This window comes from Tsukamurella sp. NPDC003166, from assembly GCF_040611135.1.
In the GTDB taxonomy this organism is placed as follows: Bacteria; Actinomycetota; Actinomycetes; order Mycobacteriales; family Mycobacteriaceae; genus Tsukamurella.
The window spans coordinates 171,870-226,668 of the sequence record NZ_JBEXNL010000002.1 but is presented as its reverse complement, the minus strand read 5'-3'; the positions used below and the strand labels follow the sequence as shown (position 1 = coordinate 226,668).

Here is a 54,799-nt window from a genome sequence, read left to right as displayed (position 1 = left end):
ACGCCGCGAGCGCGATCTTCAGCAGCTCACCAGGGGTGAACACGCCCTCGACGTCCACCGAACCGACCAGTACCTCCGCACCGCGCGAACTGCGTCCCGTGTACCGGCGCACGCCGGTGCGCTCGACCCAGAGTTCCGTGGACGGTGCCTGCGCGTTCGTGTCGTCGGCCATGCCATCAATCTACGACAGATCCGGGCATCTCGACCGCACCGGGTTCGCGCGCCCGGTGCAGTTCACCGAACGCGCGTACCGTTCGGATCATGCGGGCCCGCCAGTGGATCTTCGTCGTCGCCGTTCTCGCGTGCGCGGCCGCTCTGGCCTGGGCGGCCGCGTCCGGTCCCGACCCGTTCCCCACCCACACCGGTCTGGGCGGCCGGGCCGACAGTTGGCGCCCGCGGGAGTCGGCGGTCGTCGAGCTCGCACTCGTCACCGGCGGCATCGCCGTCCTCTTCGCCTGCCTGTCGTACGTCGTGCCGCGGCTCCCGGCGTCCTTGGTGAACACGCCCCGCCGCGACTACTGGCTGACGGACGCGCACCGCCCGGCGTTCTCGCGGATCATCGCGGACTTCTTCCTCCTGATCGGCAGCCTCGTCCTGTTCCTCAGCGCCGCATCCACCGCCCTGTCGGTGATCGACGCGCACGAGAGTGCCGCCCGGTCGGCTCTGCTGGTGCTGTTCCTGCTGGCGATCGCCGCGTCGGTGATCCATCTGTTCTGGACGCTGTCGCATCCGCCGCGCTCCCCCGCCGTCCGGCCCCGCACCCGCGATAGTTCGCAGCAGTGATCTTGCGACCATGAGACCTCGACGGCGGATCTTCGTCGGCGCACTGATCCTGTGCGCCTCCTGACCATCACGATCGCGGGAACGATCCTCGGTTCGGGATCGAGTCCCGTTCTCGCCGTGGCTGTGCGGGTCTTCTTCGCGCTGATCCTCGCGAGCGTCGTGCAGCTGATCCGCACGCTCGTCACGGTGCCGGAGCGCGCCGCGTAGCGCTACGCTGGGCGAATGACTCAGGCGCCGGGCGAGGGCCCGTTCTTCCACGGAACCACCGCCGAACTCCGGCCCGGGGATCTCCTCCGCGCGGGGTTCCGGTCCAACTACAACCCGGACGTGGTGATGAACCACATCTACTTCACGGCCCTGCGCGACGGCGCGGGTCTGGGTGCCGAGCTCGCTGCGGAACTCAAGGCCGACGGTGCCGCCCCGCACGTTTACGAGGTCGAGCCGACGGGCGCGTTCGAGGACGACCCGAACGTCACCGACAAGAAGTTCCCGGGCAACCCCACCCGCTCGTTCCGCAGCACGGAGCCGCTGCGCGTCGTCGCCGAGGTCCACGACTGGACCCGGCTGACGCCCGAGGCCCTGCAGATGTGGCGCGACACCATCGTCGCCAAGGCACCCGCCGACCGCGGCGAGATCATCAACTGAGCGCCGTGTCGGGTCCGGTCGTGGACCGGCCTACAGCCCCGCGGGTACGACCTTGCCGTTGACGGTGACCTCGATCTTGCCGGTCTGGGGGTTGAAGGTGACCTTGCCGTGCTCGAAGGTGGTCTGCTTGACGGATCCGACGGTGGTCTCGTCGCTGGTCACGGCGCCGAGCGGACCGGCGGAACCGTTCTTCCCGCCCACCGGGATCGGCTTGCCGGTGGCGTCGCGCTCGACGTTCCACGCGTCCCGGATCCTGCCCCAGGTGATGTAGGCGGGGGTACCGGCGTCCGCGTTCTTCGCCGTGATCACACCGCCGGTGAACTGCTGGAAGACGACACCGTTCTCGCGGGTCCCGGCGTTGTGATCGCCGACGAGCACGGCCCCGAGGCCCTTCTTCTGCGCCGCCGTCGCGGCGGCGTATTTGACCGCGATCGGGCCGGTCAGCTTCACCTCACTGCCGTCGGAGCCCTTCGCGGTGACCGTGCCCGAGGGCTTGGCCGCCGTGGACGACCGCGCGACCGACGGTGCGCCGGGCTTGGCGGCGCCGCTCGACGGCCCCGCGGCCTTCGCGCCGGTACTGGACGCGGCGGCCGTCGACGCGCCGGTCGTCGAAGCGACGTCCTTGGTGTCCGCGGTGCTGGTACATCCCGCCGCGATGAACAGGGCGGCGGTCAGTGCGGCGACGGCGCCGACGGCGCGGCGATCTGCGAATCTCGTACCCATGAGGTCTTATTCAGTCCCTACCGCGGCACATGATCGGCCGCTCGTTCGAACATTCGACAGCCCCGACTGTAACGGTGCGAACGAGTTTCTGTAACGGAACGGCCAACATTCGATCGAACCGGTCCCGTTCGCCCGGATCCGATCCATCCGCAGCGCCGGCTCCCGTCGTCGCGCCGACCGGGCTGATCGCACGCACGCTGCGCGCCGCCGTTCCCCCATCTGCGGCTGCCGGCAGTTTCACGAGTTGCGCACTCGCGCAACGCCTGCGCCGAAACACACGACGTGCGTGACGCACCAGGTCGTCGTATGGTTGGGATGCCGACCGAGCTCGAACAACTCGGTACGCGTCGGCCACCGGATGCGTGCGCCGGGATCAGCCTCGCGAAGCCTGTATCGCGCATACTGACGAACGGTGTCGGCATCCCATCCCGTCGGCGCGACGACAGCTGTGACGATCGTGCGTTCGGTCGTCACAGTCGGCTGCTTCCGTGCCGTCGCCCGGTCATGAGCTCGTCCTTCCGATCGGATTCCAGCCCCGTCAATCGTCATGGACGTCCCGACAGTCCGGCGGCGGCGCAGGCGTCTCCGACTCGAAGCTCCGCGCTTGAACGATGTCGTTGTCGACGACGATGCTGCGGAATCGTCCGGTGAGGTTCCCGACCAGGTACGCAGCGAGACCGCCGGACTCGTAGTCGATCGCACCGAGTGACATCAGCAGCACCGGCCAGCCGTTCGGTGTCCCCCTGGTCGTTCGCCACAGGCCGATGGTCCCGCGGCGGCCCTCCCCCCAGGGGAGGTAGAAGTCGTCGACGCCACCGACGGCCTCGGCACCGACACCGAGCGGCGCCACGTCGACCGAGTACGCGCCCTGCCCGCTGTAGAATTTGAGCATTCCGAGCAGGTTGCCGAGCTGTCGCCGCCGGTCGAGGATCTGTTCCGGGCTCCAGACCCTGATGCAGGATCGGAAGCGACCGGGCCCGTAGGTGTCGATGATGTGCTTGTAGTCGGCGGGGAGGCGGCCGAGCTCGTTCTCGATCTCGGCCCAGTCCCGTCGCCGGGGAGGATCATCCGGCGGCGCCACTACGCGCACGAGCTCCATGAAGCACGCCGACCCACCGTCGCGGAGTTCACCGAGGCTCGGGGCCGGAGCCCCAGGGGGAACGGACTTCTCGTCGCCCACACGGCCACCCCGCGGATCCGCCATATCGCCACTCACCTCTCATCCCGATGTGCCGTGCACACGACGTCGGTCGTCGACGTCGCCGGCTGCGGGCACCCGCTAGTCCTGTCATGCTCTGTCGAGGATTTCCTCGAGCGGAGACGGCGCCGACACTCGGTCGCGCACCGTTCGGTACGAGCACGAGGGCAACACCAGTACGCGCCCGAATCCAGTTCTGCACCAGACAGACTGCGTTCGGAAGCCACCTCTCCTGCTGCCCCAGGCAAGGCCGGTCGAAGCCGGTACAGGGCGAACCCGCCCCCATCGCGGATCCACACCGACTTCAACGTTGCTCGGTATATTGACCCATCCTCAGGATCTCGGCAACCGCCTCATCGGCCGGCGCGCCTCCGCATCCGAACCTCGAGCCCGATCGAGCACTCCTCGGTGGGCAGAAAACGCAGGTGAGGGGCCCATCGCCCCGACGGGTGCGGGCAACCGCGCCCCATCTGCACCAGATGAAAGTGAGCAAACTAACGATTCGGTGATACCGATCACAGCTCGAATAGGCCCGACGATGACCGATCTGCGGGCATTCGTCCGGCTGATCCGCGAGCAGAGCGGCCTCACGACGGAGGGGTGCTGACGGCCCCTCACCACCGTGGGCTGCGCTGGCACGTCGGGCAGAAGTGCGAGCTCCGGTTCATGAACTGCTCTCGCACGATCGGGGCCCCGCACCGGTGGCAGGGCTCCCCCTCGCGCCCGTAGGCGTCGAGGCTGCGCGAGAAGTACCCGGACTGTCCGTTGACGTTCACGTACAGCGAGTCGAAGCTGGTGCCGCCCTGATCCAGCGCGGACCGCATGACGTCGGTGGCGTCGTCGATCAGCCGGCCGAGCGCGGGCTTCGTCAGGGCCGAGGCACGCCGCCGGCCGTGGACGCCGGAGCGCCACAGCGCCTCGTCGGCGTAGATGTTGCCCACACCGGAGATCACGGTCTGATCCAGCAGGACCCGCTTGATCTCGGTGTCCTTGGCCTTCATCCGCCGGATCACGGCATCCCGATCGAACAGGGGATCCAGGGGATCGCGCGCGATGTGCGCCACCGATCCCGGGACGAGCGTGCCGGCGACCTCCACGAGCGGGTCCACCGCCCAGCCGCCGAAGGTGCGCTGATCGACGAAGCGGAGCACGGCACCGTCGGAAAGCCCGGCCCGGATGCGCAGGTGTCGGTCGTCGCCCGGGCCCACCAGCATCTGCCCGCTCATCCCCAGGTGCACCACGATCGCGGCGTCCGCGGCATCGCCGCCGCGAGTCAGGGGCAGCCACAGGAACTTTCCGCGCCGCTGCGCGGATTCGACGGAGGCGCCGGTGATCTGGCCGATCATGTCGGCCTCGCCGGCCGCGTGCCGTCGCGCGGCCCGCGGGTGCAGGACCTCGACGGTGGTGATCCCGCGACCGACCAGGTGATCGACGAGGCCGCGACGGACGACCTCGACCTCGGGGAGTTCGGGCATCAGGCCGACTCGGGGGCCTGTTCGGCCGCACCCGCCGCAGCGTCGCCCGGAGCTGCGTTACCGGAGCCTTCGGAGTCGTTGACGTCCAAGGACTTCCATGCCGCGGCAGCGGCGCGCTGCTCGGCTTCCTTCTTGGTGCGACCCACGCCCTCGCCGAGGTCGTGCTCGTCGACCACCGCCACGGCGGTGAACTCCTTGTCGTGGTCGGGCCCCGTCGAGCTGATCCGGTAGGCGGGCGCGCCCAGGTCCCGCTCGGCGGTGAGTTCCTGCAGCGAGGTCTTCCAGTCCAGCCCCGCCCCCATCGACGACGACGCCGTCAACAGCGGCAGGAACAGGCGCAGGACCACCTCGCGCGCGACGTCGATGCCGTGCTCGATGTGCACGGCGCCGAGCAGCGCCTCGGTGCCGTCGGCGAGGATCGAATCCTTGTCGCGACCGCCCGTGAGCTCCTCACCGCGGCCGAGGAACAGGTGCGCGCCGAGGCCGCCCTCCCCCAGCCCGCGGGCCACACGCGCCAGGGCGTGCATGTTGACGACACTGGCGCGGATCTTCGCGAGCTCGCCCTCGGGCTTGTCGGGATGCGTCACGTAGAGCCACTCGGTCACCGAGATCCCCAGCACGCTGTCGCCGAGGAACTCCAGCCGCTCGTTGGTGGGCAGGCCACCCGCCTCGTACGCGTAGGACCGGTGCGTGAGGGCGAGCGTGAGCAGGTCGTCGTCGAGGCCGACGCCCAGCGCTTCCAGCAGCGGGGCGCGGTCCGTGGCGGGCGGCGCGGGGAGGCGCTTGCTCACTTGTCGTCGGCCTCGCCCTCGGCGGCCGACGAGAACTGCGCCAGCTTCGCCCAGCGGGGATCGAGCTGCTCGTGCGCGTGGTCCGCGGGGAGATCCGCCAGCCGCTCGCCGCACACCTGGCACAGGCCCCGGCAGTCCGGGGTGCAGGTGGGATCGAGGTTCAGTTCCATCCCGACCGCGTCGATGACGGCCTGCTCGAGGTCGATCAGATCGTCCTCGATGCGGTACATCTCGTCGTCGTCCGTGGTCTTGGCCGTCTCGCTGTCCGGGTAGGCGTACAGCTCGGTGAGGAACAGGTTCAGGGCGCCGGACACGTCACCCAGGCAGCGCGCGCACTGCCCGGTCGTGTCGGCGCTCACGGTGCCGGTCACCAGGACCCCCTCGGACACGGCCTGGACCTGCAGATCGAGGTCGATCTCCTCGCCGGCCTCGATGCCGATCAGGTCGACCCCGATGCGCTCGGGGGCGGCGATGGTGCGGTGCACCTGCGCTGAGGTGCCCGGACGACGACCGAAGGCTCGGACGTCGAGGACGTACGGCTTGCCGGCCGGCTGGCGCACGGCGGCACTGGTTTCGTTCACAACAGACCTCGGAAAGTGTCGGGGGTCGAGCCAAACACCCGATTGTACGTCAAGAAGCCCGGTGCGTATCCGCGCGTGACTCCGCGAACTCCTCGAGGTAGCCGTCGGCCGCGCCGTGGTCGCTGTAGTCGTGCACGCCGGCGGCGGTGCGCAGCTGCTGACGGCCGCGGTTCACCGAGCGCATGGTGGCCCCGAGGACCTCCTCGAACTGTGCGAGCTTGGTGTCGACGTACACGTCGCACTCGCCGCGGAGGCGGTCCGATTCGGCGTGGGCCGCGTCGATGATCCGATCGGACTCCCCCTTGGCCGCGGCCACGACCTCGGTGCCCGAGACCAGGCGCTCCTGTTCGGCGATGCCCTCGGCGACCGAGCGCTGGTACGCGGCGTTACCCTCGGCCACGACGCGCTCCGCCTCGGACCGCGCGCGGCCGGTGACGGCCTCGTACTCGCGCTGGGCGCCCCGTCGGACCCGCTCGTCCTCGGCTCGGGCCTCGGCGACCAGCCCCGTGGCGTGCTGGTGCGCCTCGGCGACCATGCGGTCGGCCTGCGCCTTCGCGTCGGCCAGCAGGCGGTCCGCCTCGGCGCGCGACCGGCTCAGCGTCGCGTCCGCCTCGGAGTTCGCCTGCGTCACCGTGGTGTCGTAGTGGGTGCGCGCCTCGCTGATCAGGCGGTCCTTCTGGTCGAGCACGTCCTGGGCGTCGTCCAGATCGGCCGGGAAGGCGTCACGGATGTCGTCGAGGAGCTCGAGCACATCCCCGCGGGGCACGAGGCATCCGGCGGTCATGGGGACGCTGCGCGCCTCCTCCAGGATGGCGCCCAGCTCGTCCAGTGCTTCGAATACGCGGTACATACACCCATTGTGACGCGTGGGACCGGTGTTTCGCCGCAACGCCGCCGCCGCGTGTCGAAGACTCGGGGAATCGGCCGATTTCAGGCCCGCGACGGGTCAGGGAATCGCCGGCGCGAAATCGGCTGATTCTCCTACAGCTTGGCCGCCAGCGCGGTCTGCACGTTGGGCGGGATCAGCTCGGAGACGTCGCCCCCCAACTTCGCGACCTCCTTGACCAACGAGCTCGAGACGTAGGAGTACCGCGGCGCGGTGGTCAGGAACGCGGTCTCGACACCGGTCAGGTGCATGTTCATCCCGGCCATCGGGAGCTCGTAGTCGAAGTCGGTGGAGTTGCGCAGCCCCTTGAGGATGCACGCCACGCCGTTGTCCCGCGCGTAGTCCACGAGCAGCCCCGTCCACCGGTCGACGGTGACCCCGGGCAGGTCCGCGACGTTCTCCTCGATCAGCGCGATCCGCTCGTCGATGGAGAACATGCCCTGCTTGTTGGGATTGACCACGACGGTGATGACGAGTTCGTCGAAGATCCGTGCGGCGCGGCGGAAGATGTCCAGGTGGCCGTTGGTCATGGGGTCGAAGGACCCGGGGCAGCACGCCTTGCTCATACCCGATCATCCTGCCAGACGGCGATCTCCACGCGGGTCTCCCCGTAGTCCCGGGACATGTCGAGCTCGAATCCCTCCGGCCAGGTCACAGCCGGCGTCCGCGCCGAGCGCTCCACCACCACGTGCGCGCCGGGCGCGAGCCAGCCGCCGGTCAGCGCGGCGAGGTCACCGTCGACGGCCTCCGCCGGCACGTCGTACGGCGGATCCAGGAGGGCCAGGTCGAAGGGCTCGGCCGGGAGCTCCAGGAACGCCCGCACGGCCCGACGGTGCGCCGTCACCCCCGGCAGTCCGACGGCCCGCGCGTTCTGGTTGAGCACCATGACCGCCTTGGCATCCGAGTCGACGAGGACGGCGCGCGCGGCGCCGCGGGACAACGCCTCGAACCCCAGTGCGCCGGAGCCCGCGTACAGGTCGAGGACGGCCAGCCCGTCGAGATCCAGACGCGACTGCAGCGCGCTGAACAGCGCCTCGCGGACGCGATCGGACGTGGGCCGAGTGCCACGGGGCGGCACCGCGAGCCTGCGCCCGCGTGCCGCCCCCGCGATGATCCTGGTCATCGCACCAGCCTAGCGGCGGCGTCAGCGCGCCTTGGCGAGCCGGGCCTCCTCGATCTGCGCGAGCCGGGTGGCGTCGGTATCGGGCCCCGGCACCTCGGTGCCGCGGATGGAACAGCCCTTCGTCTCCTGAAGGAACGGCAGGGCGACCAGTCCGATCGCGCACGCGGCCATCATGTACACGGCCGGGAACATGTTCCACCCGCTCGACTCCACGACAGCGTCGTTCACCAGGGGCGCGGTGCCACCGAAGGCGGCCGTCGCCACGTTGTAGGAGATCGCGAAGCCCGCGTAGCGGACCTGCGTCGGGAACATGGCAGGGAACGTCGCCGAGATCGTGGAGAGCTGCGGGATGTACAGCAGACCGAGGACGACGAACCCGAGGATCGCCCAACCGAATCCTTGCCCCATCAGCCAGAACATCGGAATGGCCATGACGAACAGACCCGTCAACGAGAGCCACCACATCGGCTTGCGACCCGTGCGGTCCGAGAGCGAACCGAAGAACGGAATGCACAACGCCATCAGCACCTGCCCGATCAGCATCAGCGTCGTCGAATCCGACTCGGTGAGCCCGATGGTGCTGTGCAGGTACGTCGGCATGTACGCGAGCAGGGTGTAGTTCGCGACGTTCAACGCGATGACGAGCGCGAACATGATCATGATGGGGCGCTTGTACTCCCGCAGCAGCTGCGTGAACCGCTGCCAGGCCGACCCCTGGTCCGCCTCCTCCTCGACCATCTCCTCGAACACCGGGGTGTCATCGAGCTGGTTCCGCAGGTACCAGCCCACGAGGCCGAGGGGGATCGCGACGAAGAACGGGATGCGCCAACCCCAGGAGTACATCTCATCGCGAGTCAGCAGATGCTGCAGCAGCAGAACGAACGCAGTACCTCCGGCGAAGCCGCACATGGTGCCGAACTCGAGGAAGCTCCCGTAGTGGCCCCGCCGCTTGTCCGGCGAGTACTCGGCCATGAAGGTCGCGGCTCCGCCGTACTCGCCGCCGGTCGAGAAGCCCTGCACCACACGGAGTGCGATCAGCAGTACCGGCGCGAGCACACCGACTTGCGCGTGCGTGGGCAGGACACCGATCAGCGCCGTCGAGGCGGCCATCAGGAGGATGGTGGTGGCCAGAACGGCCTTGCGCCCCAGGCGGTCGCCCAGCGGGCCCCAGATGAAGCCACCCAGCGGCCGTAGAGCGAAGGATACGGCGAAACCCAGCAGGGTCCCCAGCGTGCCGAGCGTTCCCGGGAAGAACGCCTGCGTCAGGTAAGCAGTGGTCGCGGCGTACACGCCGTAGTCGAACCACTCGGTGAAGTTGCCCATCGCGGAAGCCGCGATGGCCTTGTGCAGCGTCTTCTTACGCTGCGCTTCGGTCTCCTGCAGTCCCACCGTGGAAAGCGGGGAACCACCGGACGATGTTGAATTATCAGGCATGCAGATCAGCCCCTGGCGTTGGTCACCGTGCGGACCGGGCTTGCCTGTGGCTAGACACTGCTGGGCCCACCGGACGTGTGATTACCGCGCGTTCGACGTTAACAGAATCGAACGATGCATCCACCGCCACTGGTTCATCAGGTGGACATCGTGCGGCATCCCCGCTGGTAACCCTGCCTTCGTCGGGTGGGAACCCGATCCGGGCATCGTCGTGTCCATGCCCCTCAGTGACTTCCCGTTCTCACGCCGCACCGCGCTCCGCGCCGGTGCCGCCGGCGCCCTGCTCGTCCCCGCCGGCTCGCTGCTCTCGGCGTGCGGTTCCACGTCCGACGGTGCCGCCGCCTCGTCGTCGGCCGGCTCGACCGGTCTGGTGCGCGGCCGCCCCAGCCTCACGCACGGTGTCGCCTCGGGCGATCCGCGGACAGACGGTGCCCTCGTCTGGGCCCGATCGGACGCACCCGCGCGGATGATCGTCGAGACGGCCTCGTCGGAGTCCTTCAGCGACCCGCGCCGCTTCGAGGGCCCGAGGCTGGACCCGACGTCCGACGGTGCCGGACGGTTCCGGATCACCGGTCTCGAACCCGGGCAGACGGTGCACTACCGCGTCACGCTGGAGGGCGAGAACGGCGCGCGGTCCGAGCCCGTGGCCGGCACGTTCCGCACGGCACCGTCGGCCGCGGGGAACGTGAAGTTCCTGTGGTCGGGTGACGTGGTCGGCCAGGGCTGGGGCATCAATCGCGACGGCGGCATGGCGATCATGGGCGCGATGGCCGACACGCAGCCGGACTTCTTCATCCACTCCGGTGACGCGATCTACGCCGACAACCCCGTGCCCGAGACCCAGAAGCAGAACGACGGCAACACGTATCGCAATGTCACCGCGGCGGCGAAAAGCCGGGTCGCACAGACCCTGGACGATTTCCGCGGCAACTTCGCCTACAACCTGCTCGACGAGCACTACCGCCGGTTCGCGGCGACCGTGCCGCAGCTGATCCAGTGGGACGACCACGAGGTGGTCAACAACTGGTACCCCGGTGAGTCGCTCGCGGGACAGAACCGCAAGGGCTACACCGAGACCGACGTGAACAAGCTGGCCGGGTTCGCGTACCGGGCGTGGCGGGAGTGGCAGCCCGTGCAGCCGACGGAGGCCGCCGACGGCCGCCTCTACCGCAAGATCTCCTACGGCCCGCTGCTCGACGTGTTCGTGCTGGACATGCGCAGCTACAAGGACCCGAATCCGAACAACTGGGCGACCACCGACGACGGCGGCATCCTGGGCGCCAAGCAGACCCAGTGGCTCATCGACGGGCTGGCCGGCTCCACCGCCACGTGGAAGGTGGTCGCGAACGACCTGCCGCTGAGCATCGTCGTGCCGGACTCGCTCTCGGACCCCAAGGACGGCCCGAAGTCGATGGAGGCCGTCGCGCAGGGCGATGGCGGCGCGCCCCTGGGCCGCGAGATCGCCTTCTCGCGCATCCTCTCCCGCACCAAGGACGTGAAGAACGTCGTGTACCTCACCGCGGACGTGCACTACACCGCCGCGATCTCCTATCACCCGGACAAGGCCGCGTACCAGGACTTCTCGCCGTTCTGGGAGTTCGTCTCGGGCCCGCTCAACGCCGGAGCCTTCCCGAAGAGCCCACTGGATCAGACCTTCGGCGCGCAGTACGAGTTCGTGCACGCCCCCGACACGCCGAACGCGTCCCCCGCCGAGGGATTCCAGCACTTCGGCGAGGTGACGATCGACGCGGGCTCGCGGGCGCTCACGGTGAACCTGCGCGACGCGAAGGGCGCCTCGCTCTACGCCAAGGAACTCGCTCCGGCGTAGTCCTGCGCTCCGGCGTAACGGAAGCGCTGGGCGGGGTGATCGGCGGCGATTCGGTCACCCTGCCCGAACAGCTTGTGCCGCAGCGTTCCCGGCACGTACTCGGACGGGTACACGCCCCGTCTGCGCAGCTCCGGCACGATGAACTCGACGATGTCCTCGAAGGTGCCGGGAGTGATGGCGTAGGCCAAGTTGAAGCCGTCGACGTCGGTCTCCTCGACCCACTCCTGCAGCTCGTCGGCGACGCGCTGCGCGGACCCCACGAGCACCGGCCCCATGCCGCCGATCCGGCCCCACTTGCCGATGTCCTCCACCGTCCAGTCCTTGCCCGACGGGTCCGCCTGCTGGAAGTTGGAGACGGCCGAGATGATGGCGTTGGACTGCACGTCGCCCACCGGGTCACTCGGGTCGTAGGCACCCAGGTCCACCCCCATCCAGCCGGACATGAAGACCAACGAGCCCTCGACGCTGGCGTACCGGTGATACTCCTCGAGCTTCGCCTGCGCTTTCGCCTCGGTGCCGTCCGTGACGATCGTGAGCAGCGTGTAGACCTTGGCCGAATAGGGATCGCGACCGTTGGCGACGAGGCCCTCGCGGATCGTCCGCACGACCTTTTTCAGGATCGCCTTGGTGGGCGCCGCGACGAAGATCGCCTCGGCATTGCCCGTCGCGAACGCCAGCCCGCGCGGCGACGCACCGGCCTGGTAGATCACCGGGGAGCGCTGCGGCGAGGGCTCGCCCACGTGGATGCCCGGCACGTCGAAGTACTTGCCGTGGTGGTTGATCGGGTGCACCTTCGACGGATCGGTGAACACGCCGCTCTCCCGGTCGCGGATCACCGCGTCGTCCTCCCAGGAGCCCTCCCAGAGTTTGTACAGGACCTCGAGGTACTCGTCGGCGTGGTCGTAGCGCTCGTCGTGCTGCAGCTGGTCGAGCTGCCCCATGTTCTTCGCCGCCGACGGCAGGTAGCCGGTGACCACGTTCCAGCCGATCCGGCCGTTCGTGAGGTGGTCCAGCGTGGTCAGCCTGCGCGCGAACGGGAACGGGTGCTCGAAGCCGGTGCCGGCGGTGATGCCGATCCCCAGATGCTCGGTGGCGCCCGCGATCGCCGACGCCAGCAGGATCGGATCGGAGACAGGCACCTGCGCCGCGTGCTTGATCGCGGCATCGCCGTTGCCGTTGTACGCGTCGTAGATCCCCAGGACGTCGGCGATGAAGATGCCGTCGAAGGTGCCGCGCTCCAACAGCTTCGCGAGATCGGTCCAGTAGCTCAGTTCCTTGTAGCGATGGGACTGGTCCTGCGGGTGGCGCCACAGCCCCGGCGACTGGTGGGCGACGCAGTTCATGTCGAAGGCGTTGAAGCGGATCTGGCGGGTCATGCGGCCGAGGCTAGGCCGGCCGCCCCGGCCCGCACAGGCTTGCGCTCAGCGTGACGCGATCACGGCCGGCATCAGGCCAGATTGAGCTGCCAGGACACGCCGAACCTGTCCCCCACCCACGCGAACGCCGTCGAGAAGCCGTACTCCCCCAGCGGCATGTAGGTCTTCCCGTCCGCGCCGAGCACCGCGACGAGGCGCTCCAGCTCGACCCGGTCGTCGCAGTCGACGAACAGCGAAGTCGACGGGGTGAAGTCGAAGGCGTGGTCCACGGCGCTGTCGCTGATCAACACGTGCTCGCCCTTGATCACCAGCTCGGCCAGCTGGATGCCCTGCGCCGGGTCCGCGTGCGGCACCGACGTGAGGACGGCACCGTCGAACGCCGAGACGTACAGGTCGATCGCGGCGGCGGCCGCGCCGCCCTGGAACATGAGGAACGGACGGATCATGGTCATGGGCCGAGCCTACGGCGGCGGTGCGTCGTAGGGTGCGGACATGACATCGGTGGTCGTGGTGGGCAGTGTGAATCTCGACGCGGTCACCGTGTGCGAACGTTTCCCCCGGCCGGGCGAGACGGTCACGGGACGCTCGGTGACCTTCGGGCAAGGCGGCAAGGGCGCCAACCAGGCGAGGTCGGCGGCGCGCGCCGGGGCGTCGACGGTGTTCGTCGGCGCGGTGGGCGAGGACGCCGCCGCCACGACGGTGCTGGGCTCGCTCGCGGCGGCCGGCGTCGATGTCACCCGAGTGGCGCGGGAGCCGGGCAGCACCGGGTTCGCGAACGTCACGGTCGATGCGTCGGGCGAGAACCACATCGTGGTGGTGCCCGGCGCGAACGCGCAGGTCCGCGTCGACGACGGTGCGCGGCAGGCCATCGCCGCGGCGGACGTGCTGCTGCTGCAGCTCGAGATACCGCTGGAAGTGGTCGTCGAGGCCGCCCGCGCCGCGCGGGAGGCGGGCACCGTCGTCCTGCTCAATCCCTCTCCCGTGCGCGACCTCCCCGACGAACTGGTGGACCTGCTCGACGGGGTGATCGTCAACCGGGACGAAGCGAAGGCGCTCGCCGAGGTCGTGCGCCGCGTCCCGCAGGTCGTCACCACCCTCGGCGGCGACGGGGCCCGCGCGTCCGGGCCGGGCGGTGAGGTCGCGACGCCGGGATTCGCGGTGGACGTCGTCGACACCACCGGCGCGGGCGACGCCTTCGCGGGCGCGCTCGCGGCGCACTGGGACCTCCCGCCCGCCGAACGGCTGCGCCGGGCGAACGCGGCGGGGGCGCTCACCGCTGCGGGCGCCGGTGCTGCCGCAGCGCCGTCGGCGACGGAGATCGACGCCTTCCTCACCGCGCACGAGGCCGCCCGATGAGCCTCACGATCCACGACGTCCCCGGTTCCGGTCCGTACGCGCGACCGGCTCCCCCGCAGCCATGATGTGACCCATCTCACATTCACCCGGCTCCCTGGGGATACACCGGTGTTCCGGTGACCGATTCCGGAGCGCGGGTGACTTCCGCTGGGGCGATTGTTAGCGTCGAAAGCGATGAGCCCGTCTCACAAGAGCGATCCCACCGCCCCCGCGAAATCGGGGGTCACCACCCGACGCCCGTCGATCGACGACGGGATCCGGTTGTGGGAGATCGCCAGGGACACCGAGGTTCTGGATCTCAATTCGACGTACGCGTACACGCTGTTGTGCCGCGACTTCGCCGCCAGCTCCATCGTCGCCGAACGGGACGGTGCCGTAGCAGGTTTCGTCACGGGCTACCGCCGACCCGACCGCCCGGACACGCTGTTCGTGTGGCAGGTGGCGGTGGACGCCGCGCACCGCGGCCACGGCATCGCGTCGCGTATGCTCATCGATCTGTTGGATCATCTTGCGGTGGCGGGCGTTTCACGCCTGGAGACCACGATCACCGCATCCAACACCGCGTCCCAGGAGCTCTTCGGCTCTGTGGCGAAGAAGCGCGGTTCCACTCTCACGGTGCGCGACCTGTTCGCCTCGCACCACATCTCCCCCACGCAATCCGACCCCCACGAGCCCGAGCAGCTGTACGTCATCGACCCCGCCTGACCGGCGGGGGCTGCAGGCCCACTAGGAGGATCACCATGTCCACCCTGACCGACGAGAACACCAGTACTGCCGATTTCGAGCAGCCCTCGATCTTCAGCACCCGCGAGTCGCAGGTGCGCAGCTACTCCCGCGGTTGGCCCGCCGTCTTCGACCGGGCCGAGGGATCGTGGCTGATCGACCGCGACGGCCACCGCTACCTCGACTTCTTCGCGGGCGCCGGCGCCCTCAACTACGGGCACAACCACCCCAAGCTCAAGCAGGCCCTCGTCGAGTACATCTCCGAGGGGCACATCACCCACTCGCTCGACATGTCGACCGTGGCGAAGGGCGAGTTCCTGCAGACCTTCGAGGACAAGATCCTGCGCCCGCGCGGCCTCGACTACAAGGTGCAGTTCCCCGGACCCACCGGCACCAACACCGTCGAGGCGGCTCTGAAGCTCGCCCGCAAGGTGAAGGGTCGCGAGTCGATCATCAACTTCACCAACGCCTTCCACGGCATGACGCTGGGCGCCTTGTCGGTGACCGGCAACTCGATGAAGCGCGGCGGCGCGGGCATCCCGCTGGTGCACGCGACGCCGATGCCCTTCGACAACTACTTCGACGGTGTCGCACCGGACTTCCAGTGGTTCGAGGCCGTGCTCGCCGACTCGGGCAGCGGGCTGAACAAGCCGGCGGGCGTCATCGTCGAGACCGTGCAGGGCGAGGGCGGCGTCAACGTCGCGCGACCCGAGTGGCTGCGCGCCCTGGCCGACCTGTGCGAGCGGCACGACATGCTGCTGATCGTCGACGACGTCCAGATGGGTTGCGGCCGTACTGGACCGTTCTTCTCATTCGAGGTGGCCGGCATCACCCCGGACATCGTCACCCTGTCCAAGTCGATCGGCGGATACGGCCTGCCGATGGCGCTCACCCTGATGAAGCCCGAGCTGGACGTGTGGGGCCCCGGCGAGCACAACGGCACCTTCCGCGGCAACAACCCCGCGTTCGTGACCGCGAAGCACGCGATCGATGAGTTCTGGTCGGACGACAGCTTCGAGAAGGAGACGCTCCGCAAGGGCGCGCACATCGAGAAGCGCTTCGGCGAGCTGTGTGCCGAGTTCCCCGAGCAGCTGAGCCACCGCGGCCGCGGCATGGTGCAGGGACTGGTCTTCGCCGACGCCGACAAGGCGGGCGCGGTCTGCGCCGCCGCCTACGAGCAGGGTCTCCTCGCGGAGACCTCCGGCCCGTCGGACGAGGTGGTCAAGCTGCTGCCGCCGCTGACCATCACCGACTCCGATCTCGACCTGGGTCTCGACATCCTGGCCACCGCGACCCGAAAGGTGCTGATCTGAATGATCGTTCGTACCACCGATGAGATCACCGGCACCGAGCGCGACGTCGCCGCGGGCCACTGGCGCAGTAAGCGCATCGTCCTCGGCGGCGACCGGGTCGGCTTCTCCTTCCACGAGACCGTGATCGAGCCCGGAACCGTCAACGAGTTCCACTACGCCAACCACGTCGAGGCCGTGTGGCTCGTGGAGGGCGAGGGCACGCTCCTCGATCGCGAGACCGGCGTAGAGTACCCGCTCGCACCCGGCACGATGTACCTGCTCGACGGCCACGAGCGACACACCGTGACCACGCGGACCCGGATGCGCATGCTGTGCGTCTTCAACCCACCCGTCGTCGGCACCGAGGTGCACGACGAGAACGGCGTCTACCCGCTCGTCGCCGTGCCAGACTGATACTCATGACCTCGCTCGCCGATCTGGCCGTCACCCTCAAGTCCCTGCACCGCAAGGGCGATCCCGTCGTCCTGCCCACCACGTGGGACGCCTGGTCCGCGAACACCGCCGTCGCAGCCGGGTTCGCCGCGCTCACCGTCGGATCGCATCCGATGGCCGATTCGGTCGGCAAGCCCGACGGCGAGGGCATGACCTTCGACGAGGCGATGACCCGCGTCGCCCAGATCACCTCCGCAGTCCCGGTTCCCGTCTCCGTCGACATCGAGTCCGGTTACGGGCAGTCCGCCGAGCGGATCATCGATGGCCTGCTCGGAGCGGGTGCGGTGGGACTGAACATCGAGGACACGGTGCACGGCGAAGGCGGCCGCTTCCGCGAGGCCCAGGAGCACGCGGACCTGGTCGCCGCGCTGCGCGCCGCGTCCGACGCCGCGGGCGTGCACGTCGTCATCAACGCCCGCACCGACATCTTCAAGAATCAGGTGGGCGAGGCGGAGGATCGGGTTCAGCGCGCCATCGCGCGGATGCAGCTGTGCGCCGACGCGGGCGCCGATTCGCTCTACCCGGTCGCGTTCCACGACGCGGCCACGCTCCGCCACCTCGCGGACGCTCTGCCGCTGCCGGTGAACGCGATCGCGAATCCCGCGACCGACGATCTGGCCGCGCTCGCCGCCGCCGGTGCGGGCAGGATCAGCTTCGGGCCGATCTGGCAGATGCAGCTCACCGAACGATCGAACGAGCTGCTCTCGCGCTGGCGCTGACGGCCGTGGCGGGCGCGGCCGGCGCGCACGCTCACCACGACTACCGCCCCACCCGCCCGCCGTGCAGCGTCACCGCGTCGTCGACGCACCGGGAGATGAAGGCACCGTCGGGCTGCTCACCCCCGACCAGCAGGCGGAAGTACAGCGGCGCCGCGAGAGTCTCGAGCACCTCGCGCGGGACCGTACCGCCCGGTAGCTCGCCGCGGGTGATCGCGCGCTCGACGACCGGCGCGTTGCTCGCGAAACGCGTGTCCCAGAACCGTCGTCGCGCGGCGTCGACCTCCGCATCACCCGCCATCGACAGGGTCGCGCCGACGAGCCGCGCGATGCCCGGGCCCGCCAGCAACGCCGTGATCTGCTCCGCGACCCGGCGCAGATCACCGCACAGATCGCCGGTATCGGGCGCCGGATTGCCCTGCGCGGCGAGCTCGGTGACGGCGTCGGAGATCAGCGCCGTCGGTGTCGGCCAGCGACGGTAGACCGTCGTCTCCGCGACCCCCGCGCGCACGGCGACCTCCGCGATGCGCAACCCTTCGAAGCCCCGCTCCGCCACCAGCGCCAGTGCCGCAGCCAGTACGGACTCCCGGACGCGCGCGGAGCGACCGCCGGTGCGGCGCCGGGGCTCCGGGCCCCCGGCGGCACCGTCGGACTCGGGGTTCGCGCGACCGTCCATGCCCGTAGTCTCCCAGGCGCCCACGGGCACACCATCACCCGGCGCGCAGGTACGCGGAGATCCAGTTGCCGAATTCGACGGCCAGGTGCCACCGATGCTCGGTGATGTACAGGCCCGGCACGGCGGCGGGGAAGGCGACACGGAGCCGGCTGCGGAATCCGCCGCCGGGTAGGTTCCGGAACTGGTGCCGCACACCACCGATCAGGTCGCCGCCGGCGACGGACGCGGTACCGGCGACCTCGATCGGATACCCGGGGTCGCGTGGGACGGGCACGCGCGCTCGGTCGGTGTAGTCGACGAAGAAGCGACTGGGCAGGACCGCGCCGCCGGTCACCTCGATGACCTCCTGCCGTCCGTCCGCACCGGTCACGATGACGTAGTGGTCGGGGCAGGCGTCGGTCCACGTGCGTCGGTCGTCGATGTCGCGCTCCCGGGTGAACCAGGCCGCGAATCCCTCTGCCGTGCCCCGGGGACAGTCGATGTCGGTGGCGGCGATCGCCCACCGGCCGCCCGAGATCGCGAGGGCGCCCAGGGTCGCCGCGCCGGACACCGCGATCTCCGGCGCCAACATCTCGCGGATCCGCTCGACGCCGAGGTCCGCACGGGTCCTCGCGAGCACCGCCCGCGCGGGACCCAGATCCGCCGTCGCCGCGGGGCCGCGGTCGATCAGCGCGGCCAGCTCGCCCCGCGCCACGCCCGGATAGTCCCGCGCCAGCCGCGCCGCTGCCACCGGGATCCGGCGGGCCTCCCAGGCGCGGATCCGATCCGGTGTCACCCGCTCGCCGTCGAGGAATGTCCGCAGCTGCGGAGCGGGGGCGGCGGACCCGGGTGCCCCGAGGGCGCTGCCGGCGGATCGGGCCGCCACGACCACCGACCCCGAGGCCGAGGCCGCAGCCGCGCCGAGGAGGAACCGTCTGCGATTCGTCGTCACCGTCGTCCTGCCCGGCACGGACGGCCCGGTCGTCGCAGATCGCGTCATTGTCGTGTCCCTCTCGCAGAATTAACGCTACTATTTATAGCGTTAAGAACGAGAGGTTGGAGCGGAATGACGACATCCACGACGATCCGGACCTTCATCGAGGACCGCGAGGTCGCCGGCGAACAGGTCCGCACATGGGAAGAGCGCCGCCTCCGGGCCGTATTCCGCAAGCTGGCCGCCGGGCTGGGGGCGCGGGCCGTGGGAGAGATGCTCCCGGGCGAGACGATCGCGGGCGTGCTGGGCGGGCCGATCGACACGCAGCGTGCAGCGCTGACTTCGATGAAGACCCGCCTCGGCCACGCCGGCATGTACGCGCTGCTCCGCCGCGAGCTCGCGTTCTCCGAGGCGACCACGCGGGCGACCGTCGCCGCGAGCCGCGGCCGCACGGCGACATCGGTCACCCGCCTGGAGGCGCCGGACGTGTCCGCTGACCGGTTCGCGGACTGGTTCGACGACCTCACCGCGTCGAACCGCGAGGCCGAGATGCTCGAGGCGTGCCCCGACCACTACCTGCTCCGTGGCCTGCCCGACGGACGTCAGGAGGTCGTCGAGACCACGGGCGGCTCGCCCGCCGCCACCCGCTTCCTCGTCGACTACACCCGTACCGACCGGCTCAGCACGCCCGCCGACCCCGGTTACCCGATCCAGATCGCGGGCGCGGCGCTCCTCGACGACGGCACGTGCATCGGCGGCGTCCGCCACCAACTGCGCGACCGGGACGGCACTCTCGAGGCGCTGCTGACCGTCGAGTTCCCGGCCGTGGTGCCGGCACGCCTTCTCCGGCAGCACCAGTGGCACCTCGCCGTCGAGTTCGGCAACTGGATCCGCAGCTCCACAGCATCACCACGGTAAGCAGGTCACCAGGGAACGCCAACCGGACGACACTAACCTCTTCCCATGATCACGCTCACATCGACCGGTCCCTCGACGCGCGCACGCCGCGCGGCGTGCGCGCTCGCCGTCGTCGCCACGATCGCCGGGTGCTCCTCCACCGCGGGCGAGCCCACAGCTCCCAGTAGCGCAGCGCCGCACCTGGATACCGGTGGGTTCGCGACCTCCGCACGCACGATCACAGCATCGACACGCGACCGCAAGGCACTCGAGATGCAGCGCATGTTCACGACGATGCCGGTGGTCACCGACATCGTGCCGTCGATGACGTACATCCGCGCCGTCCACAACGCCGCCGGCGAATCGGTGGCCGACGCCTTCGGCAGCGGCGTCGCCGCAGCGACGAAAGCGAGTAAGTTCGGAAACTTCGTCGCGTACGGCGACAGCGCGGAGGCGGGCGCGAGCAGCCACGAGTTCATCGTCGCGCTGATGCGGATGCCCTCCGCCGAGGAGGCCACGGCCGCTGCCACCGCACCGTCCGTCCTTGCTGCCGACACGCCCCCATCGGACCAGTCCCCCACGCCGAAGACGCCACTTCCTCTCGCCGGGCAACCCAGCGCTACGGCGTACTCGAAGACGACGAACGGGAAGACCAGCGTCACGGCACTGCTGCCGGCGGGCAGACTCCTCATCGCGGTACGGACCTCGATCGACGACGGGCCGTCCGTCACGACACGGTTCCTGACCGAGCAGGTCGCGGCACTCCGCGGATTCACGCCCACCCCCGACGACCGGCTCGGGTCCCTGCCCACCGATTCCGACGGTGTCCGGAGCCTCACGCTTGCTCACCCCACACCCGCCGACGGGACGTTGTTCACCGACGGCTGGGCCACCGCGCGAGGCCTGCTGAATCAGGTGGAACGACCCGCCCGAACGCGAACCGACGTGGCCGACGCCGGTGTCGACGTCGTCGGCCTCGGCGCGAGCAACGTCTATCGGGCCCGCGACGCCGCCGGTGCGACTCTCCTCGCGGGCCGGCTCGTCGCCGCGTACCGGCAGGACAGCGCGGGGTCGTCGGTCAGCACAGTGGACGGGGTGCCCGGCGCCACCTGCGTGACCGCCACGAAGGACCGCTCCGCACAGGGCCATTGCGTGGTCCCCGTCGGCAGGTACGTCGGCGAGTACACCTCGCGACAGCCCGCGAAGAGTGCTCAGGCCATCGCTGCCCAGTACCTGATCCTCCGATCCGCCCCGCAACGCTGAGCGACTACCGCGCACCGTCGACCGCGAAGGCGCTGCCGCGCTCCCGGTCGAGGAAGGTCTCGGACTTGTTGCGCAGGAAGAAGAGGTACACGAACAGTGAGATCCCGATCGTCACCGTCACGTAGACGATGAACCAGGTGACGTGGCCGGCGTTCTTCGCGGCCTCGTAGAGGACCGGTGCGGTGCCGCCGAACACGGAGTTGCCCAGCGCGTATCCGATTCCCACGCCCAGGGCCCGGATGTGCGACGGGAACAGCTCCGCCTTCACCAGCGCGTTGATCGACGTGTAGCCGGTGATGATCACGTATCCGAGACACACCATCGCGAGCGAAGCCACCGCGACATGGAGGTTCGGCAAGTAGGTGATCAGGAAGTAGGTGTAGACCACGCCGCCGATGCCGAAGAAGACCAGCATGGGCTTGCGACCGACCTTGTCGCTGATCATGCCGCCGATCGGCTGGATGAGCATGAGGAAGGTCAGGCCGATCAGGTTCACCCAGGTCGCGACCAGTTCGTGGTCCTTGTAGGCCGACTTCACGATCGCCGGCGCGTTCACGCTGTAGACGTAGAAGGCGAGGGTGCCGCCCATCGTGATCAGGAAGCACAGCAGCAGGGGACGCCAGTACCCGGTGAAAAGCTCGCGCAAGGTGCCCGACGAGGTGTCCTCACCGGCCCGCACCGCAGCCAGCCGCTCCTCGGACAAGGACTCGTCCATCGACCGGCGCAGCCAGAACACCGCGATCGCGGCGATACCGCCCACGAAGAACGCTATCCGCCACCCGAAGTCGCCGACCTGGGCCTTGGAGAACAGGCCCAGCAGGATCAGCAGCATGAGCTGCGCCAGCACCTGGCCTCCGACCAGCGTCACGTACTGGAAGGAGGAGAAGAATCCGCGTCGCTCCCGCGTCGCGGCCTCGGACATGTACGTCGCGGACGTGCCGTACTCGCCGCCCGTCGCGAAGCCCTGGACGAGCCGGCACAGCAGCAGGATCAGCGCCGCGGCGCCACCGATCGTCTCGCGACCCGGCACGACGGCGATCACGAACGAGCACAGCGCCATCAGGGACACGCTCATCGTCAGTGCCGAGCGTCGGCCCCTCCGGTCGGCGTAGCGCCCGAAGAACCACGAGCCCACGGGCCGCATCACGAAGGTCACCGCGAAGATCGCGTAGACGTACACGGTGGAGTTCTTGTCGGCGTGGTCGAAGAAGTGGCCTTCGAAGTAGCTGGCGAACGCCGTGTAGACGTACACGTCGTACCACTCGATGAGGTTCCCGCTCGACCCGCGCAGCGTGTTCCAGATCGCCCGGCGGGTGTCCGCCCGGGACGAGACGGGCACCGTCGCACTCGATTCGCTCATGATCGCCTTTCCGGCCGGCTCCGGCCTAGACCTCGTCCGCAGAGCGGCCGGTGCTGCGGTGACCGAGTACCGCCACCGTGATCATCAGCGCGACCATCGCCGCCGCGACCACCGCGAACACCCACACGCTGCCACGATCGTCGAGGATCGGTAGCAGAACGAACGGAAGGAACGCGGTCACCAGCTTCGACAGCGAGTACGCCGCGCCGGCCGCCGTCCCGCGGATCGCCGTGGGGTACGAGTCGGCGAGGTAGACGTGATAGGCGTTGGAGAACAGGTTCGAGGCGAGGGTGTAGCAGAATCCGGCCGCCACGATCTGCGCCGGACCGCCCGCGAATCCGAACCACAGGCCGAAGACGGCCATCAGGCCCGCCGAACCGATGACGAGGTACCGCCGTTCGATCCGCTCGACGATCGGCAGTGCCAGCGCGGCGCCCAGCGGGTAGCCGATGTACGACAGCGCCACGAACAGCAGCGAGGTCTGGATCGAGTAGCCCTTGGCCAGCAGCACGAGCGGCGCGATGGTGCCGAAGCCGTAGTAGCCGAACACCTCCAGCGCGGAGACGATCCACAGCATGACGGTGCGCCGCCGGTACGGCGGGCGGAACAGCGCGCGGATGGTGATCGACCGCGAGCGCACCGGGTGCAGCGCCGCGTCGGGCTCGGCGAGCACCGCCCCCTCCTGCACCGCCTGCGCCTCCAGCCGGCGGACGATGGCGTCGGCCTCGTCGGAGCGCCCCCGTGCCTCGAGCCACCGGGGCGATTCGGGGAGGCCCCGTCGGACCAGCCAGACGAGCAGCGAACCGAACGCACCGAACACGAACAGCAGCCGCCACCCCTGCACCTCGGCTCCCCCGACCTCGAAGACCTGCGGCGTGAGCCAGCGCGCGGCGAAGCCCACCACCGGCACGCCGAGGAAGGACACGACGTAGGCCAGGGAGATGTACTTGCCGCGCACGTTCTTCGGCAGGATGTCCGACAGGTAGGAGTCGGCGAGCGCGAACTCGCCGCCGATCCCGATGCCCGCGACGAACCTGGTCACCACCAGGAACGCCGCATTCGGGCTGAACGCACCCGCGAGCGAGGCGGCCGAGTAGAGCGCCAGATTGAGCATGAACGCGGTGCGCCGGCCGTAGCGGTCGGCGAGCCGCCCCATGAACAGTGCGCCGATGAACTGGCCGATGAACGCGGAGGCCAGGAGCAGCTTGAGCTCGTCGGCACCGAGTGCGAAGTCCTTCTTCAGCACGGTCGCGATGGTCGCGGCCAGGAAGTTCTCGTACTGATCGAAGAACAGCCCGAGCCCGATCACCCCCACCGCGACGAAGTGCAGCCGCGTCATCGGCAGCCTGTCGAGCCGCGCCGCGATCGACGGCTCCTGCGTGGTCTCGGTCGTCACCCGTCGAAATATACTTCGGTACACGAATATCCGAAACAGTGAGGTCGCCGCCGTCGGCGCAGGCACGATTCGTGCCGGAATGACCCCGGTGTCCGGACCGGTCGATCCGACCCCGCAGTACGCCGCGCGGCGGGAGGGTGAGTGCGGTTGAATCCAATCGTGATCGTCGATTGCGCCCACTACGTCAACGGTGCCCGGCAAGCGGAGGCCGCGCTCCCTCCCCTCGACGCGGCACGACTGTGCGCCGGCAACGGCTTCGTCTGGCTCGGGTTGTTCGAACCGACGCCCGAGGAGATGGAGTCCGTACGGCGGGCCTTCGACCTGCATGAACTCGCCGTCGAGGACGCTCAGGACTACCACCTGCGGCCCAAGGTCGAGGACTTCGAGTCCTCGGTCAAGCTCGTCATCCTCCGGACCGCACGCTACGACGACGCCCGCGAGGAGGTCGACTTCGGCGAGATCAGCGTGTTCGTCGGCAGCAACTTCGTCATCACCGTCCGACAGGGCGTGGCGAGCGAGCTGCATCAGGCCCGCGCCCGCCTCGAACAGAAGCCGGATCTCCTCGCGCTGGGCACCGACGCGGTGCTGTGGGCCATCCTCGACCAGGTGGTCGACGGCTACGAACCCGTCGTCGCGGGCCTGGAGCACGACATCGAGCAGATCGAGGCGACGGTGTTCTCGGGTGCGGTCGCCCCCACGGAGCGGATCTACCTGCTCCGCCGCGAGGTCACGAACTTCTACCGCGCCGCGCACCCCCTCCTCGCGGTGGTCAACGCCGTCGGCAAGGGGCTCGATGAGGAGCGCCTGTCCCCGTACCTGCGCGATGTCTACGACCGGCTCCAGCTGGTCAACGAGGAGGTGTCCGCCCAGCGCGACCTCCTCGGCACGATCCTGCAGGCCAACATCGCCGTCGTCTCGGTCCAGCAGGCGAACTCGGCGGCCCGGCAGAACAGCACCATGGAGCAGCTCACGGTGCTGGCCACGATCTTCCTTCCGCTGACCTTCATCACCGGCTTCTTCGGACAGAACTTCGAGTGGCTGACCTCGCACATCGACGGTTTCTGGCACTTCATGATCCTCGGCATCGGCGGCCTGCTCGTTCCGCTGATAGCGCTGGCGCTGTGGCTGCGCCGCAACAAAGCGCCCGAGGTCGATCCGTTCGCCAGTACGCACCACGCGCAGCACGGCGGGACCGAACGCCGACCGGGCTGAGTCCGCTCGTCCGCGCCGGGACCGCGCGTAGCCTGGACGACGTGCGCACTGCGATACCCGCCTGGGAGCCCGCGGAGGCCACCGCGCCCGACGCGGACTACGCCGACCGGCTCGACCGGGCGCGGGAACTGCTGCGCGGGCGTCGCATCCTCGCGCTCACCGGCGCCGGGATCTCCACCGCGTCCGGAATCCCCGACTACCGGAGCCCGGACGCGCCCCGTCGCACCCCGATGACGCTGCAGCAGTTCCTGGGATCCGCCGAGTTCCGGCGCCGCTACTGGGCCCGCAACCACCTCGGCTGGCGACACATGGACGCGGCGCTGCCCAACGCGGCGCACCGCGGCCTCGCGGCCCTTCCCGGCGTGACGGGCGTGATCACGCAGAACGTCGACCTGCTGCACCTCAAGGCCGGCTCGCGCGGTGTCGTCGACCTGCACGGGAACTACGCGCAGGTGCGGTGCCTGACCTGCGAGAACCGGATCAGCCGACATCGCCTGCACGCCCAGCTGGAACCGCTCAACGCGGACTTCGTCGCGCGGATCGCCGGACGCGGCGCACTCGAGGTGGCCCCCGACGCCGATGTCGTGATCGAGGACACCGGCGATTTCACGATGGTCGACTGCGGAGCCTGCGGCGGCATCCTCAAGCCCGACATCGTCTACTTCGGCGAGTCCGTACCCAAGCCCCGGGTCGCCCGCGCGTTCGCCATGGTCGACGATGCCGAGGCCCTCCTCGTGCTGGGAACCTCGCTCACCGTCATGTCGGGCCTGCGGTTCGTCCGGCACGCGCGCAAGCAGGGCACGCCGATCGTCATCATCAACCGCGGCCGCACCCGCGGCGACGAGCTCGCCGACATCACCGTCGACGTGGACGTCGCCACCGCGCTCCAGCGTCTGGCCCTGCCGTGATCACCGACCGAGAGGACCCCGTGAGCACCGAGGCCGCCGATCTCCCGCTCGACGACCGCGCCCGCCTCCTCACGGGTGCGGACTTCTGGACCACCGCCGCGGCGCCGGGAGTGCCGTCGATCGTGCAGTGACCGGGCGGGGTCGGCCCGGTCCGCGCCGGGGCGCGGTCAGAGGCCGGCGCGCGCCAGCGCCTGCGCGGCCTCGTCACCCTGGGCGATGTCGCGGGCGGAGCAGCACAGCAGGTCGGCGCCGGCCCGGACCGCCGCGACCGCCCGCTGTCCCGTGGAGCCGTACGCCGCGAGAGCTCCCGCCTCGAGCGCGTCCGTGATGATCGTGCCCGAGAAGCCGAGCCGGCCGCGCAGGTGGGTCTGCAGGATCGTCCGGGACATGCCGGCCGGGTTCGCCGCGTCCAGGGCGGGATAGACGGCCCACGACGGCATCACCATCCGCACCCCCGCCGCGATCGCGGCGGAGTACGGCGCCATGTCGACCGACTGCAGGGTCGCGGCCGGAACGTCGACGGTGACGGTGGTCAGGTCCGTGTTCGCCCCCGCCGGGGCCGCGCCCAGGCCCGGGAAGTGCTTGGCGCACGCCGAGATCCCTGCGCCCTGCGCGGCCCGGATGAAGGCCGCGGCGCAGTCGGCGACGACCTTCGGGTCGGACGAGAAGCTGCGCTGCGTGGCGTCCAGGAAGTCGCCGGCGGACCGGTGCACGCCCAGCACGGGCGCGAGGTCGCCGGTGATCCCGGCCCCGCCCAGCACGGCGGCCGCCGTCGCGCCCTGCGTGCGTGCCGCGGCCGCCGGGTCGGCCGAGGCGCCCACCTGCTTCGCGGACGCGGACGGACCGCCGGGCACCCGGTTGACGTGGCCGCCCTCCTGATCGGTGAGCAGCGTGAGCGGGCCCTTCGCCGCCCTGCGGAACTCCGCGGTCACCTCGGCGAGCTGGGTCGCGGACGAGATGTTCTCCGCGAAGAAGATGACGCCGCCGACGCGACCCTGCGAGACCTTGGTCAACAGCTCGGCGGGCGGCGTGTGGCCGGTGTAGGAGTACACCACTCGCTGCCCCGCGCTCGGTGCCGCCGCGGCCCTCCCCGCGGACACCGCTGTTAGGGTCGCGAACACGGCACCCGTGCCCGCGACGAGGAACGCCCGACGGTCGAAATCCACCATGCCCACCGAGGGTACGCACTCGCGCGCTGCTCAGAGCGGATCCGACGGTGCCGGGGCCCGGCCCGTCGTACCGTGAGGCCATGCAGACCCGCAGCGAGGCACTGTTCCGGCACGAGCTCGGCGCCCACCTGCGCCGGCTGCGGCACGAGCGCGGCGAGCGGCTCGCCGACACCGCCGACCGTGCCGGGATCTCGCCGCAGTACCTGTCCGAGATCGAGCGCGGGCTCAAGGATCCGTCCAGCGAGATGCTCTCGGCCATCGCCGGAGCGCTCGGCACCGACGTGGGGGCGATCGCCGTCGCGGTGGGTCTGCGGCTGCAGGCCGCACGCCCGGTGGTGCGGCTCGGCGTCGTCGCCACCGGGCCGGTCGCGGTGCCCCGTCGGGTCTCCCCCGGCCCGCGGCTGCTCGCGCTGGCGGCCTGACCGCCCGCCGGGCGAGGTCAGGCCTCCTCGATCACCTCGTCGATCAGCCCGTAGTCGACGGCCGCAGCGGCGGTGAAGACGCGGTCGTGATCGGTGTCGGCGCGGAGCTGCTCGGGCGTCTGGCCGGTGTGCCGCGCCAGGACCCGCTCCATCTGGGCGCGCACGCGGATCACCTCGTCGGCCTGCAGGATGAGGTCGGGGATCGTGCCGCGCCCCTGCGCCGACGGCTGATGCAGCACGATCCGCGCATGCGGGAGACCCATCCGTCGGCCCGGTGCCCCGCCCGCGAGCAGCACCGCCCCCACGGCGACGGCCTGCCCGACGCAGGTGGTCGCCACCGGCGGCCGGATGTACCGCATGGTGTCGTAGATCGCCAGGGCCGCGCTGGGATCGCCGCCCTCGCAGTTGATGTAGAGCTGGATCTCGTCCTCGCCGTCGGAGGCGAGGAACAGCAGCTGCGCGACGATCGCGTTCGCGACCCCGGCGTCGATGCCCGTGCCGAGATAGACCACCCGCTCCGACAGCAGATGCGAATACACATCGGTGATCCGCTCGCCGGTGGGCCGCCGGTCGATGACATTGGGGATCGTGTAGGTGCTCATCGCGTTGCCCCCGCGAGATCGAAACCGGTGCGACGGCGGCCCGGGACGATCGTGTCGAAGGAGTCGACGATCTCGTCGACGAAGCCGTAGTCGCGGGCCTCCTGCGCCGTGTACCACCGGTCGTGCAGCGAGTCCTCGAAGATCTGCTCGATCGGCCGCCCGGTGTCCTCCGCGATCAGGCCGAGCACCGTGTCCCGGGTGTGCCGCAGGTCGCCGGCTTGCAGCTCGATGTCGACGGCGGTGCCGCCGATGCCGGCGGAGCCCTGGTGCATGAGCACCCGGGCGTGCGGCAGGGCGCGGCGCTTGCCCGGCGTGCCCGCGGACAGCAGGAACTGGCCGGCGCTGTACGCGATCCCGAGCACGAGCGTCGAGACATCACATGGCACGAGCCGCATGACATCGCGGATCGCGAGCATGGACGGTACGGACCCGCCGGGCGAATGGATCCACAGCGCGATGTCGCCGGGACCGACCGCGGCGAGCGAGAGGATCTGCGTGGCGAGAAGGGAGCCGTTGTCGTCGTCGAGCGGACCGTCGAGCACGACGACCCGGTGGTCGTAGAGCTCGCGACGTACCCGTTCGGTGAACCTGGGGGTGGTGGGTGCCTCTGTCATGCCACCATCGTGGCGCCGACCGCATCGCCGGAGAAGACGAATCCGCCTGGGGCGGAGCCGCTCACAGCAGCTCCGCCTCAGGCGGATCGGAACGTGCGGCTCTGCGGAGGATCAGCCCGCCGAGTACGCCGGCTCGCTGCGGAACCGGGACACGCGGCCGTCGATGCCGAGCGCGCGCCACAGAAGGCGCGAGACCGGGTTCATCAGCTTCGTCTTCTCGGCGAGCAGCCGCACGTCGCCGAAGACCTCGCGCTTGACGGCCTGCGACTCCGGCGAGCGCCAGTACATCTGCTTCCACTCGGACCGCGGAATCTCGAACCGCGTGCGGAACTCGCGCGGCGGCACCGCGATCGCGGTGAGCAGCGAGCGCATCACGAGCGGCAGCGCGAGCGAGAGCAGGAAGCGCGGGAACACTCCGCGCGTGGGGACGCGGTGCTCGAGCAACTGGTGTGCGAAGGAGATGTGGCGTGCCTCCTCCGCCACGTGGATCTGCATGACCGCGGTCATCGTGGGGTGCTGCTCGATGCCGGAACGCAGGAACTGCTTCTGCACGTGGTCGATCGGCTCCTCGCCGCCGAGTACGCCCATGTAGAAGATCATCGGAAAGGTGGTGGCCGCCAGCGGGATGATCGGCGACAGGCGGCGGAACCACAGCGGGCCGCCGGGCACGTCCATGCCGATCCGGTTGACGAACTCCTGGAACATCAGCGTGTGCTGACACTCCTCCTTGGCCTCGTGCGTGGCGTAGCGGAACTCCGGGGAATTGTTCGGCTGCACCGCCGTGTACTGCATGATGCCGCGGATCAGCACCGACTCGAACTGCAGGCCCACCTTCGCGACATTGGCCTGCCGCCACATGCCCATCTCGATCTGCTTGGATCGCGGCTGCGACCGGTACCACTGCGTCCGACCGATCGGGTCGAAGCGGGAGTCGAGGATCCAGCGCGGATCGTCCGGCGTGACCGCGAGCTCCGGAGAGTCCCAGTCGATGTCCACGTACGGGTCGAAGTTCCGCTGGACCGAGGCCTCCGACAGGTCGTGCAAGGTCTGCTCGTACTCCGCCTGCCCGGGGAACGGGCGGCCGCGGGTGCGACCCATGTGCGTGATGTGCAGTGCCATGACGAAGTCCTCCTGCGGGCTGACACAGTTCTACTGAAAATGTACCACGATGATGGACACTTCCTACCCGTATGTATGAACGCGCTGGTCCGGCCTGTAGGGTCGGCCGTGATCACCCGGGACACCGGGTCCCACATGATCGCCGCCCGCACCGCCGACGCCGGAGGTTCCATGACCACCATCAACCACACCGCGACCGCCACCGTCCCCGTCGACCGGGCCTTCGCGCACGTCGCGGACTACCGGACCGTGCCGACATGGTTCTTCGGCATCAGCCGGTTCGTCCCGCAGGGCGAGAAGGACTACGGCCTCGGCGCCGTGTACGACTCCGCGGTGAAGATCGGGCCGAAGGAGATCGGCTCCGTCGTCGAGGTGACCGAGTTCGATGCGGACCGGCTCATCACGCTGAAGTCCATCTCCGGGTTCAGGACCTCGTCGCGCTGGTCCTTCGCGGACGCCGGCGACGGGCGCACTGAGCTCACCGTCGAGTTCACCTACGACCTGCCCGGCGGCCTCGCGGGCAAGGCCCTCGGCATGATCATCGAACCCTTCGCCGTCCAGGCGGTCAAGGCGTCCGAGGCGGCGCTGCGCCGGCAGCTCGAGACGGTGTAGCCGCGAGCGCACCCGCGGGCGACGCATTTCGGGTGCGAGAGTGCTCCCGCACCCTTCGCGCGCAGGCGCACCCCGCATGCCGGGTGCGCTCACGCAATCCGGGTGCGGATACCTTCCCGCACCCGTTTTGCCCGCCGCCGGCCCCCTAGCGGACCGGCACCAGGTCGTCCGCGTGCACGACGGGCCGGCGAAGGCCCTCGGGCAGCTCGGCCGTGCCCTGCCCGAGCATCGCCTCGATCTCCGAGTGGTCGTAGGCGACGACGCCACGCGCCCGGACGGTACCCGCCGCGTCGCGCAGGTTGACCACGTCTCCCCCGGAGAACGTGCCGCTCACGCCGTGCACGCCCGCCGGCAACAGGGACCGTCGGCGGTCCACGACCGCGGCGACGGCACCGTCGTCCAACACGAGATCCCCGTGGACGTCGGCGGCGTGCCGCACCCAGAACCGCCGCGCCGACAGGCGCACGGCCCGCGGCCGGAAGACGGTGCCCACGTCGGCACCGTCGAGCGCCCGGTCGGCGAGGGCCGCCGCGGTCAGCAGCACGGGCACTCCCGCGTCGGCGGCGAGCCGGGCGGCAGACAGCTTCGAGGCCATCCCGCCCGTGCCGAGGGCGCCGCCCGAGCCGGCCACCACACCGTCGAGGTCCTCCGGGCCGTCCACGGCCGGGATCAGCGAGGCCTCGCCCCTGCGCGGGTCGCCGTCGTAGAGTCCGTCGACGTCGGAGAGCAGGACCAGCGCCTCGGCGCCGGTCAGGTGCGCGACGAGGGCGGCCAGCCGGTCGTTGTCACCGAAGCGCACCTCGTTGGAGGCCACCACGTCGTTCTCGTTGATGATCGGGACGGCACCGAGCGTGCGCAGCCGATCGAGCGTGCGCTGCGCGTTGGCGGCGTGCACGCGCAGCCCGATGTCGTGCGCGGTGAGCAGCACCAGCGAGACGATCCGCTCGTAGCGCCGGAACGACGCGCCCCAGGCGTTGGCCAGCTGCAACTGCCCCACCGAGGCGACCGCCTGCTTGGTCGCGAGGTCCGTGGGCCGGCGCTTCAACCCCAGCGGCGCCATGCCCGCGCCGATCGCGCCGGAGGAGACCACGATGACCTCGGTCCCCCGGTCCAGGCGCGCGACGATCGCGTCGGTCAGCGCGTCCAGACGGTCCGACGCCAGGCCGTGCTCGAGATCGGTCAGCGCGGAGCTGCCGATCTTGACGACCAGCTTGCGGGCGCCGGCGACGAGGGCGCGCATGTCGCCGTCGAGCAGCTCGCCGTGGGACGTCGCGGGCGCCTCGGTCACAGGTCGTCCTCGTCGTCGCTCGCCAGGCCGCGCCGCACGTCGTGCTGGTGACGACGCTCGGCGGCGCCCACGCGGTCGTTCTGTTCGAGCCGGATGTCGGTGCCGCGGCCCGTGACCGGCACGTCGTCGATGGTGCCGAGCGAGGGCTCCCAATTGAAGCAGACGTCGCCGATGGTGACCGGGGCGCCGGGCTCCGCACCGAGCTTGACCAGCTCCTTCTCGACGCCGAGCCGGTTGAGCCGGTCGGCCAGGAAGCCGACGGCCTCGTCGTTGTCGAACGGCGTCTGCTTGATCCACCGCTCGGGCCGCGGGCCCCGCACGATGAAGCCGCCCGGCTGCGCGGGATCGGAGATGACCTCGAACCCGGACTCGTCGATGGCGATGGGCCGGATGACGGGGCGGCGGGCGACCGGGGTCCCCCGCTCCTCCCGGTAGCGCTGCACCAGCTCGGCGAGCGCGAAGGTCAGCTCGCGCAGGCCCGTGTGCGCGACCGCGGAGATCACGAAGACCGGCCAGCCGCGCGCCTCGAACTCGGGGCGCACCATCTCGGCGAGCTCCTCGGCGTCCGGCACGTCGGCCTTGTTGAGCACGACGATGCGGGGCCGCTCAGACAGGTCGCCGAGGCCGGTGTCGGCGGCCAGCGCCGGCTGGTACGCGGCCAGCTCGGCCTCCAGCGCGTCGACATCGCTCACCGGGTCACGGCCGGGCTCCAGGGTCGCGCAGTCCACGACGTGCGCGAGCACGGCGCACCGCTCGAGGTGGCGCAGGAAGTCCAGCCCGAGGCCCCGGCCCGTCGACGCACCGGGGATGAGTCCCGGGACGTCGGCGATGGTGAAGGTCGTCTCCCCCGCCGAGACGACGCCGAGATTCGGGGCGAGCGTGGTGAACGGGTAGTCGGCGATCTTCGGCTTCGCGGCCGAGAGCACCGAGACCAGCGAGGACTTCCCCGCCGACGGGAAACCGACGAGGCCCACATCGGCGACCGACTTGAGCTCGAGCACCAGATCGCGCGCCTGGCCCTCCTCGCCGAGCAGCGCGAAGCCGGGCGCCTTGCGCGCCTTCGACACCAGCGCCGCGTTGCCGCGACCGCCGCGACCGCCCTGCGCGGCATCGAACCGCGTGCCCGCGCCCACGAGGTCGGCGACCATCCGGCCGTCGGTGTCCAGGACGACGGTGCCGTCCGGCACCTTCAGGATCAGGTCCTGCCCGGAGCGCCCCTCGCGGTTCCCGCCCTCGCCGGGCTTGCCGTTGGTGGCCTTGAGGTGCGGGCGGAAGTGGAAGTCGAGCAGGGTGTGCACCTGCGGGTCGACCTCGAGGATCACCGAGCCGCCGCGGCCCCCGTTGCCGCCGTCGGGACCGCCGAGCGGCTTGAACTTCTCCCGGTGGATCGAGGCGCAGCCGTGGCCACCGTTACCTGCCGTGACGTGCACCGTCACGCGGTCGACGAACCTGGACATGGGTGAACCTCTTTCTACCGGGTGACCGCCCGAGGGCGGAAAGACGAAAGCGGGCGGGTCCCTGACAAGGAGACCACGCCCGCCTTCGAGAAGACTTCGTACTAGTGCTGCGGACTAGGCCTCCGCGGCGACCGGCACGATGTTGACCGTCTTGCGGCCACGCTTGGTGCCGAACTCCACGGCGCCCGCCGCGAGGGCGAACAGCGTGTCGTCGCCGCCACGGCCGACGAGCACGCCGGGGTGGAAGTGGGTGCCGCGCTGCCGGACGATGATCTCGCCGGCGCTGACCTTCTGGCCACCGAACCGCTTGACGCCCAGTCGCTGGGCGTTGGAATCACGACCGTTGCGCGAGCTGGACGCGCCCTTCTTGTGTGCCATCTGGCTACTCCTGTACTAAAAGTGTGAGTGGTCTTGGTTCGCCGGTCAGGCGATCGCGGTCACCTTGACGACCGTCAGCTTCTGCCGGTGGCCCTGACGCTTGTGGTAGCCGGTCTTGTTCTTGAACTTGTGGATGCGGATCTTCGGACCCTTGACCTGATCCACGACCTCGGCGGTGACCGAGATCTTCTCCAGCGCGGCGGCGTCGGTGGTCAGGTTCGCACCGTCGACGACGAGCGCCACGGGCAGCTGGACGCTGCTCCCGAGCTCACCGTCGAGCTTCTCGACCTTCACCAGGTCGCCGACGGCGACCTTGTACTGCTTGCCGCCGGTCTTGACGATCGCATACGTGGCCATCTTCTCCGCTTACCTCTTCAACACATCTCGTAGTTCTAGCGCGCGCCAGGTGCGCGGCTCGCCTTCACGCAAGTACTCCGGTACCGCGCACGCACGAGCGCGCCGCCGGAAAAGCGACCTTCCCAGGTTACGGGAACGCCGACGCCAGGGTCAAACCGGCTGGTCCGCCTTGTCTGCAGTGTCACCCTCGGCGCCACCCGCCGCCGGTCCCGCCGGCCGGGCCGCGGCACGGCGCCGGGCCCGCTTGCGCGCCGGCTCCGCGACCGACTGCCCCGCGGCGTCCCCCGCGGGCGCGGTCGGCGCGTCCGCAACAGGGACCACGATGTCGACGACGATCGTCTGCGCGGACGTCGAGGTCGTGGTGGGCGCCTTGCGCGCCACCCTGCGGCGGCGCGGGGCCGACGGTGCCTGCTCCGCCGGCTTCTGCTCAGCCACCGGTGCGGCCTCGGGCTGCGCCGAAACGACCTGTTCCGGTTCGGTGGCCGGCGCCTCGGCAGCGGGCGGCTCCGGCACCTCGACAGCAGAGGGCTCCGGCGTCTCCGCCGCCGGCGCGTCGACCGCCGGCGCGTCGACCGCGGGTGCGTCGACCGTGGGCGCGTCGACAGCGGGTGGCGCGGCGGGCTCCGCCACGTCGTGGCCGTCCTCATCGTGGTGCGCCGCCATCGCCCGGAACATCGGATGCTCGCCCTTGTGCGCGACGGGCTCCTTCGCGGGCGCGGGCTGCGCTTCCGGGGCCGGGGCGGCACCGTCGGACTTGGCCCGCTTGCGCTTCTTACGGCCCGTGCCCTCGGACCGCTCCCCCGAGCGACCCGCGTCCTCGCCGCCGGCCGACGACTCGACCGGCGCGTCGTGGACGATGATGCCGCGGCCGGCGCACGCCTGGCACGGCGTGGAGAAGGCCTCGACGAGGCCCGTGCCGATCCGCTTGCGGGTCATCTGGACCAGGCCCAGCGAAGTGACCTCGGAGACCTGGTGGCGCGTGCGGTCGCGGCCCAGGGCCTCGGTGAGGCGCCGCAGCACGAGGTCGCGGTTGGACTCGAGCACCATGTCGATGAAGTCGACGACGATCATGCCGCCGATATCGCGCAGGCGCATCTGCCGCACGATCTCCTCGGCCGCCTCGAGGTTGTTGCGGGTGACCGTCTCCTCGAGGTTGCCGCCGGCGCCGGTGAACTTGCCGGTGTTGACGTCGACGACGGTCATCGCCTCGGTGCGGTCGATGACCAACGTGCCGCCCGAGGGCAGCCAGACCTTGCGGTCCATCGCCTTGGCGAGCTGCTCGTCGATGCGGTAGGTCGCGAACACGTCGGGCGCGTCGGCGTGGGCCTTCTCGAACTTCTCGACCCGCGGCAGCAGGTCGGGAGCGACGTCGCCGACGTACTTCGAGGTGGTGTCCCAGGCCCTGCGGCCCTCGATGACGAGCTTGCTGAAGTCCTCGTTGAACAGGTCGCGGACGACCTTGACCAGCAGGTCCGGCTCCTCGTAGAGCGCCTTGACGCCCTTCTGCGACGACGCGGCCTCGATCTCGGCCCACTGCGCCTGCAGCCGCGCGACATCGCCCGCGAGCTCCTCGGCACTCACGCCCTCGGAGGCGGTGCGGATGATCACGCCCGCATCGGCCGGGACGATCTCCTTGAGGATCTCCTTGAGCCGCTTGCGCTCGGTGTCGGGCAGCTTGCGCGAGATGCCGGCGGAGCCGCCGCCCGGCACGTACACCAGGAAGCGCCCCGCGAGGGAGATCTGCGTGGTCAGCCGAGCACCCTTGTGGCCGACCGGGTCCTTGGAGACCTGCACCAGCACCTGATCGCCGGGCTTGAGGGCCTGCTCGATCTTGCGGGCGTTGCCGTCGAGGCCGGCGGCGTCCCAGTTGACCTCGCCGGCGTACAGCACGCCGTTGCGACCGCGGCCGATGTCGACGAACGCGGCCTCCATCGAGGGCAGCACGTTCTGCACGCGGCCGAGGTAGATGTTGCCGACCATCGACGCCGAGCTGGACGAGGTGACGAAGTGCTCCACCAGCACGCCGTCCTCAAGGACCGCGACCTGGGTGTAGTCGGCGGGATGCGGCACGGTGTGGCCGTCCTGGCCCTGCGACGGACCCACGCCGGTGCGCTCGCGGACGACCATCACGCGGTCGACTGCCTCGCGGCGGGCGAGGAACTCCGACTCGGTGAGGATCGGCGGACGGCGGCGCACGGTGTCGCGACCGTCGCGGCGACGCTGCCGCTTCGCCTCCAGGCGGGTCGAGCCGCTGATCCCGCGCACCTCGTCGCGACGGGCGCGCTGGCGCGCTTCGCGCGGCTCGCGCTCGTGGACGACGGTGTTGGGCGGGTCGTCGGACGAGGCCGCTTCGGCGCCGTCCTCCCCCGCACCCGAGCGGCGACGCCGACGGCGACGGCGACGACGCGAGCCGCCGTCGGTCACGTCCTCGACGTCATCGCCCTCGGCGTCGTCCGACGATGCCTCGTCCGCCGCCTCCGCGGCGGGCGCGCTCTTCTCCTCGGGCGGCTGCTCGTCGGTGCTCGCGTCCTGCGCCGGCGCACCGTCGGCCTGCTCGACCTGCTCCTGGCCGTCCTGCTCGTCGGCGTTCTCGCCGCGGCCGCGGCCACGGCCCCGGCGGCCCCGGCGGCGGCGACGGTTGCCCGCCCCGTCGTCGTCCGCGGACTCGTCGCCCGACGGTGCCGCGTCCGCGGCCTCGGCGGCGGGCTCGGTGTCCTGCTCGGTCGTGGGAGCGTCCTCGGCGAGGACCTCGGGCTCCTGGGCGTCCTCGACGACGTCCTTCTTCTTCGGCGCGCGCGCCTTCCGCGGCGCGGGCTCGGCCTGCTCGGGCTGCAAGAACAGCGGCACCGTCGTGTCGATGGTCGACGGGGCCACCTCGGCGATGGGCTCGATGACCGCGGCCTCGGAGAAGAGGGACGGGGTCTCCGCGACCGGCTGCTCAGCGGGCTCGGCGGGCACCGCGGCGGCGGGCTCGACGGGCGCCGAAGGGGCGGGCTCGGCCGCGACCTGCTGGTCAGCGGCATCCGGCGCCGCACTCGCGAGCTCGGCGATGCGATCGCGAACGCGCTCCGCAGCGCTGCGGTCGATGCTCGAGTGCGCGCTGCGCGCGACGAAGCCGAGATCGCCCAGGTGCGCGAGCACCTCCTTGCTGGTGAGCCCCAGCAGCCGCGCCAGCGCGTGGACGCGCAGCTTCTGCGGGAACTCCTCCCGAGCTTCGTTGTTCTGTTCTTCCGGCGACGTGGTGTCGGCCACTGAATCTCCTACCGACCCCCGGGCGCGATCACTACTCGGTCGCGGCCACGCGGGGGCGTGTCGTGTGGTGGGGCTCCAGGTGATCTGTTGCCTCACGTTTGTCAAGGTCTGCACGTGTCTCGTGCGTGGCGCACGCTTGCTCGGTGTTCGCCGAGCTGCCGGGCCGGTCGGTGCTGCGCGGTTGCGCGCGCCGACGTGCGTCCGACTCATCATCCCACACGTCACAGCCGCGGCGGAAAAGTATCGGGCCCGCGCTGCGCGGTTCGCGCGGCGCGGGCCCGGAGGAAGCGGGTAGACGCAGGTCAGGCGAGACCGGGGAACCAGAGGGCGATCTCGCGCGCAGCGGACTCGGGCGAGTCGGAACCGTGCACGAGGTTCTGCTGGGTCTCCAGGCCGAAATCGCCGCGGATGGTGCCGGGCACGGCCTTCTCGACGGGGTCGGTACCGCCGGCGAGCTGACGGAACGCCGCGATCGCGCGCGGGCCCTCCAGCACCGCGGCCACGACGGGCCCGGAAGTGATGAATTCAAGCAGGGAGCCGAAGAAGGGCTTCTCCTTGTGTTCGGCGTAGTGGCCCTGCGCCACCTCGATGGAGACGTGCTTGAGTTCGAGGGCCGCGATGGTCAGGCCCTTCCGCTCGATGCGCGCCAGGATCTCCCCGGACAGGCCGCGCTGCACGCCGTCGGGCTTGATGAGAATCAGAGTCCGCTCAGTCACAGCCCACACAGTAACGTGCCGCCGACGGCGCAGTCCGTTCGGATGACCCGTCGCCGTGCCCCGGATTCAGTCCGAGATCGGCTCCTGGCCCTGGAGGCGCCCCTGCGCCATCCGCTTCTTGACGTCCCGCTCGATGTAGACGATGTACGCCCAGACCAGGCCGAACACGACGCCCACGGAGCCGATCCCCCAGTGCACCGCGAAGCCGGCGATCACGGCGACCTGCAGCGCACAGAACGCGGGGATGGCCCACGGCTTCTTCACGACCATGCAGCCCGCGAAGCAGGCAGCGGCCAGCAGGAGCACGTACCCGATCTTGACGGCGGTCAGGCCGGAGGTCAGCTTGATCACCACCGGCAGCGCCAGCAGGATCACGATCATCTCGAGGATCAGCGTGCCGGACAGGATGCCGCGGAAGCTCTTCCACGGGTCCTTGGTGGGTGGCGTGAACCGCTGGGTGGTCACTGGGGTTCCTTTCCGAACAGCGAACGCGCCGCTCCCGCGGTCACCACGGAGCCAGTGACGAGCACGCCGACACCCGACGCCGGCGCACCGGTGTCGAGGCCGTCGTCCGACTCCTGGTCGGCGAGCGCGATCGCGGTCTCGACCGCGTCGACCATGGTGGGCGAGGTGACGACGCGGTCCTCGCCGAAGATCTCCTCGGCGATCGCGGCGAGCCGCTCGACCTCGAGCGCGCGCGGCGACCCGTTGTGCGTGACGACCACGGTGTCGAGCACCGGTTCGAGCGCGGTCAGCACGCCGATCGCGTCCTTGTCGGCGAGCACGGAGACCACGCCGATCAGCGTGTGGAAACCGAACTCGGTTTCGATGGTTCGGGCGAGCGCCTGCGCGCCGTGCGGGTTGTGCGCGGCGTCGATGAGCACCGTCGGGGCGGTGCGGACGCGTTCGAGCCTGCCCGGGGAGGCCGCTTTCGCGAAGCCCTCCCGCACCGTGTCGACGTCGAGCTGCTGGTCGGCGCCCGCGCCGAAGAAGGCCTCCACGGCGGCGAGCGCGACCACGGCGTTGTTGGCCTGGTGCTCGCCGTGCAGCGGCAGGAAGATCTCGTCGTACACGCCGCCGAGGCCCTGCAGGGTCAGCTGCTGTCCGCCGACGGCGACGCGCCGCTCGACGACCATGAACTCGGACCCTTCACGCGCGACCGCGGCGTCGGCCTCGACGGCCTTGCGGAGCAGCACGTCCATGGCGGCCGGCTCCTGCTTGCCCACGATCACGACGGTGTCCTTGGGGATCAGCCGCTCGGGGGCGCGCTTGATGATGCCCGCCTTCTCCCCCGCGATCGACGGGATGTCCGGGCCCAGGATCTCGACGTGGTCGAGGCCGATCGGCGTGATCACGGCGACCTCTGCCGTGACGACGTTCGTGGCGTCCCAGGTGCCGCCGAGCCCGACCTCCACCACCGCCACGTCGACGGGGGCCTCGGCGAACGCCGCGAAGGCCATCGCCGTGAGCACCTCGAACTTGCTCATCCGCGGACCGTCGGCGGCCTCGGACTGCGCGTCGACGAGCTCGATGAAGGGCTCGAGCTCGCGGTAGGTCTCCACGTACTGCTTCGCAGTGAGCGGCGCACCGTCGACCGCGATGCGTTCGGTGGCGAGCTGCAGGTGGGGGCTGGTGATCCGGCCCGTCCGGCGCGAGAAGGCGAGCAGCAGCGAGTCGATCATGCGCGCCGTGGAGGACTTGCCGTTCGTGCCCGCGATCTGGATCGACGGGTACGCGTCCTGCGGCGAGCCGAGCAACTGCATCAGCGCGGCGATCCGCGTCAGCGAGGGTTCGATCGTGGTCTCGGGCCAGCGCTGATCGAGTTCCGCCTCGACGCGGGCGAGCTCGGCCAGGTCGTCGGGGTCGGCGGCGAAGGCGGGTACCGTCACGCGGCGCCCCCGCCGAGCTGCGCGATCCGCGCCGTCAGCCGCTCGACCTCCTCCTGCGCGACGCTCTGCCGCCCGCGGATCTTGTCGACGACGGCATCCGGCGCCTTCGCCAGGAAGGCCTCGTTGCCGAGCTTGGCCGTGGTCCCGTCGAGCTCCTTCTGCGCGGCCTTCAGGTCCTTCTCCAGGCGCGCCCGCTCGGCCCCCAGGTCGACGGTGCCGGACGTGTCCAGTTCGACGGTGACCGTGCCCCCGGCCAGCCGGACCTCGAGCGACGCGGTGGCGGCGAACCCCTCCTCGGGAGGGGTGAGGCGACACAGGTTCGCGGCCGCGGCGGCCAGGGAGGTCAGGCCCGCCTCGTCGAGGCCGGTGAGCCGCGCGGCGACCCGCTGGCCGGGCTTGAGCAGCTGGTCGCTGCGGAACCTGCGGATCTCGGTGACGAGGCGCTGCAGGTCGGCGAAGCGGCGGGCGGACTCCACGCCGTCGGCGGGGATCTCGGCGGGGGCCCAGTCGCGCGCCGGCCAGTCGGCGATCACCAGCGAGGTTCCGCCGGTCAGCGCCTTCCACAGCACCTCGGTGACGAAGGGCATCGTCGGGTGCAGCATGCGCAGCACGACGTCGAGGGCCTTGCCGAGCACCAGGCGGGTGTTCTCGCCGAGCTCCGCGTCGCCGTCGTCGTTCGCGGCGTGCAGCTGCAGCTTGGCGACCTCGAGGTACCAGTCGCACAGCTCGTCCCACGCGAAGTGGTAGAGCGCCTCACAGGCCTTGCCCAGCTCGTTGGCGTCGAACGCGGCGTCGGCCTCGGCCTGCACCACCGCGAGGCGATCCAGGATCCAGCGGTCGGCATCGGTGAGCCGATCGCGCGCCGGCAGCTCACCGACGTGCGCGTCGTTCATCAGCGCCAGCTTCGTGGCGTTGAACAGCTTGGTGGCGAACTTGCGGCTGCTCGCCGCGGCATCGGCACCCACGTTGAGGTCGGCGCCGGGGATGGTGCCGCGCGCCAGGGTGAAGCGCAGCGCGTCGGCGCCGTACTCCTCCACCCAATCCAGCGGATCGATGCCGTTGCCCTTCGACTTGGACATCTTCTTGCCGAACTCGTCCCGCACGAGGCCGTGCAGCAGCACCTCGTGGAAGGGCACCTTGCCCGGCGCGTTCGGCTCCTCGCCGATGAAGGTGCCGAACATCATCATCCGGGCGACCCAGAAGAAGATGATGTCGTAGCCCGTGATCAGCGTCGAGGTGGGATAGAACTTCGCCAGGTCGGCCGTGGCGTCCGGCCAGCCCATCGTGGAGAACGGGAACAGACCCGAACTGAACCAGGTGTCCAGCACGTCGGGGTCCTGCTCGTAGCCGGCGGGCGGGACGTCGTCCGGGCCGCAGCAGACCACGTCGCGGTTGCCGTCGGCGTCGGCCGGGCCGTACCAGACGGGGATGCGGTGACCCCACCAGAGCTGGCGGGAGATGTTCCAGTCGTGCATCTCGTCGACCCAGTCGAAGAACCGCGGGGCCAGCGACTCGGGAACGATCCTGGTGTCGCCGCTGCGGACGGCGTCGCCGGCGGCCTTCGACAGCCGGTCCACCTTGACCCACCACTGCATCGACAGCCGCGGCTCGATCGGCTCGCCGGAGCGCTCGCTGTGGCCGACGCTGTGCCGGTACGGGCGGACCTCCTTGACGATGCGGCCCTGCTCGGCCAGCGCCTCGCGGATCGCCTTGCGGGCGGCGAATCGGTCCAGGCCGTCGAACGCGGTTCCGGTGCCGACGATGTGGGCCGTCTCGTCCATGATCGTGGGCATCGGCAGGCCGTGCCGCTGACCGAGGGCGAAGTCGTTGGGATCGTGCGCGGGGGTGATCTTCACAGCGCCGGAACCGAACTCGGGATCGACGTAGTCGTCGGCCACGACGGGGATCCGGCGGTCCAGGAACGGGTGCTCGAGGGTGGTGCCCACCAGCGCGCGGTACCGCTCGTCGTCCGGGTGGACGGCGATCGCCGTGTCGCCCAGCATCGTCTCGAGGCGGGTCGTGGCGCAGACGATGTGCGGCTCACCGTCGCTGAGGGACCCGTATCGGAAGGACACGAGCTCCCCGTCGACCTCCTTGTGGTCGACCTCGAGGTCGGAGATGCCGGTCTGCAGCACCGGCGACCAGTTGACGAGGCGCTCGGCGCGGTAGATCAGGCCGGCGTCGAAGAGCTGCTTGAAGATGGTCTGGACGGCGCGCGAGAGGCCCTCGTCCATGGTGAACCGCTCTCGGGACCAGTCGACGCCGACGCCGATGCGGCGCATCTGGCCGGTGATGTTGCCGTGGCTGGCCTCCTTGAAGGCCCAGGCGCGCTCGAGGAACTTCTCGCGGCCGATCTCGCGGCGGCTCGTGCCCTCGGCGGCGAGCTGCTTCTCGACGAGCGACTGGGTGGCGATACCAGCGTGGTCGGTGCCCGGCAGCCACAGCACCTCGTAGCCCTGCATCCGCTTGCGGCGGCACAGCGCGTCGGTGATGGTCTGGTCCAGGGCGTGCCCCAGGTGCAGGCTGCCGGTCACGTTCGGCGGCGGCAGGACCACGGAGAACGCGGGCTTGGGCGAGGTGTTGTCGGCGGTGAAGTAGCCCGCCTCGACCCACCCGGAGTAGATGTCCGCCTCTACCGCACCGGGCTCCCAGGCGGCGGGGAGTCGGTCGAGAGCGGAGTCGCGCGGCGCAGTAGTCACCCCACGATTCTAGTCAGCGCACGCGAGGCGGTTCCGCCGGGCGGGGATGGGCTCACGCCACGTCGCTCGACGACGCCGCCCACGTGTTGCACCGGGCCAGCCGATTCGTCTGGTAGCCGGTGTTCCACCACCCCTGGGCGTGGGCGCTGGTCCCGTGGTCGCGGTCCGAGCCGGGCTGGTCGCCCCGCTCCTGGTCCTCGAACGCCGTCCGGTAGTCGCGGCTGGTGAACTGACCACCGGTGTCACTCACCGACTTCACCAGCATCCCGCTGAAGCACTGCGCCTGCAGCTCGGTGCGGCGCGAGACCTCGAGCCCGCGATCCGAGGTACGGCCGTACTGCCGTTCCAGCCGCACCTCCGCGGCGAGGATGCCGGTCACCCGCTGCACGTGGTGCCCGTACTCGTGCGCGAAGACGGACAGGTAGATCACCGGCTGGTTCCCGTAGCGGTCCACCTGCAGCCCGCTGGGCGGCATGTACAGGGTCTCGTTCGAGGGGCAGTAGAACGCCGCCACGTTCTCCGCCGCCAGGTCGGTCGTGCCACACGGCGAGGACAGCTTGGTACCGGACGGCACCAGCACGGTGGGCTTGCGGTAGCTCAGGCCGGCGGCCTCGGTCGCGGACTGCCAGGCCCGGTCGAGGCACGGCGCGATGCTGTCGAAGAAGCGCTTGCCCGCGGCGCTGTCGGAGGGCCAGCCCGCCGCGGTGCAGGGCTGGGTCAGCAGCCCTGCGCTCGCATTCGCGAACAGCGGGTTACCCTGGAGCGCAGCGGTTCCCGTCGGGGTCGTGCCGGCCGCCACGGACTGGCCGGTGGTCTCGGACCGTGCGGTCGCGCTCGTGGTGGTGGCCGACGTCGTCGTGGTGACCTCCGTCGTGGTGACGGTGCCGCCCGACGCCCCGGTGGGGGACGCACCGGTGTCCACCGTCGATCTGCCCGCCAGCGCGATCACCGCGACGCCCAGCAGGAGCGCGATGATCACCACGATCGCGACGACCAGCACGGCGACCCACGGCCCGCCGCCGGAGCGCGCGGGCGGGACCGGTGCCCACGCCGGAGCTCCGGAGCCGACGGTGCGCCCGTACCCGACGGGCCCGACGGGGCCTCGGTACGGGGCGGGCATCGACCACTGGGCGGGCGGGACGACGCGCGGCGGCGCCGCGGGGACCGGTCGCTGCGGGACGGGCCGATACGCGGGGTGCGGCGCCTGCGGCCGCGGGACTCCGGGTCGTGCGGCACCGGGGCCGTAGCTCGGTGCGTACGGACGGACCGGGCCTGCCGGGCGGGGCGGCACCGTCGGCCTGCGGACGCCGGAGGAGATGCGGTACTGACCCGAGAGTCCCCGCGCCGGTGCGGGGCGCGGGGCCTGCGCGGGCGGCGGAACGGGCACGCGGCGCGGCTGCGGACGCCCCGCGGACGAGCCCGGACGCGGATAGCCGCGGCCCTGCGGATCGTACGGATTCCCCACGTCTGCGCCCCTCTCCACCCCTGGACGTCCGTTATCGTACCTAGCCATGCGGGAGGACAGAGGGATGCGTGGTGCCGGGCTGCTCGGGAGGCCGGTGGCGATCGTGCTGGTGGGACTGCTGGCGGTGCTGTTGGCCGTCGCGCCCGCGGCGGCCGATCCGAACGGCGTCGGGGTGGACGTCGTGATGGACCTCCGCGACGACGGCGGGCTCGCCGTCACGACGACGATCACCGCACCGACGGGTCGCGCGGTGGCGCAGCGTCTCCCGCTCGACGTGCAGGTCGAGGGCTCCCGGGTCCAGCACTTCACGGTGTCCGACGTGAAGGCGGAGAACGGCACCGCGACGGTCACCGACGGCGCGCTGCAGGTCTCCGCGCCGGGCGGCACCACCAAGGTCGCGTACACCGTGCGCGGCACGGTGGAGAACGGCCCGGAGCTGCAGCAGTTCACCTGGCCGATCGCCGCGGGGTACACCGTCGACCTCGAACGCCTCACCGCCACGTTCGGTTCGCCGGCCGCCGCGCCGGACTCGCCGCTCTGCGGCATCGGCAGTCCCGGCGAGCGGCGCCTGTGCTCCATGACCGAGACCGACGCCACGGGGCACGTCTCCATGCAGCAGACCGGACTGCCGAGGGGCAAGGCCGCGGTCTTCACCGTGCTCCTGCCCGCGGGAACGGTGAAGGCGGACGCGAGGTTCACCTCGGCGGCCCCGTCCCGCCCCGCCGAGGCCGGCACCGCAGCGCTGGTCGCACTGTCGCTGGGCACCGTCCTCGCCCTGGCCGTGGCCGGATTCGCGCTCCTGCGCCGCCGCGCCGACGACGCGGCGGCCGGGTCCGCGGGTCCGACGGCCGACCTGTTGATCCCCGCGGACGCCGCGGGTGGACGGGGCGGCAGCGTCGCCTTCGCCTCGCCCGACGGTGTCCTCCCGGGCCAGGTCGGCGCCCTGGTGGACGGCCGGGTGCGCCCGTCCGACATCGGCGCGACGGTGCTCGACCTCGCGGTCCGCGGCTACCTCTGGATCGCCGAGCTGCCGGGCGGGGACTACCAGATCTCCCGGCGCGCGCCGCTCGACGGCGCGGCCTCCCCCGCCGAGCGCGCCGTCGTCGACGCGATCCTGCCCGACGGTGCCGAGTCCACCACCACCGGCGAGCTCGCGGGCGGCGCCCGGCCCCTGGCGCTGTCCGGGGCCCGTTCCGCGGCCCGCGCGTCCGTGATCGAACGCGGCTGGGTCCGCACGCTCCCCCGCGCGCGCCGGACGGCGCTCGCGTTCGCGGTGACCGAGGTCGGCGCGATCGCGGCGCTGATCTGCGCGTTCGTCGGGGCGACGGTGCTCTGGGCGCTCGCCGTGATCATCCTCGGACTGGGTCTGACGGTGGCCGCGCTCCTGCTGCCGGAGCGGACCGTTTCGGGCAGCAGGCTGGCGGCCGGCGTGGGCGGGATGCGGCAGTACCTGATCGCGACGAACGTCGGCGCGCTGCCCCCGGAACAGCGCGCACTGCTCTTCGAGCGGGGCCTGCCCTACGCGCACGCCTTCGGCGACCTGCGGGGATGGGTCGGGACCTGGGGCGGCACCGTCGGCGCGCCCCTGGACTGGTACCGCTCCGCGCAGGGCCCGGTCGCCGGGCTCATGACGCTCGGCGCCGTCCTCGACGGCGTCGCGGCGCAGGCCGATGCCGCCGAGCGAGCCTGACAGAACAACACTGTGCCCCCAGCCGTTTCGGCTGGGGGCACAGTTCTGACGTGCGCGTTACGCGCTCTTCTCGCGACGCTCGTGCGAGCGCTTGCGGGGCACGATGGTGGGCAGCACATTGTCGCGCACCGTCTCGCCCGTGACCACGACCTTCGCCACGTCGTCGCGCGACGGGATGTCGAACATCACGGGGTTGAGGACCTCTTCCATGATCGCGCGGAGCCCGCGGGCCCCGGTACCGCGATGGATGGCCTGATCGGCGATGGCACCGAGGGCCTCCTCGTCGAACTCGAGCTCCACGCCGTCCATCTCGAACAGGCGCTGATACTGCTTGACGAGGGCGTTCTTCGGCTCCGAGAGGATCGAGACCAGCGACTCCTTGTCCAGGTTGGACACGGACGCAATGACGGGAAGACGGCCGATGAACTCCGGGATCAGGCCGAACTTGATCAGGTCCTCGGGCAGCACGTCGGCGAAGTGGTCGACGGTGTCGACCTCGCTCTTGGTGCGCACCTCGTTGCCGAATCCCAGGCCCCGCTTGCCGATCCGGTCGCCCACGACCTTCTCCAGCCCGGCGAAGGCGCCCGCCACGATGAACAGCACGTTCGTCGTGTCGATCTGGATGAACTCCTGGTGCGGGTGCTTGCGGCCGCCCTGCGGCGGGACGCTGGCCTGCGTGCCCTCGAGGATCTTCAGCAGCGCCTGCTGCACGCCCTCACCCGACACGTCGCGCGTGATCGACGGGTTCTCGCTCTTGCGCGCGATCTTGTCGACCTCGTCGATGTAGATGATGCCGGTCTCGGCGCGCTTGACGTCGTAGTCGGCGGCCTGGATCAGCTTGAGGAGGATGTTCTCCACGTCCTCGCCGACGTAGCCCGCCTCGGTGAGCGCGGTGGCATCGGCGATGGCGAAGGGCACGTTGAGCATCTTCGCCAGCGTCTGCGCCAGGTAGGTCTTGCCGCAGCCGGTGGGGCCGAGCATGAGGATGTTGGACTTCGCCAGCTCCACGCTCTCGCCGCGCGCGTCCTTGCGCTCGCCCGCCTGGATCCGCTTGTAGTGGTTGTAGACCGCGACCGCGAGGTTCCGCTTGGCCGAGTCCTGCCCGATCACGTAGTTGTCCAGGAAGTCGCGGATCTCGACCGGCTTGGGCAGCTCGTCCAGCTTCACATCGCTGGACTCCGCGAGCTCCTCCTCGATGATCTCGTTGCACAGGTCGATGCACTCATCGCAGATGTACACGCCGGGACCGGCGATCAGCTTCTTGACCTGCTTCTGGCTCTTTCCGCAGAAGGAGCACTTCAACAGGTCTGCGCCGTCCCCGATCCGTGCCATGCCGTGCCCTACTTCCCTTGCCGATGACTGGTCTGCCCGCAGTCCCGAGGGCAGCCGACGCCTGATGTCGACGGTACCCGCGAACCGAATTCCCGGCGACCGATATGAACAGCTTGCTGCAGGTGGCGCCGGGGGCCGCGGAACCCGCTCACGCGGCGTGTCGCGGCCCCCGGCCACCTGCTCGAATTACTTGGCGGACGCCTTGCGGTACGGGAACACCGTGTCGACGATGCCGTACTCCTTGGCCTGGTCGGCCGTGAGGATGTTGTCGCGGTCGGTGTCCTTGCGGATCTGCTCGAAGGTCTGGCCGGTGTGGTTCGCCAGGATCTCGTCGAGACGGTTGCGCACGCGCTCGATCTCGGCCGCCTGGATCTCCAGGTCCGAGACCTGCCCACGGGCGCCGCCGCCGCTGCGCGGCTGGTGGATCAGCACCGTCGAGTTGGGGAGCGCGGCGCGCTTGCCCGGCGTACCGCCGGCCAACAGGATCGCCGCAGCGGAGGCCGCGGTGCCGAGCACGACGGTCGCGACGTCGCAGTGGACGTACTGCATCGTGTCGTAGATGCCCAGCGCGTCGTAGACGCTGCCGCCGGGCGAGTTGATGTACAGGGTGATGTCGCGGTCCGGGTCCTGGGACTCGAGCACCAGCAGCTGCGCCATCACGTCGTTCGCCGAGACCTCGTCGACCTGGGTCTTGAGGAAGATGATGCGCTCGTCGAAGAGCTTGGCGTACGGGTCCATGACCCGCTGCTCACCGTTGGCGGCGCGCTCGAAGAACTGCGGAATCGTGTAGCGGGACTGCGGCGGCAGGTGCAGGCCCTGCGCCGTGTTCTGGGGGAAACCGTCGGTCATTGAAGTGAAGTCCTCTCGCTACTTGACGGCGCTCGCGCGGCTGACGACGTGGTCGACGAAGCCGTAGTCGCGGGCCTCCTCGGCCGTGAACCAGTTGTCGCGGTCCGCGTCGGCCTCGATCTTCTCGATCGACTGGCCGGTGAACTGCGCGTTGAGGCGGTTCATCTCGATCTTGGTCTTGCGGTAGAGCTCGGCCTGGATCGCGATGTCGGCCGCGGTGCCGCCGATGCCGGCGGACGGCTGATGCATCATGATGCGTGCGTGCGGGAGCGCGTAGCGCTTGCCCTTGGCGCCGGCGGCGAGCAGGAACTCGCCCATCGACGCGGCCATGCCCATCGCGTACGTCGCGACATCACACTCGACGAACTCCATGGTGTCGAAGATCGCCATGCCGGCGGAGATGCTGCCACCGGGGGAGTTGATGTAGAGGTTGATGTCCTTGGTCGGATCCTCCGCGGACAGCAGCAGCATCTGCGCACAGAGCTGGTTCGCGATGTCGTCGTTCACCTCGCTGCCGAGGAAGATGATCCGCGACTCCAGGAGGCGGCTGTACACCGAATCGTTGAGGTTCAAACCGGCGAGTCCGGTCCGCATGATGGGGTTGGAGGTCATCCGCTGCTCCCTGCCTTTCTTTGCTGACATCGACACTAACGAACGCGCAGGGGCGGAACGTCCCCCGGCGCGCCCCACTCCGCTGAGGGCAGAACGCCCCGCAGCCGGTCGGGGCTGCGGGGCGATCGTGCGGCGGGACTACTTCTCTTCGGCGGCGGAGTCCTCGGCGGTGATCTCCTCGGCCTCGGCGACCACGGCCTCCTCGGACGCGGCCTCCTCGGCGAGCTCCTCGCCGGCGTCGTCACGGTCGAACAGGGCCTTGGTGTCGACGGCGTTGCCGTCGGCGTCCTTGACCGTCACCTCGAGCACGACGTCCGCGAGGCCCTTGCCCCGGCGGACCTCCTGGAACAGGGCGGGCAGCTGCCCGGCCTGCTGGATCTGCTGGATGAACTCGGCGGGCTGCACGCCGTAGCGCTGCGACTGGAACAGGATGTGCTCCTGCAGCTCCTGCTGGTCGACCTGCACGTCCTGGGCGTCCGCGATCGCGTCGAGCAGCAGCTGGACCTTCACCTGCTTCTCGGCCGACTCGCGGGCCTGGTTCTCGAACTCCTCGCGCGTGGTGCCCTGCGCCTTGAGCGCGGTCTCGAGGAGCTCCTCGTTGTGGCCCACCTGGTGCAGCACGTCGTGCACGTTGGCGTCGGTCTGCTCCTTGACGACGGCCTCGGGCAGCGGCACCTCGACGGACTCGAGCAGCTTGTCGAGCACGGCGTCGCGGATGTCCGCGGCCTGGCCCAGCTTCTTGTTCTGCTCGACGCGCTCACGCAGGTCGGCACGCAGCTCGTCGACGGTGTCGAACTCGCTCGCCAGCTGGGCGAACTCGTCGTCCAGTTCCGGCAGCTCGCGCTCCTTGACGGAGTCGACGACGACGGTGACGTCCGCCTCCTGGCCCGCGAACTCGCCGGCCACGAGGGTGGTCGCGAACTCCTTGGACTCGCCCGACTTCAGGCCGACGACGGCCTCGTCGAGACCGTCGATGAGGTTGCCGGAGCCGACCTCGTGCGACAGGCCGGTGGTCTTGGCGTCCTCGACGTCCTTGCCGTCGACGGTGGCCGACAGGTCGATGGTGATGAAGTCACCGGTCTCGACCGCACGCTCGACGCCCTTGAGGGTGCCGAAGCGGGCGCGCAGGCCCTCGATCTGCTCGTCGACGTCGGCGTCCGTGACCTCGAGCGACGGGACCTCGACCTCGATGGCCGAGTAGTCGGGCAGCGTGATCTCGGGGCGCACGTCCACCTCGGCGGTGAACGAGAAGGTCTCGCCGTACTCGAGCTTGTCGATGTCGATCTCGGGCTGTCCGAGGGCCTTCACCTCGGAGTCGAGGACGGCCTGGCTGTACTTGCCGGGCAGCGCGTCGTTGATCACCTGCGAGAGCACGGCGTCGCGGCCGACGCGCGCCTCGATCAGCTTCGCGGGGGCCTTGCCCTTGCGGAAGCCGGGGATGTTGACCTGGTCGGCGAGCGTCGCGTAGGCGCGCTCGAAATCGGGCGCGAGCTCGTCGAAGGGAACCTCGACGCTCAGGCGGACGCGAGTCGGGCTCAGCTGCTCGACGGTGCTCTTCACTCGTTCTCCTCGGGTTGGTATCAGCAGGACGCCGCCTGATGTGCGGTTTCCTGCGGGCAGCACGGGGCCCCGTCGGGCCCACGGCACTCGGACGATCCTACGCGACGGTGCCGGGGCCGGTTCAGCCCGGGCGGGCGCCGGACGGGCGGACATCGGCCATGATGAACACATGATCCCCGCCGGACTCGTGGTCGCCGCCATCGCCGCGCTCGTGCACTGCTTCATCTTCTACTTGGAATCGATCGCGTGGACGTCGCCGCGCTCCCGCGCGACCTTCGGCACGACCGCCGAGACGGCGGAGGTCACCCGTCCGCTCGCCTTCAACCAGGGTTTCTACAACCTGTTCCTCGCGGTGGCGGTGTTCCTCGGCCTCGCGCTGTTCGGGCCGCAGCGCGCCGTCGGCGCGACCCTGATCCTCGTGGGCGTCGGCTCGATGCTCGCGGCGGCGCTGGTCCTCGCGCTATCGGATCGGACCAAGCTCCGCGCGGCGATCGTCCAGGGTTCCGCACCCCTGGTCGCCGTGATCGCGCTGACGGTCGGTCTCATCGCGTAGATCAGCAGAGGCGCGTATCCCGCGCTTCCACTGGCCACGAGGTGAGCAGCTCGAAGTGCCTTGAGAGGTCCCGCCGCTCAACGAAGCTCCGGAAGAGGCACAACGCCACGCGCAGGGAATGCGTCATGTAGGCGCACGTAGCGTCGTCGGCGTGCTCGTCCCCCACGTGCAGGGCGAGCTCCTGAGGCGATACGTGCCGGCGCCACAGCTGCAGGTTTCGCTCGTTCAGGCCGTCTGCGCCCTGGACACCGAACTCCGCGATGAATCCGTGCCCCGCCTTCGAAAGCACCTGGACGAACGGCACCCGCCATCGACCGACGTCGACAGCCGCCCCGCCGTCGCCCGCGGACGCCGGTCCCACCACCGACATCGTGAGGAAGTAGTCGTCATCCGGATCGGCGTCGGGCGACGCGCGGTCGTCGAGCAGGCCCCGCACCGCCGGATACCAGTCGGCCGCCGTACAGCGATACGTACCGCACCGCGGATGCTCGTACTCCGCCCACTGTGCAGCACCCAGGTGCAATTCGAACTCGAGTGCGCCGGCCGCTTCCAGGTCCATCCCCATGTCCATGAGCGCACGCTACGACGCCCCACTGACAACTACGCTGAGGCGCATGACCGTCCAGCTGCGCGCCATGGAACGCACGGACCTGCGGTTCGTACACGGCCTGTTCAACGACCGGGCGGTGATGTCGTACTGGTTCGAGGAGCCCTTCGACGCGCTGGCCGAGCTCGAAGACATCTACGAGCGGCACATCCACGACGAGCGCGAGCGTCGATTCATCATCGAGAACGACGGACTGCCGGTGGGCCTGGTCGAGCTCGTCGAGATCAACGTCATCCACCGGAACTGCGAGTTCCAGATCATCGTGGCACCGGCGCAACAGGGGCGCGGCTACGCGAGCGTCGCCACCCGCAGGGCGCTCGACTACGCGTTCCGGATCCTCAACCTGCACAAGGTGTACCTCTACGTGGACGTCGCCAACGAGAAGGCGGCGCACGTCTACGAGAAGCTGGGGTTCACCGAGGAAGGGCTGCTGCGCGAGCAGTTCTTCTCGAACGGTCGGTACCGCGATGCGCGGCTCATGGGCGTCTTCCAGCGCGACTTCCTCGCCGCGGACCCGCCGCTCGGCTGATCGCGACGTGGGCACACGGTGTGACCGCCCTCCCACCAGGGCCCGAGTGTGAATCGGTGCGGCCGGGCGGCGACGGCCGCTCACCGTCGGTAACCATGGGGAATGACCACCCCGACGGAGCAACAGCCCACGAAGCCCCGCCCAGTCGTCTCCCGGGACGCCGCGATCGGACCCGACGCACGCCTGTCCTGGCTCCTCGCCGGCATGGCGGGCATGGTCGGCGCGGTCGCCTTCCTGCACTCCGCGGGGTACTTCGTGACCTTCATGACGGGCAACACCGAGCGCGCGGTACTCACCTGGTTCAAGGCCGCCGATGCGCAGCGGATCGCGGGTGCCGGCGCGCTCGCCGCGACCGCCCTCATCATCGCCTTCGTGACGGGTGTCGTGGTGGCGTCGATCTGCCGCCGCTACTTCTGGCACGGCCACCCGCACGGCCCGACGGTGCTCACCACGGCGGGCCTGCTGGTCGCGTCGGCCACGGACTTCGTCCTCGACGGCTTCGCGGAGCCTCAGGTGCGCTTCGTCCCCATCCTGATCATCACCTTCTCGCTGGGAGCACTGAACACGTCCTTCACCAAGAACGGCGAGGTCTCGGTGCCCCTCTCGTACGTGACGGGCACGCTGGTCAAGCTCGGGCAGGGCATCGAGCGGCACGCGACCGGCAACGGCACCGTCTTCGACTGGCTCGGCTACGCCCTGGTGTACGCCGGGTTCGTCCTCGGCGCCGCGGTGGGCGGCGCCATCGGCTCGGTCGTGACCGGCCCGCAGGTCATCCTCGCCGCCGGCGTGCTCTGCGGCGTCATCACGCTGATCACGTTCCTGCATTCGGATCGGCGGACGCTGCTGGGCTGACCGGGTCCGGCGCGACCCACCGGTCCCGGTTGAACCGGATCTCGATCGCGGCCGGCAGAACCTCCGTCCCCGCCGCGGCCGGGCGGGTGCGGACCGGCTCCCCCGTCGCCGTGTCCACGAACACGAGGGGCGCCCCCTCGGGCTGCAGATGGGCGTCGCCGAACTGGATCAGCGCGAGGAACACGGGCAGCAGATCCTCGCCCGCCGCCGTGAGCCGGTACTCGGCGCGGGCGCGCGCCCCCGGCTCGCGGTACTCCGTCGCTGCGATGAGATCCGCCGAGGCCAGTTGTTTGAGCGCGCGCGAGACCGCAGGGGCGGAGGTCTCCGTCCGGGTGACGAGGTCGTCGAAGCGCGTCGTGCCGTAGAGGAGTTCCCGCACGACGAGGAACACCGTCTTCGTGGTGAGCAGGTCCAGTGTGCGGGCGGCCGAGCAGCCGTCGCCGATCGCCCACGTACTCCGGTCCCGCAGTCGCTCCTCGAACTCCATGACCCGATCATAACTAACGCTTGCGTTACTCAGATCGAGATGCTTGAATCGAGCTGACTAACGTAGTCATTACTCAGAAGGAGCAGTCATGGTCGCCATCAAGGACGCCGTCGTCGTCGTCACGGGAGGCCGACGGGGCCTCGGTGCCGCGCTGGTCGACGGGGCGCTGGCCCGCGGGGCCAGGAAGGTCTACGCGACGGGGCGGGAGCCGTTCACCGATCCCCGCCCCGAGGTCGTGCCCGTCGCCCTCGAGGTGCGGTCACCGGAATCCGCCGAAGCCCTCGCACGGCTCGCGTCGGACGCCGAGATCGTGTTCAACAACGCCGGGATCATGACTCCCACGCCACTGGCGACCGGCGACCTCGCCGAGATCGAGGCGATGTTCGACGTCAACGCGCTCGGCCTGCTGCGCGTCGCGCGGGCCTTCGCTCCGGTGCTGGCGGCGAACGGCGGTGGCACGCTCGTCGACATGCACTCCGTGCTCTCGTGGCTGTCCGGGTCCGGCGGTTACGGAGCGTCGAAGGCGGCCGCGTGGTCGATCACGAACTCGCTCCGTGTCGAACTCGCCGCGCAGAACACCCGGGTCGTCGGTGTGCACGCGGGCTTCATCGACACCGACATGGTGTCGGCCATCCCGGCACCCAAGGCGACGCCCGACGAGATCGCCACGGCGATCCTCGACGGCGTCGAGGCCGGCGAGGTCGAGATCCTCGCCGACGAGATCACGACCACCACGAAGGCGGCCCTCTCCGGCCCCGTCGAAGCCCTGACCTTCCCCGCCGGCGCCTGACCCGACCACAACCCGAAGGAATCACCATGCCGCTCTGGAACATCCACCACACACCCGGCGTCTTCACCGCCGCCGAGAAGGAATCGCTCTCCACCGCGATCACCGATCAGTATGCGGCGATCGGCCTGCCGCGCTTCTACGTCGTCGTCCTGTTCCACGAGGTCTCGCCGCAGGACTTCTTCATCGGCGGCACCAGCGCCCCGGTCGCGGTGCGCATCGCGATCGACCACATCGCCCGGCACGCGTCCGACTCCGCAAGCCGGTCGCGGATCGCGCAATGGGTGCGTGCGATGGTCGCACCGTCGCTGGCCCGGCACCCCGATCTGCAATGGGAGTTCCACGTCGACGACACCAGCGAGGAGATGTGGATGATCAACGGCCTCGTACCACCGCCGGCGCAGTCCGAGGCGGAGCGAACCTGGGCCGCGACGAACCGGTCCTCGGCGTACTGACCTCGATTGCGGTCACCGCGAGCACAACCGGTGACAGGGACCCCGGAGCGCCGATAGCTTCCGATCGGTGAGCACCGCCACCGTCGAATCCGTTCCCGTACCGTCCGCTCCCGACCGTGCACAGCTGCGGCGCGTGGTCGCGGCGTCGCTACTGGGCACCACGGTCGAGTGGTACGACTTCTTCCTCTCCTCGACCGCGGCATCGATGGTCTTCACCAAACTCTTCTTCCCGGAGACGAGTTCGTTCGTGGGCACGATGCTCGGCTTCGTCACGTTCGCCGTGGGCTTCGTCATGCGGCCGATCGGCGGTCTCGTCTTCGGGCACGTCGGAGATCGGATCGGCCGGCGCCAGACCCTCGCGCTGACGATGCTGCTGATGGGTGTGGCGACGGCACTGATGGGCGCGCTCCCCACCGCCGGCCAAGTGGGTGTCCTGGCC

At 70.3% G+C, this 54,799-nt stretch carries 58 protein-coding genes (2 of these 58 only partly in view); 22 read left to right on the top strand and 36 right to left on the bottom strand.

Features of this window, described 5'->3' with window-relative positions; genetic code table 11:
* Positions 1–172: the beginning of an OsmC family protein gene (locus ABZX10_RS03305; protein WP_355534491.1), read on the bottom strand. The gene continues 266 nt to the left of window position 1, outside the view; the window shows 172 of its 438 coding nt (coding positions 1–172); it begins with the start codon at positions 170–172; its stop codon lies off the left edge, out of view.
* Positions 173–261: 89 nt separating this feature from the next.
* Here ABZX10_RS03305 and ABZX10_RS03300 point away from each other — a divergent pair, with 89 nt between their 5' ends.
* Genes ABZX10_RS03300 through arr form a run of 3 tightly spaced genes read left to right on the top strand, consistent with a single transcriptional unit; the run spans position 262 to position 1,428 of the window.
* The gene (locus ABZX10_RS03300) at positions 262–783 is read left to right on the top strand and encodes a hypothetical protein (protein WP_355534489.1); all 522 of its coding nucleotides are present in this window, start codon (positions 262–264) and stop codon (positions 781–783) included.
* 51 nt (positions 784–834) lie between these two features.
* A complete protein-coding gene (locus tag ABZX10_RS03295; protein ID WP_355534487.1) occupies positions 835–990 on the top strand; it encodes a hypothetical protein in 156 nt (51 codons plus the stop codon).
* Positions 991–1,005: 15 nt separating this feature from the next.
* Complete coding sequence (gene arr / locus ABZX10_RS03290; protein ID WP_355534485.1) at positions 1,006–1,428, top strand: NAD(+)--rifampin ADP-ribosyltransferase; 423 nt, start codon at positions 1,006–1,008, stop codon at positions 1,426–1,428.
* Positions 1,429–1,458: 30 nt separating this feature from the next.
* Here the strand turns inward: arr and ABZX10_RS03285 are convergent, their stop codons facing one another.
* The 9 genes from ABZX10_RS03285 to ABZX10_RS03245 form a co-directional block, all read right to left on the bottom strand.
* Positions 1,459–2,151 carry a hypothetical protein gene (locus ABZX10_RS03285; protein ID WP_355534483.1) on the bottom strand — a complete coding sequence of 231 codons (693 nt, stop codon included), beginning with the start codon at positions 2,149–2,151 and terminating at the stop codon, positions 1,459–1,461.
* Positions 2,152–2,689: 538 nt separating this feature from the next.
* Positions 2,690–3,250, bottom strand: a complete 561-nt coding sequence (locus tag ABZX10_RS03280; RefSeq protein WP_355534481.1) for a hypothetical protein — start codon at positions 3,248–3,250, stop codon at positions 2,690–2,692.
* Positions 3,251–3,963: 713 nt separating this feature from the next.
* Positions 3,964–4,824, bottom strand: coding sequence for a bifunctional DNA-formamidopyrimidine glycosylase/DNA-(apurinic or apyrimidinic site) lyase (gene mutM / locus ABZX10_RS03275; RefSeq protein ID WP_355534479.1), 861 nt, complete (start codon positions 4,822–4,824; stop codon positions 3,964–3,966).
* Entirely contained in the window at positions 4,824–5,615 is a 792-nt protein-coding gene (gene rnc / locus ABZX10_RS03270; RefSeq protein WP_355534477.1) for a ribonuclease III, read from the bottom strand. The genes mutM and rnc overlap by 1 nt, the downstream gene beginning before the upstream one ends.
* The gene (locus ABZX10_RS03265; protein ID WP_355534475.1) at positions 5,612–6,196 is read right to left on the bottom strand and encodes a YceD family protein; all 585 of its coding nucleotides are present in this window, start codon (positions 6,194–6,196) and stop codon (positions 5,612–5,614) included. The genes rnc and ABZX10_RS03265 overlap by 4 nt, the downstream gene beginning before the upstream one ends.
* 49 nt (positions 6,197–6,245) lie before the next feature.
* Entirely contained in the window at positions 6,246–7,046 is an 801-nt protein-coding gene (locus ABZX10_RS03260; protein WP_355534473.1) for a DivIVA domain-containing protein, read from the bottom strand.
* A gap of 131 nt (positions 7,047–7,177) precedes the next feature.
* Positions 7,178–7,648 (bottom strand): pantetheine-phosphate adenylyltransferase, encoded by a 471-nt coding sequence (gene coaD / locus ABZX10_RS03255; protein WP_355534471.1) that lies wholly within the window; start codon positions 7,646–7,648, stop codon positions 7,178–7,180.
* Positions 7,645–8,205 (bottom strand): 16S rRNA (guanine(966)-N(2))-methyltransferase RsmD, encoded by a 561-nt coding sequence (rsmD, locus tag ABZX10_RS03250; protein WP_355534469.1) that lies wholly within the window; start codon positions 8,203–8,205, stop codon positions 7,645–7,647. The genes coaD and rsmD overlap by 4 nt, the downstream gene beginning before the upstream one ends.
* A 21-nt stretch (positions 8,206–8,226) precedes the next feature.
* On the bottom strand, positions 8,227–9,639 hold the full coding sequence (locus tag ABZX10_RS03245) for an MFS transporter (protein ID WP_355534467.1): 1,413 nt from the start codon (positions 9,637–9,639) through the stop codon (positions 8,227–8,229).
* Between the two features lie 217 nt (positions 9,640–9,856).
* Between ABZX10_RS03245 and ABZX10_RS03240 the strand changes: the two genes are divergently transcribed.
* A complete protein-coding gene (locus tag ABZX10_RS03240; RefSeq protein ID WP_355534465.1) occupies positions 9,857–11,467 on the top strand; it encodes an alkaline phosphatase D family protein in 1,611 nt (536 codons plus the stop codon).
* Here the strand turns inward: ABZX10_RS03240 and ABZX10_RS03235 are convergent.
* Positions 11,440–12,843: an LLM class flavin-dependent oxidoreductase gene (locus ABZX10_RS03235; RefSeq protein WP_355534463.1), complete on the bottom strand. Its 1,404-nt coding sequence runs from the start codon at positions 12,841–12,843 to the stop codon at positions 11,440–11,442. The two genes, ABZX10_RS03240 and ABZX10_RS03235, sit on opposite strands and share 28 nt — an antisense overlap.
* A gap of 71 nt (positions 12,844–12,914) precedes the next feature.
* The gene (locus ABZX10_RS03230) at positions 12,915–13,295 is read right to left on the bottom strand and encodes a VOC family protein (protein ID WP_355534461.1); all 381 of its coding nucleotides are present in this window, start codon (positions 13,293–13,295) and stop codon (positions 12,915–12,917) included.
* Between the two features lie 40 nt (positions 13,296–13,335).
* Between ABZX10_RS03230 and ABZX10_RS03225 the strand changes: the two genes are divergently transcribed.
* The 5 genes from ABZX10_RS03225 to ABZX10_RS03205 all read left to right on the top strand — a co-directional run bounded on the left by ABZX10_RS03225 (position 13,336) and on the right by ABZX10_RS03205 (position 17,386).
* On the top strand, positions 13,336–14,199 hold the full coding sequence (locus tag ABZX10_RS03225) for a ribokinase (protein WP_355534459.1): 864 nt from the start codon (positions 13,336–13,338) through the stop codon (positions 14,197–14,199).
* A 174-nt stretch (positions 14,200–14,373) separates the two neighbouring features.
* Positions 14,374–14,904, top strand: a complete 531-nt coding sequence (ectA, locus tag ABZX10_RS03220; RefSeq protein ID WP_355534457.1) for a diaminobutyrate acetyltransferase — start codon at positions 14,374–14,376, stop codon at positions 14,902–14,904.
* A 35-nt stretch (positions 14,905–14,939) separates the two neighbouring features.
* A complete protein-coding gene (gene ectB / locus ABZX10_RS03215) occupies positions 14,940–16,235 on the top strand; it encodes a diaminobutyrate--2-oxoglutarate transaminase (RefSeq protein ID WP_355534455.1) in 1,296 nt (431 codons plus the stop codon).
* A complete protein-coding gene (locus ABZX10_RS03210) occupies positions 16,236–16,628 on the top strand; it encodes an ectoine synthase (RefSeq protein WP_355534453.1) in 393 nt (130 codons plus the stop codon).
* 5 nt (positions 16,629–16,633) lie between these two features.
* Entirely contained in the window at positions 16,634–17,386 is a 753-nt protein-coding gene (locus ABZX10_RS03205; protein WP_355534450.1) for an isocitrate lyase/phosphoenolpyruvate mutase family protein, read from the top strand.
* Positions 17,387–17,426: 40 nt separating this feature from the next.
* Here the strand turns inward: ABZX10_RS03205 and ABZX10_RS03200 are convergent, their stop codons facing one another.
* Both ABZX10_RS03200 and ABZX10_RS03195 read right to left on the bottom strand, forming a co-directional pair.
* Complete coding sequence (locus ABZX10_RS03200) at positions 17,427–18,059, bottom strand: TetR/AcrR family transcriptional regulator (RefSeq protein ID WP_355534448.1); 633 nt, start codon at positions 18,057–18,059, stop codon at positions 17,427–17,429.
* A gap of 34 nt (positions 18,060–18,093) precedes the next feature.
* Complete coding sequence (locus ABZX10_RS03195; protein WP_355534446.1) at positions 18,094–19,038, bottom strand: hypothetical protein; 945 nt, start codon at positions 19,036–19,038, stop codon at positions 18,094–18,096.
* 66 nt (positions 19,039–19,104) lie between these two features.
* Between ABZX10_RS03195 and ABZX10_RS03190 the strand changes: the two genes are divergently transcribed.
* Together ABZX10_RS03190 and ABZX10_RS03185 are read left to right on the top strand one after the other, a co-directional pair.
* The gene (locus ABZX10_RS03190; RefSeq protein ID WP_355534444.1) at positions 19,105–19,890 is read left to right on the top strand and encodes a hypothetical protein; all 786 of its coding nucleotides are present in this window, start codon (positions 19,105–19,107) and stop codon (positions 19,888–19,890) included.
* 45 nt (positions 19,891–19,935) lie between these two features.
* Positions 19,936–21,132 (top strand): hypothetical protein, encoded by a 1,197-nt coding sequence (locus ABZX10_RS03185; RefSeq protein WP_355534442.1) that lies wholly within the window; start codon positions 19,936–19,938, stop codon positions 21,130–21,132.
* Positions 21,133–21,136: 4 nt separating this feature from the next.
* Here ABZX10_RS03185 and ABZX10_RS03180 read toward each other — a convergent pair whose 3' ends face one another.
* Both ABZX10_RS03180 and ABZX10_RS03175 read right to left on the bottom strand, forming a co-directional pair.
* Positions 21,137–22,492 (bottom strand): MFS transporter, encoded by a 1,356-nt coding sequence (locus ABZX10_RS03180; protein WP_355534440.1) that lies wholly within the window; start codon positions 22,490–22,492, stop codon positions 21,137–21,139.
* Between the two features lie 25 nt (positions 22,493–22,517).
* A complete protein-coding gene (locus tag ABZX10_RS03175) occupies positions 22,518–23,888 on the bottom strand; it encodes an MFS transporter (RefSeq protein WP_355534438.1) in 1,371 nt (456 codons plus the stop codon).
* Between the two features lie 159 nt (positions 23,889–24,047).
* Here ABZX10_RS03175 and ABZX10_RS03170 point away from each other — a divergent pair, with 159 nt between their 5' ends.
* Positions 24,048–25,100 (top strand): magnesium and cobalt transport protein CorA, encoded by a 1,053-nt coding sequence (locus ABZX10_RS03170; RefSeq protein ID WP_355534436.1) that lies wholly within the window; start codon positions 24,048–24,050, stop codon positions 25,098–25,100.
* Between the two features lie 41 nt (positions 25,101–25,141).
* Entirely contained in the window at positions 25,142–26,008 is an 867-nt protein-coding gene (locus ABZX10_RS03165) for a Sir2 family NAD-dependent protein deacetylase (protein ID WP_355534434.1), read from the top strand.
* A 167-nt stretch (positions 26,009–26,175) separates the two neighbouring features.
* Here ABZX10_RS03165 and ABZX10_RS03160 read toward each other — a convergent pair whose 3' ends face one another.
* A complete protein-coding gene (locus ABZX10_RS03160) occupies positions 26,176–27,177 on the bottom strand; it encodes a glycoside hydrolase family 3 N-terminal domain-containing protein (RefSeq protein WP_355534432.1) in 1,002 nt (333 codons plus the stop codon).
* 80 nt (positions 27,178–27,257) lie between these two features.
* Here ABZX10_RS03160 and ABZX10_RS03155 point away from each other — a divergent pair, with 80 nt between their 5' ends.
* Entirely contained in the window at positions 27,258–27,599 is a 342-nt protein-coding gene (locus ABZX10_RS03155; RefSeq protein WP_355534430.1) for a helix-turn-helix transcriptional regulator, read from the top strand.
* Positions 27,600–27,616: 17 nt separating this feature from the next.
* Here the strand turns inward: ABZX10_RS03155 and ABZX10_RS03150 are convergent, their stop codons facing one another.
* The 3 genes from ABZX10_RS03150 to ABZX10_RS03140 form a co-directional block, all read right to left on the bottom strand.
* A complete protein-coding gene (locus ABZX10_RS03150) occupies positions 27,617–28,201 on the bottom strand; it encodes an ATP-dependent Clp protease proteolytic subunit (protein ID WP_355534428.1) in 585 nt (194 codons plus the stop codon).
* Positions 28,198–28,815: an ATP-dependent Clp protease proteolytic subunit gene (locus ABZX10_RS03145; protein ID WP_355534426.1), complete on the bottom strand. Its 618-nt coding sequence runs from the start codon at positions 28,813–28,815 to the stop codon at positions 28,198–28,200. Before ABZX10_RS03145 ends, ABZX10_RS03150 begins: the two co-directional genes overlap by 4 nt.
* Before the next feature lie 111 nt (positions 28,816–28,926).
* The gene (locus ABZX10_RS03140; RefSeq protein ID WP_355534424.1) at positions 28,927–29,934 is read right to left on the bottom strand and encodes a diiron oxygenase; all 1,008 of its coding nucleotides are present in this window, start codon (positions 29,932–29,934) and stop codon (positions 28,927–28,929) included.
* Positions 29,935–30,105: 171 nt separating this feature from the next.
* Here ABZX10_RS03140 and ABZX10_RS03135 point away from each other — a divergent pair, with 171 nt between their 5' ends.
* A complete protein-coding gene (locus tag ABZX10_RS03135; RefSeq protein WP_355534846.1) occupies positions 30,106–30,546 on the top strand; it encodes an SRPBCC family protein in 441 nt (146 codons plus the stop codon).
* 145 nt (positions 30,547–30,691) lie between these two features.
* Here the strand turns inward: ABZX10_RS03135 and proB are convergent, their stop codons facing one another.
* The 10 genes from proB to ABZX10_RS03085 form a co-directional block, all read right to left on the bottom strand.
* Positions 30,692–31,786 (bottom strand): glutamate 5-kinase, encoded by a 1,095-nt coding sequence (gene proB / locus ABZX10_RS03130; protein WP_355534844.1) that lies wholly within the window; start codon positions 31,784–31,786, stop codon positions 30,692–30,694.
* 44 nt (positions 31,787–31,830) lie between these two features.
* Entirely contained in the window at positions 31,831–33,291 is a 1,461-nt protein-coding gene (obgE, locus tag ABZX10_RS03125) for a GTPase ObgE (protein ID WP_355534422.1), read from the bottom strand.
* A gap of 114 nt (positions 33,292–33,405) precedes the next feature.
* Positions 33,406–33,669, bottom strand: a complete 264-nt coding sequence (gene rpmA / locus ABZX10_RS03120) for a 50S ribosomal protein L27 (RefSeq protein ID WP_068571019.1) — start codon at positions 33,667–33,669, stop codon at positions 33,406–33,408.
* Positions 33,670–33,714: 45 nt separating this feature from the next.
* Positions 33,715–34,026 carry a 50S ribosomal protein L21 gene (gene rplU / locus ABZX10_RS03115; RefSeq protein ID WP_355534419.1) on the bottom strand — a complete coding sequence of 104 codons (312 nt, stop codon included), beginning with the start codon at positions 34,024–34,026 and terminating at the stop codon, positions 33,715–33,717.
* A gap of 150 nt (positions 34,027–34,176) precedes the next feature.
* Entirely contained in the window at positions 34,177–37,278 is a 3,102-nt protein-coding gene (locus tag ABZX10_RS03110) for a translation initiation factor IF-2 N-terminal domain-containing protein (protein ID WP_355534417.1), read from the bottom strand.
* Positions 37,279–37,580: 302 nt separating this feature from the next.
* On the bottom strand, positions 37,581–37,994 hold the full coding sequence (gene ndk / locus ABZX10_RS03105) for a nucleoside-diphosphate kinase (RefSeq protein WP_355534415.1): 414 nt from the start codon (positions 37,992–37,994) through the stop codon (positions 37,581–37,583).
* A 66-nt stretch (positions 37,995–38,060) separates the two neighbouring features.
* A complete protein-coding gene (locus ABZX10_RS03100; RefSeq protein ID WP_355534413.1) occupies positions 38,061–38,459 on the bottom strand; it encodes a DUF4233 domain-containing protein in 399 nt (132 codons plus the stop codon).
* Positions 38,456–39,883: a folylpolyglutamate synthase/dihydrofolate synthase family protein gene (locus ABZX10_RS03095; RefSeq protein WP_355534411.1), complete on the bottom strand. Its 1,428-nt coding sequence runs from the start codon at positions 39,881–39,883 to the stop codon at positions 38,456–38,458. Before ABZX10_RS03095 ends, ABZX10_RS03100 begins: the two co-directional genes overlap by 4 nt.
* Positions 39,880–42,582: a valine--tRNA ligase gene (locus tag ABZX10_RS03090; protein ID WP_355534408.1), complete on the bottom strand. Its 2,703-nt coding sequence runs from the start codon at positions 42,580–42,582 to the stop codon at positions 39,880–39,882. Before ABZX10_RS03090 ends, ABZX10_RS03095 begins: the two co-directional genes overlap by 4 nt.
* A 52-nt stretch (positions 42,583–42,634) precedes the next feature.
* Positions 42,635–44,047, bottom strand: coding sequence for a neutral zinc metallopeptidase (locus tag ABZX10_RS03085; protein ID WP_355534406.1), 1,413 nt, complete (start codon positions 44,045–44,047; stop codon positions 42,635–42,637).
* A gap of 46 nt (positions 44,048–44,093) precedes the next feature.
* Here ABZX10_RS03085 and ABZX10_RS03080 point away from each other — a divergent pair, with 46 nt between their 5' ends.
* The gene (locus ABZX10_RS03080; RefSeq protein WP_355534404.1) at positions 44,094–45,737 is read left to right on the top strand and encodes a hypothetical protein; all 1,644 of its coding nucleotides are present in this window, start codon (positions 44,094–44,096) and stop codon (positions 45,735–45,737) included.
* Positions 45,738–45,794: 57 nt separating this feature from the next.
* On the opposite strand, the gene clpX is transcribed toward ABZX10_RS03080, so the two are convergent.
* The 4 genes from clpX to tig all read right to left on the bottom strand — a co-directional run bounded on the left by clpX (position 45,795) and on the right by tig (position 50,090).
* Entirely contained in the window at positions 45,795–47,069 is a 1,275-nt protein-coding gene (gene clpX / locus ABZX10_RS03075) for an ATP-dependent Clp protease ATP-binding subunit ClpX (RefSeq protein WP_355534402.1), read from the bottom strand.
* A gap of 186 nt (positions 47,070–47,255) precedes the next feature.
* Entirely contained in the window at positions 47,256–47,918 is a 663-nt protein-coding gene (locus ABZX10_RS03070; protein ID WP_168544888.1) for an ATP-dependent Clp protease proteolytic subunit, read from the bottom strand.
* 18 nt (positions 47,919–47,936) lie between these two features.
* Complete coding sequence (locus ABZX10_RS03065) at positions 47,937–48,530, bottom strand: ATP-dependent Clp protease proteolytic subunit (RefSeq protein WP_210733490.1); 594 nt, start codon at positions 48,528–48,530, stop codon at positions 47,937–47,939.
* A gap of 138 nt (positions 48,531–48,668) precedes the next feature.
* Positions 48,669–50,090, bottom strand: a complete 1,422-nt coding sequence (tig, locus tag ABZX10_RS03060) for a trigger factor (RefSeq protein ID WP_355534399.1) — start codon at positions 50,088–50,090, stop codon at positions 48,669–48,671.
* Between the two features lie 169 nt (positions 50,091–50,259).
* On the opposite strand from tig, the gene ABZX10_RS03055 reads away from it, so the two are divergent.
* A complete protein-coding gene (locus tag ABZX10_RS03055) occupies positions 50,260–50,643 on the top strand; it encodes a DUF1304 domain-containing protein (RefSeq protein ID WP_355534397.1) in 384 nt (127 codons plus the stop codon).
* A gap of 1 nt (position 50,644) precedes the next feature.
* Here the strand turns inward: ABZX10_RS03055 and ABZX10_RS03050 are convergent, their stop codons facing one another.
* Positions 50,645–51,214 (bottom strand): hypothetical protein, encoded by a 570-nt coding sequence (locus ABZX10_RS03050; RefSeq protein ID WP_355534395.1) that lies wholly within the window; start codon positions 51,212–51,214, stop codon positions 50,645–50,647.
* A 43-nt stretch (positions 51,215–51,257) separates the two neighbouring features.
* On the opposite strand from ABZX10_RS03050, the gene speG reads away from it, so the two are divergent.
* Entirely contained in the window at positions 51,258–51,779 is a 522-nt protein-coding gene (gene speG, locus ABZX10_RS03045) for a spermidine N1-acetyltransferase (protein ID WP_355534393.1), read from the top strand.
* A gap of 102 nt (positions 51,780–51,881) precedes the next feature.
* Positions 51,882–52,631, top strand: a complete 750-nt coding sequence (locus ABZX10_RS03040) for a YoaK family protein (protein ID WP_355534391.1) — start codon at positions 51,882–51,884, stop codon at positions 52,629–52,631.
* Here ABZX10_RS03040 and ABZX10_RS03035 read toward each other — a convergent pair.
* Positions 52,591–53,118, bottom strand: a complete 528-nt coding sequence (locus ABZX10_RS03035; RefSeq protein WP_355534389.1) for a helix-turn-helix domain-containing protein — start codon at positions 53,116–53,118, stop codon at positions 52,591–52,593. The two genes, ABZX10_RS03040 and ABZX10_RS03035, sit on opposite strands and share 41 nt — an antisense overlap.
* 88 nt (positions 53,119–53,206) lie before the next feature.
* Between ABZX10_RS03035 and ABZX10_RS03030 the strand changes: the two genes are divergently transcribed.
* From ABZX10_RS03030 to ABZX10_RS03020, 3 genes are all read left to right on the top strand, one after another.
* Entirely contained in the window at positions 53,207–53,908 is a 702-nt protein-coding gene (locus ABZX10_RS03030) for an SDR family oxidoreductase (protein WP_355534387.1), read from the top strand.
* Positions 53,909–53,934: 26 nt separating this feature from the next.
* Complete coding sequence (locus tag ABZX10_RS03025; RefSeq protein ID WP_355534385.1) at positions 53,935–54,360, top strand: tautomerase family protein; 426 nt, start codon at positions 53,935–53,937, stop codon at positions 54,358–54,360.
* Between the two features lie 67 nt (positions 54,361–54,427).
* On the top strand, positions 54,428–54,799 hold the start of the coding sequence (locus ABZX10_RS03020) for an MFS transporter (RefSeq protein ID WP_355534383.1). Its footprint extends 948 nt past the window's final position; 372 of the gene's 1,320 nt are visible here — the first part of the coding sequence; it begins with the start codon at positions 54,428–54,430; its stop codon lies beyond the right edge, outside the window.

What these genes read in the sequence shown, in the direction of transcription:
- ABZX10_RS03300 (WP_355534489.1), top strand. Translation starts at nt 262, where the DNA reads ATGCGGGCCCGCCAGTGGATCTTCGTCGTCGCCGTTCTCGCGTGCGCG.
- arr (WP_355534485.1), top strand. Translation starts at nt 1,006, where the DNA reads ATGACTCAGGCGCCGGGCGAGGGCCCGTTCTTCCACGGAACCACCGCC.
- ABZX10_RS03285 (WP_355534483.1), bottom strand. Translation starts at nt 2,151, where the DNA reads ATGGGTACGAGATTCGCAGATCGCCGCGCCGTCGGCGCCGTCGCCGCA.
- ABZX10_RS03280 (WP_355534481.1), bottom strand. Translation starts at nt 3,250, where the DNA reads ATGGAGCTCGTGCGCGTAGTGGCGCCGCCGGATGATCCTCCCCGGCGA.
- mutM (WP_355534479.1), bottom strand. Translation starts at nt 4,824, where the DNA reads ATGCCCGAACTCCCCGAGGTCGAGGTCGTCCGTCGCGGCCTCGTCGAT.
- ABZX10_RS03260 (WP_355534473.1), bottom strand. Translation starts at nt 7,046, where the DNA reads ATGTACCGCGTATTCGAAGCACTGGACGAGCTGGGCGCCATCCTGGAG.
- coaD (WP_355534471.1), bottom strand. Translation starts at nt 7,648, where the DNA reads ATGAGCAAGGCGTGCTGCCCCGGGTCCTTCGACCCCATGACCAACGGC.
- rsmD (WP_355534469.1), bottom strand. Translation starts at nt 8,205, where the DNA reads ATGACCAGGATCATCGCGGGGGCGGCACGCGGGCGCAGGCTCGCGGTG.
- ABZX10_RS03245 (WP_355534467.1), bottom strand. Translation starts at nt 9,639, where the DNA reads ATGCCTGATAATTCAACATCGTCCGGTGGTTCCCCGCTTTCCACGGTG.
- ABZX10_RS03240 (WP_355534465.1), top strand. Translation starts at nt 9,857, where the DNA reads ATGCCCCTCAGTGACTTCCCGTTCTCACGCCGCACCGCGCTCCGCGCC.
- ABZX10_RS03235 (WP_355534463.1), bottom strand. Translation starts at nt 12,843, where the DNA reads ATGACCCGCCAGATCCGCTTCAACGCCTTCGACATGAACTGCGTCGCC.
- ABZX10_RS03230 (WP_355534461.1), bottom strand. Translation starts at nt 13,295, where the DNA reads ATGACCATGATCCGTCCGTTCCTCATGTTCCAGGGCGGCGCGGCCGCC.
- ABZX10_RS03225 (WP_355534459.1), top strand. Translation starts at nt 13,336, where the DNA reads ATGACATCGGTGGTCGTGGTGGGCAGTGTGAATCTCGACGCGGTCACC.
- ectA (WP_355534457.1), top strand. Translation starts at nt 14,374, where the DNA reads ATGAGCCCGTCTCACAAGAGCGATCCCACCGCCCCCGCGAAATCGGGG.
- ectB (WP_355534455.1), top strand. Translation starts at nt 14,940, where the DNA reads ATGTCCACCCTGACCGACGAGAACACCAGTACTGCCGATTTCGAGCAG.
- ABZX10_RS03210 (WP_355534453.1), top strand. Translation starts at nt 16,236, where the DNA reads ATGATCGTTCGTACCACCGATGAGATCACCGGCACCGAGCGCGACGTC.
- ABZX10_RS03205 (WP_355534450.1), top strand. Translation starts at nt 16,634, where the DNA reads ATGACCTCGCTCGCCGATCTGGCCGTCACCCTCAAGTCCCTGCACCGC.
- ABZX10_RS03200 (WP_355534448.1), bottom strand. Translation starts at nt 18,059, where the DNA reads ATGGACGGTCGCGCGAACCCCGAGTCCGACGGTGCCGCCGGGGGCCCG.
- ABZX10_RS03195 (WP_355534446.1), bottom strand. Translation starts at nt 19,038, where the DNA reads ATGACGCGATCTGCGACGACCGGGCCGTCCGTGCCGGGCAGGACGACG.
- ABZX10_RS03190 (WP_355534444.1), top strand. Translation starts at nt 19,105, where the DNA reads ATGACGACATCCACGACGATCCGGACCTTCATCGAGGACCGCGAGGTC.
- ABZX10_RS03185 (WP_355534442.1), top strand. Translation starts at nt 19,936, where the DNA reads ATGATCACGCTCACATCGACCGGTCCCTCGACGCGCGCACGCCGCGCG.
- ABZX10_RS03180 (WP_355534440.1), bottom strand. Translation starts at nt 22,492, where the DNA reads ATGAGCGAATCGAGTGCGACGGTGCCCGTCTCGTCCCGGGCGGACACC.
- ABZX10_RS03160 (WP_355534432.1), bottom strand. Translation starts at nt 27,177, where the DNA reads ATGGTGGATTTCGACCGTCGGGCGTTCCTCGTCGCGGGCACGGGTGCC.
- ABZX10_RS03155 (WP_355534430.1), top strand. Translation starts at nt 27,258, where the DNA reads ATGCAGACCCGCAGCGAGGCACTGTTCCGGCACGAGCTCGGCGCCCAC.
- ABZX10_RS03150 (WP_355534428.1), bottom strand. Translation starts at nt 28,201, where the DNA reads ATGAGCACCTACACGATCCCCAATGTCATCGACCGGCGGCCCACCGGC.
- ABZX10_RS03145 (WP_355534426.1), bottom strand. Translation starts at nt 28,815, where the DNA reads ATGACAGAGGCACCCACCACCCCCAGGTTCACCGAACGGGTACGTCGC.
- ABZX10_RS03140 (WP_355534424.1), bottom strand. Translation starts at nt 29,934, where the DNA reads ATGGCACTGCACATCACGCACATGGGTCGCACCCGCGGCCGCCCGTTC.
- ABZX10_RS03135 (WP_355534846.1), top strand. Translation starts at nt 30,106, where the DNA reads ATGACCACCATCAACCACACCGCGACCGCCACCGTCCCCGTCGACCGG.
- proB (WP_355534844.1), bottom strand. Translation starts at nt 31,786, where the DNA reads ATGCGCGCCCTCGTCGCCGGCGCCCGCAAGCTGGTCGTCAAGATCGGC.
- obgE (WP_355534422.1), bottom strand. Translation starts at nt 33,291, where the DNA reads ATGTCCAGGTTCGTCGACCGCGTGACGGTGCACGTCACGGCAGGTAAC.
- rpmA (WP_068571019.1), bottom strand. Translation starts at nt 33,669, where the DNA reads ATGGCACACAAGAAGGGCGCGTCCAGCTCGCGCAACGGTCGTGATTCC.
- rplU (WP_355534419.1), bottom strand. Translation starts at nt 34,026, where the DNA reads ATGGCCACGTATGCGATCGTCAAGACCGGCGGCAAGCAGTACAAGGTC.
- ABZX10_RS03080 (WP_355534404.1), top strand. Translation starts at nt 44,094, where the DNA reads ATGCGGGAGGACAGAGGGATGCGTGGTGCCGGGCTGCTCGGGAGGCCG.
- clpX (WP_355534402.1), bottom strand. Translation starts at nt 47,069, where the DNA reads ATGGCACGGATCGGGGACGGCGCAGACCTGTTGAAGTGCTCCTTCTGC.
- ABZX10_RS03070 (WP_168544888.1), bottom strand. Translation starts at nt 47,918, where the DNA reads ATGACCGACGGTTTCCCCCAGAACACGGCGCAGGGCCTGCACCTGCCG.
- ABZX10_RS03065 (WP_210733490.1), bottom strand. Translation starts at nt 48,530, where the DNA reads ATGACCTCCAACCCCATCATGCGGACCGGACTCGCCGGTTTGAACCTC.
- ABZX10_RS03055 (WP_355534397.1), top strand. Translation starts at nt 50,260, where the DNA reads ATGATCCCCGCCGGACTCGTGGTCGCCGCCATCGCCGCGCTCGTGCAC.
- ABZX10_RS03050 (WP_355534395.1), bottom strand. Translation starts at nt 51,214, where the DNA reads ATGGACATGGGGATGGACCTGGAAGCGGCCGGCGCACTCGAGTTCGAA.
- speG (WP_355534393.1), top strand. Translation starts at nt 51,258, where the DNA reads ATGACCGTCCAGCTGCGCGCCATGGAACGCACGGACCTGCGGTTCGTA.
- ABZX10_RS03040 (WP_355534391.1), top strand. Translation starts at nt 51,882, where the DNA reads ATGACCACCCCGACGGAGCAACAGCCCACGAAGCCCCGCCCAGTCGTC.
- ABZX10_RS03035 (WP_355534389.1), bottom strand. Translation starts at nt 53,118, where the DNA reads ATGGAGTTCGAGGAGCGACTGCGGGACCGGAGTACGTGGGCGATCGGC.
- ABZX10_RS03030 (WP_355534387.1), top strand. Translation starts at nt 53,207, where the DNA reads ATGGTCGCCATCAAGGACGCCGTCGTCGTCGTCACGGGAGGCCGACGG.
- ABZX10_RS03025 (WP_355534385.1), top strand. Translation starts at nt 53,935, where the DNA reads ATGCCGCTCTGGAACATCCACCACACACCCGGCGTCTTCACCGCCGCC.